Below are 50,483 nucleotides of genomic sequence, written 5' to 3'. Positions count from 1 at the left end.
CAACGGTTAAAAACGCCCGTTTAAACGCCATGTCTGATCTGTACCGCTCTTTAGGCGGTGGCTGGAAATAAGCAATAACTCTATCATATATAAATTAAAGCGGCCTCATGTATTGAGGCCGCTTTTTTCTTTTACGGCAATTCTATTAACCTATTGATCCTCTGTTTTTACTTATTGCAAATTTGCTACATTTTTATTGCTAAAATTTATTATTATAGCATGCCCCTTTTTATTGAACTTGTGTATTAATGAAATTTAAACTATTAACAGCGTTTCTTTTGTTCTCTGGTTATATACAGGCACAAAACTTAAACATTATTCCGCAGCCTAAGTTAGCTGATAACAAGCTTGGGCAGTTTAACTTCAATAGCCACGCTACTATTGCTGTAGGCGATACTTCTCTTACATCACTTGCTACATATTTTCAAAAAGAGGTAATGAAAGCTAAAGGCTTTTCATTAGCCACAACTTATAACAACGCGGAGGCCTCTATTAACCTTGTACTAACCACTTCTACTCAGGCTACGGGCTCATATAATTTAACAATAACTCCCGGGCACATTAATATATCATCAGCTAACAAAGAGGGTGTTTTTTATGGGCTGATATCCCTGTTACAACTTATTAAACTTGATTCGACGGGTGATGCCGGTAACATTTATTTACAAGCTTGCGAGATATCCGATTCGCCACGATATCAGTGGCGGGGACTTATGCTCGATGAATCAAGGCACTTTTTTGGCAAGGATAAAGTAAAGCAGATCCTTGATTGGATGGCTTATTATAAACTCAATAAGTTTCATTGGCACTTAACAGATGTACAGGGATGGCGTATTGACATCAAGAAGTATCCCAAGTTAGCTACCGTAGGCGGTGTAGGTAACTATAGTGATACATCAGCCGAGGCGGAATACTACACTCAGCATGATATTAAGGAAATAGTAAATTATGCTGCTAATCGCTTTATTACAGTAATACCTGAAATTGATATGCCGGGCCATGCTACTGCAGCCAACAGAGCATATCCTGAATTTACAGGCGGAAGCGTAGCAAGGTATCCTAATTTTACCTTTAACCCGGCTAATGAAAAAACATACCAGTATTTGGCCGATATTATAAAGGAAACAAACGCGCTGTTTCCTGCTCATATGATACATTTAGGTGGGGATGAAGTGGCATTTGGTATTAAGGCATGGTCGCTTGATACTGCTATTGCCCATGTAATGCAGAAGAAGGAGTTTGAAGGTGTAAATGATTTGGAACGTTATTTCTTTAAACGGATGGCTGATACCGTAAGCAGCCTGGGAAGTAAAGTATTGGCCTGGGACGAGGCCACCGGTACCGACCTGCCTGCCGGCAAGACCATCATTTTTTGGTGGCGGCAAAATTTACCAGGCCAGTTACATCTGGCTTTACAGAAAAATTACCAGGTAGTATTATGTCCGCGTCTACCTTTATACTTTGACTTTGTTCAGGATACGGGACACGTATCAGGCCCTAAATGGAATGGGGTATTTAACGGAATAAGCAGTGTTTACAATTTCCCGGATACGCAAGCACCGCTTGAGGAATTGAACAATAAACTTATTATTGGTGTACAAGCTAACATCTGGACTGAATCAATAGAGTCTGAGAAGCGGCTTGATTTTATGCTTTTTCCGCGCATAGCAGGCTTAGCAGAAGCAGGATGGACGTCACCCGAACTGAAGAACGAACAAGCTTTTAATGAAAGATTAAAAGCTGAATTTAAGAACTACGACGACTCTGGTATTTATTACTATAATCCTTTCGATCCATCGTTTCATCCAGAGGTAGTTGATTTTGCACCACGAATCAAAATACCTAAAGTTCAGCGTTACGCTGGTAGCCGTATCTCCAAAAGATCACATATTAAGGGCAGAGGCAAAAATAAAAAACAACAAAAGGTTAGCTATGCTTCAGTAGAGAGAATACATAAAAGGAGGAAGTAATATTTTCAACATTGATTTCAGTGGGGATTATATAATATGGATAGATAAATTAGTAATTTGCAATAATAGTAATTAGTAATACTTGTTATTCAATCTGCTAACCCGATCTTATTCAGAACATGCCCTACATTTCCCGACTCAGCGTATTCCTTACTCATTTTTTTCTTTTGTTGACTATTGTGCTCAAAGCAGCTCCCATTATTTATGTTAACCAAGTTGCTTTTGACGCAAAAGGTGCAAAAATGGCAGTTGTTCGCAACGATGTAAAATTAACTCGTGAGACTGCTTTTACCTTAATTAACACTTCCGGAAAGGTTGAGTTTTCGGGCACACTTTCAAAAGCCGAACAAATAAATGAATGGGCAAAGGGAGTTTATTTTTATCAGGCTAATTTTTCTTCATTTATCAAATCAGGAAAATATAAAGTAAGCGTCAGGATAAATGGTAAGCAATACCTGTCGGCTGAATTTGAGGTGGGAGAGGATGCGCTGGCCAAAAGTACTATTCCATCTATTATTGGTTATTACAATAAGCAAAGGGCAAATACACCAACAGAATTAGAGGTTGATAAGGCAGTGATATTATATGGAAGTAATAAAACAGCCGATGTAAGAGGAGGCTGGTGCGATGCATCGGGCGATGTAAGTAAATACTTTTCGCATCTGGCATATGCTAATTATATGTCACCCCAACAAATACCGTTGGTTACCTGGTCAATGGTAAATGCGGTACAAACTATACCTGCGCTTCTAAACAAACTTGGCGCTTATAATAATATGGTTAATGAAGCGCTTTGGGGTGGGGATTATATTATGCGCTCTTTATCAAAGGAAGGATATTTTTACATGACGGTTTTTAGCTATTTCAGTAAAGATCCAAAAGCACGCAGAATTGTAGGTTTAAGGGCTAATAGCGTCACTACCGATGAATATCAATGCGCCTTTCGCGAAGGTGGAGGGATGGGAATAGCGGCCCTTGCACGTATATCACATTTGAAAAAAGATGGTGAATTTAAGTCGGCCGAGTACCTCACCGCAGCCAAACGTGCTTATGACCATTTGAAGGTTAACAATACAAAATATGATGATGACGGCAAGGAAAATATTATTGACGACTATTGCGCGTTAATGGCCGCTACAGAACTATGGATAGCTACCGATAGTTCATTTTATCATGAAGAGGCCAGTAAACGTGCTCAAAACATAGAGAAACGCATGAGCTCTGCCGGTTACTTTATAACTAATGATACAGGCCGACCATTTTGGCATGCCTCTGATGCTGGCTTACCAATAATTGCTTTATGTAGATATTTGAATAAAGAAAATAACCCTGACGACAGAAGTGCTGCCTTATCAGTTATTAAAAAAGCTCTTGACTATAATCTGCGTGTAACCAGCGAAGTAAATAATCCGTTTGGTTATGCAAGGCAAACCTTTAAACTAAGCGATAAAATTCAGAATGGTTTTTTTATACCACATGAAAATGAAACCGGCTGGTGGTGGCAGGGTGAAAACGCCCGGCTGGGCTCGTTATCCACCGCTGCCTTGATTGGGGGGCGTTTGGTTTATCCGGAAAAAGGAGGCTGGGGAGTGAAAAAAGAATTGGCGGTTTACGCATCAGACCAAATATCATGGATACTGGGCTGTAACCCCTATAATAAGTGTTTTATGTACCAGTTTGGTAAAAATAACGTGCCTTATATGAGTTCAAGTTTTGGGCATGGCTCAGGTAAAGGTGGTATATCAAATGGTATTACCGGCAAGGAGGGTAATGTAGATGGTAGCGGAATAGATTTTAAAACGGAAGATAAAGGTAACGAGTGGCGATGGACAGAGCAATGGCTGCCGCATGCTGCCTGGTTTTTACAAGCCATTACCGCTATGGCACAGCCCGAATAATTACCAGCTTTTTACTTTTAAAACATTTTATTATCTTGACCTTTATTAGCTCCGGACTAATCAACCGAAGCTACAATATTTACAAAGCTCAACCCAATCATGTGCTTTACAGTTCTGTAATACAGCTTACCTATGGCTGTTAAAAATATATACTATGCTGTTAGCTTTAATGAAAGTTTTTATATTCTTATGTATATTAATCGTACCATTACGTGGCCCTGTCAGGAGGAGAGAATCCGGAGGTTATCAATCGCAACCTACAAAAATCTTTTCAAACTACAGGGTAAACAGATATGGGCGCCTGGAGAAGATTGAAAAAAATGAAAGGAACTGATTACAAACTACTTTTTGGAGTGGGGGTATTTACTTATTCTTTTTAGTTTGAGCTAAGATCTCGTTTTGACTTACTCTTGCTAATATGATCTTTTGTATCAGATCAACAGGCAACGCTTCATTAGGCTTAAAATGAAGCGTTGATCCTGATACCTTAATGTCCTTTAATTCTTCTTTCATTGTTTTTACTAAGCCGGGGCTCATTACATAAAAACTGCAATACTTTTTGTTAACACCTATCCCAACCAACATATAAAGATATTTGTAACAGGGAATCTGGTAACTAATAGATTCGGTAACCTGCGGAACAGTGGTCAATATAATTGATCGTAATTCTTCCAGTGTTGCCCTAAATTCAACTGGCTGCTGAACGATGTACTCATCAGAGTTTTGTGGTGTTGGATAATCGGAATTCCTCATGATTTAAATATAATGAAACTGATTATCAGATTATTGATTATAAGCTTCTTCTAATTTTTTAATATCCAATTTACTCATCTGCATTAAGGCCATCATAACGTTTCCTGCTTTCTTTTTGTCCTGATCCCGCAAGAATTTACCCAATACAGTGGGTACAATTTGCCATGAAAGGCCATATTTATCTTTAAGCCAGCCGCACTGGCTTTCTTGACCTCCATCGGCAGATAGCTTTTCCCAGTAAAAATCAACTTCTTCCTGTGTTTCGCAGTTTACAGATAATGATATGGCCTCAGTAAACTTAAATGCAGGGCCGCCATTTAATATCATAAACTCCTGACCTTCGAGTTCAAATGTAGCTACCAGTATTGTTCCGGCAGGTTGAGGTGCCCCTTCGCCATAATGACTAATATCTTTAACTTTTGAATTCTTAAATAAGGAAGTGTAAAATTTAATAGCCTCTTCAACTTTACCGTCGAACCAAAGGCATGGGATGATCTTTTGCATGGTTACTTCTCCTTTTGAATTGTTTACTTGGTTTTTGATTGTTTGATTTCGATATATCAAAGATATCTGAAGTTGTTTTATTCAAACGGGTGTGAATGTGACAATATACAAGGGGAATTGCGCAAACTGTGTGAGTACAGAAGAAAGCATATAAACAACAAAACCCCAACCTGTTCAAGAGGTCGGGGTTTGTATCCTTTAACGTATTGATATTAAAATATCAGAAACGATTATTTCAGTTAAGCTTTTTTTGATCTTGCTCCGGCATATGGTAAAGTTGATATAAAGGTAACCATGCCAATACCAAAAGTGATGAATCCACCGTATACAATTCCTGCAGACGCATCAATACCGCTGATAGAATCTGCTGGATTGAACGCATGATTTGGCGTGAAAATGAAGTAACCGGCTATAATTAATATGCCTACTGCTGTGATCAAAAGCCCTAATGTTTTTTTCATGTTATTAATGTGTAGCTACAATACGGCAAATGTATAAACTTTAATGTAATCAACAAGCATCTATGTGTTTTAAATATATTAAAACATATAGATGCTGTGATATAATTTCCGTTTTCAAACGAGTCATAAAGTTATCTATCAAAATAGTTATTGCGGCAGATCTTTCATAAATTCCAAAATATCCTGCCCAATTTCCTGCGCGTGAGTTTCCAGTGCAAAATGACCGGTATCATAAAATTTAACTTTTGCATTTGGATTATCTCTCTTATATCCTTCGGCCCCGGCAGGCAAAAAGAAAGGATCTTTATTGCCCCAAACAGCTAATAGTTTAGGTTTCCTATCTCTGAAGTATGCTTGAAATTTTGGATACAGGGCAACGTTTGTTCTGTAATCAAGCATCAAATCAAGCTGAATATCCAGGTGACCGGGTTGGTCAAGGAAGTGTTGATCAAGTGTATACGTTTCGGGTTCGATCAGAGAGGTGTCAGATACACCGGTCAGGTATTGAAACTTGGTCATTTTGATGGTTACAAATTCTTTTAGTGAATTACGATTAGCTTCCGAAGGATCATTCCAGTATTTTTGTATATCACTCCAGGCCGTACTCAAACCTTCTTCATAGGCATTACCATTTTGCGATATAATTCCTGTTATTTTTTCAGGATTTGCCAAAGCTAAGCGCAAACCGGTAGGGGCACCGTAGTCAAAAACATATAATGCGAAACGTTTAAGTTTCAACGCGTCAATAAAGCCTTGCATAGAGTTGGCCAGATTATCAAAAGTGTAAGTAAACTTAGTATGATCCGGCGAATCTGAGTAACCGAAGCCATGCAGGTCAGGCGCAATCACATGATATTTAGCGGCAAGTACGGGAATCAGATTGCGGAACATAAACGAAGATGTTGGGTAACCATGAAGTAATAGGATAACAGGAACGTCTTTTGGACCTGCCTCACGATAAAAAATGTTTAAATCGTTTACGCTAATGTTGTTGTAATGAATAACTGTAGTTTTCATATGATTCTTATTGAGGTTATTTAATTGCTGACCACGTACAGATAAAATTCCTGTAAGTATAAGTAGCAGTGTTAAAGGATGTTTCATTTGTTTTGAATTATTTTACAAAGCAAACTTAATCTGTATATTTGATTGTTAAAAACGATTAATAATTATTTAAATAATCACAAAAAAAGATAAATGAATACTCATGATCTTAAAATATTTGAGGCTGTGGCTACTCACGGTAGCTTCACCAAAGCCGCTGAAGCTATGTTTACAGTGCAATCAAACGTAACCGCACGTATAAAAAATTTAGAAGAGGAGTTTAACGTTACCTTATTTAAAAGAACATCAAGGTTAGTTGAATTAACACAGGCTGGTGAAATATTCATTCAATACTGCAAAAAACACAATCATTTGACCGAAAGCCTGAAGCAGGATTTAACAAATACAGGCAAAATAACAGGCTCCCTCAAAATAGGCTGCATTGAAACAATGATGGCACTCAAGGTTCCGGGCGTAATCAACGAGTTTACAGATAAATATCCGGAGGTTGAATTAAGTTTTAAAGCCGATAATTCCGTCAATCTCCTTAATGATGTTATAAACTATAAGCTTGATGCTGCTTTTGTATCAGCGCCGGTTACCTCTCCTGAGTTAAACGCATACCTGGTAAAAGAAGAGCAACTGGTTATAGCTACAGCTGAAGGTCAGCCTGACTTAGCTGATTACTTATCAAAAGGCAAAGTAAAAATTGTTGTTTTTGATCTGGGTTGCAGCTATCGCCCAAAGCTTGAAGCGTGGCTTAATAAAAAAGGTATCTTCAATTATCAATGCACGGTACTTAATACTTTAGAAGGCATTATTAATTTTGTTGAAGCTGGTGTTGGGATAACCATTTTACCGGAGGATGTGGTTAGCCAGATATATTACAATCGGAAGTTAAAAACCCATATTGTTGACGGTGAACAGGGCACGTTAACAACTGTGATAGCTTATCGTAATGATATTCCGCAATCAAATGCTATGAAAGTTTTTATGGAGCTATTTTAATCCTAAAGCATGCTTATGTTTTTATAAATTTGAGCACCTTGTAAAGAGGATGAATATGAACTCATTGAAAAAAGTCTCTGTATTAAGTCTCACATTATTTTTATTAAGTACTACAACAAGCTTTGCCCAGAATGCAAAATTTTTAGTTGAACCAGGTGTATCATTGCAATTGGCCCGTTACCGGCATAGCGTGATCAGCAATCTGCAATACACGTTAAATTTTGACATACCTAAAGATAAAAGTGCAGACATAGAAGCAAAAGAATCAATAGATCTTGTTTTAAAAACTGTTAATTCTCCTTTACAGCTTGATTTTAAGCAAACACCGGATAAAGTTCATTCCATACAGGTAAACAGCAAAAAAGTACCTGTAAAATTAGTGCAGGAACATTTGTTGATTGAAGCCCAATATTTACATGCAGGTAAAAACACCATTTCACTTCAGTTTAGTACGGGCAATCAATCCCTTAACCGGAATGATGATTATTTATACGCTTTATTTGTACCTGACAGGGCCAGAACAGTTTTTGCCTGCTTTGACCAGCCCGACTTAAAGGCCAATTTTTTACTAACCCTAAATGTACCGCAGCAATGGAGAGTTCTTGCTAATGCGGCTATTGCAGATTCTGTTAATGAGGGACAAAAAACAACTTACAGATTTAGGAAATCGGATAAACTGAGTACGTATTTGTTTTCATTCGCCGCCGGTAAATTTACTTCCGTAAAACAATTGATCAATAACAGGCCGGCTGAGTTTTTATACCGGGAAACAGATACCACAAAAATTAAATTGAGTATTAACCCTGTATTTACCGCGCACCAGGATGCCATTAATTTTTTACAGCAATGGACAGGTATTCCATTCCCTTTTCAAAAAATAGGTTTTATAGCTATTCCAGATTTTCAGTTTGGCGGTATGGAGCACCCCGGTGAGGTTCAATACAAAGCTTCGGGTGTTTTTTTAGATGAAGGCGCAACCAAAGATATGATTATATCCCGTTCAAACCTACTCTCTCACGAAACGGCACATATGTGGTTTGGCGATCTGGTAACTATGGAGTGGTTTAATGATGTATGGATGAAAGAAGTATTTGCCAATTTTATGGCTGATAAGATCACTGAAAAACTAATGGGTAGTGAAACCTTCAACCTCAAATTCTTACAGGATCATTATCCCGCTGCTTACAGTACCGACCGAACACTGGGCGCCAACCCGATAAGGCAGCAGCTTGATAATTTAAAAGATGCTGGTTCACTATACGGTAATATCATATACCATAAAGCACCTATTATGATGCAGCAACTCGAATTGTTAATGGGTAAGGATAATTTCAGGCAAGGTATACAGGAGTATTTAAAAAAGTATGCTTACAACAATGCCACCTGGAATGATCTGATAGCTATTTTGAGCAAACATACATCAACCGATCTTTATACCTGGAATAAAGTATGGGTAAATCAACCCGGTAGACCAATATTTAACAGTGAAATCAGTTTTAATGGCAACAAAATAAGCCGTTTTGTAATAACGCAACATCCAGAATCTGGTACTAAGCGTGTGTGGCCGCAGGTTTTTAATTTAACATTTATTTATGGCGATCACAGCAAAAATATTACTGTGAACATGAAAGGAGCCAGCATTGAATTAAAAGATGCTATAGGTATTGAAAAACCATCATATATTATCTATAATTCAAATGGCATTGGCTATGGTTTGTTTCCTGTAGATGAAAATAGCTTGCAAGGTTTATCAAGTATAGAAAGTCCGCTGCAAAGGGCTTCATTATACATTTCGGCATATGAAAATATGCTGAATAGCAGGTATCTGAAACCAGCGGAGTTACTTAATATTTTTTCGGAAGTATTGGCTTCTGAGAAGGAAGAAACCAACCTTAAATTGCTAACTGGTTATATTGATAATATTTATTGGGAATTTATAACCCCTGGTATTAGAGAAGTGGTTACGCCTAAATTAGAAAGCGACTTATGGGCGGCCATGCAGCAACAGGAAAAGCCAAACAATAAAAAGATACTTTTTAAATCATATCAGGATGTTTATCTAAGCAAAGCGGCTGGCAACAATATTTATACTGTATGGAGCCGGCAACAGCCACCAGAAGGTGTTAAGCTTACAGAAGATGATTATACTTCGTTGGCACTCACTTTAGCTTTAAAAAGTGATACTATAACCCATATTTTAAAGCAGCAGCAAGAGCGGATAACCAATATTGACCGAAAAAAAAGATTAGATTTTTTGATGCCTGCTTTATCATTAAGCGAACAGGAAAGAGACCAGTTTTTTAATAGTTTACAAAGTGCTGAGGGCAGACAAAAAGAAGCCTGGGTAACTACAGCGTTATCATATTTACACCATCCGCTGAGACAAAAAACATCTGAAAAATACCTGACTAAAAGCCTTGAGATGGTTGAGGATATACAAAAAACAGGCGATATCTTTTTTCCGCAATCATGGTTATACTCGATTTTTAATTACTATCAGGATAAAAAGGCGAACCAAATGGTGATTGACTTTTTGGATAATCACAAAAATTACAACCCTAAATTAAAAGCTAAAATTTTGCAGGCTACAGACAACTTACTGCGAGCTCAAAAGTTACAATAAATCAGGTAGCATTACTTTTTTTTATGGTATAGTTATTTACAAATAAAAACGACATTAATGCGCCTAAAAAAGCAAGCGCTGCAGACAACCGCATTACTTTTGCATAAACGTCAATAAAACTTTGATGATACAGTTTTTTAATAGCTGCCTGAGTTGAGGAATCAAAGCTGGGAGGTATTTTAGCATCGCCAAGATTAACAGCTTGTGCCATTACCATTTGCTTTTGTTGGGTATTTAATGATACCTCTTTTATTTGATGTTGCAATGCCCCTGTAAAAAATAAAACTGCCAAAGCCCCTAATATCGCGTTGGCAAAAACATTAGCTATACGCGTAACAGCATTGTTAACACCTGATGCCGTGCCTGAAAGATGATCACTTACACAGCCCATAACCGAGGCTGTAAGTGGAGCAACGGTAAAAGACATGCCTGCACCAAAAACAATTATACCGGGAAAAAAGGTTATCCAATAATCGCCGGGGCCATTAGTCTGTTTTACAAAAGATAAGATGAGCAAACCCAAACCGGCCAGCACAGGTCCGCCAATTAGCAAAAATCTTGGGCCACACTTATCAGCAAGGCTGCCTGCAAACCGGGCCATCAAAATCATGAGGATGGTAAAGGGCAAAAAGGTTAACCCTGATTGCAGTTGTGTATACCCTTGCACCTGTACCATGTTCAGCGGTAAAAATAACATACCTGCGCCTAATCCTGCATATAAGAAAAACGTAAGCAGATTAACCCCGCTAAAAGTCATGTTAGTGAATAACTTTAGCGGCATCATCGGGTGTTGACTTTTACTTTCTATGTATATGAACGCAGCCAATAAAACTACTCCGGCAGTTAATGTAGTATATACCTGCCAGTTACTTAAACCGACCGCAGGTACGCGCAAAAAACCGAAAGTGAGTGAGGCCAGGCCAAGTGCTATTGTTGTAGCGCCAGGCAAATCAAGCCGATGTTCGCTTTCTTCGTCGCGGCTTTCTTTTACTTTTCGCCAAAGAATTAAAAGTGCTACTACACCAATCGGAACATTGATAAAAAAAATATAACGCCATAAGCCGGCATCACCAAAAGCGCCACCTAATACGGGGCCACCCAGGGTAACTACCGTGGTAAATGCCGACCAGGTACCAATTGCTTTACCTCGTTCATTTTCCTGAATAGAAGAGGAGATTAACGATAAGCTGCCTGGTATCATCAAAGCCCCACCAATACCCTGTATCATTCGGCAAATGATTAACAAAGTTACATTTGGAGCAAACCCACAAGCGGAAGACCCAACGATAAAAATAAAGATCCCGATCATGAATATTTTTTTGCGACCCAGCTTATCTCCCAGCGCCCCGCCAATCATGATCAAAGATGCCAACATCAGTAGGTAAGCATTCAGTATCCAGAAAAGATCAGTTCCGGAAGCGTTTAAGCTTTGTTGCAGTGACGGCAACACTACATTAAGTGCGGTACCATCAATAAAAGCCATAGCCGAAGCCGTGATAGATGATGCCAGGATCCACTTCCCGGCAGAACTATTAAGTGCAACTGTTGCCATAAAATATGGTTATATGTAAATATAACAAAGTGCAATAAGCTTTTTTGGGATATAGCTAAATTATTGAAACAGAAAGGAAAATATGCTCTAAGAGTGACGCATCAATACAGGATGTGAATAAAAAAGTCCGGAAGCCTGCGGGGCCCGGACTTACTAATATTTAAATAAACTATCGCCTAATTATTGCTGACGATGTTCAAAATTAATCATCCAAAGTACCCCGTATTTATCTTTAAAACTGCCAAAATAGGCTCCCCAAAACATATCTGCCATAGCCATTTCAACTACGCCGCCCGCAGATAAACCATTAAATAAATGGTCGGCTTCTTCGCGACTCTCCGGATGCAGAGAAACATAAACATTGTTACCCACATTTAATTTATGACCAGCTGAGGGCATTATATCAGAACCCATCAGGGTAGTATGCTCATTAACAGGTAAAGAAATATGCATGATCCTGTTTTTTTCATTTTCAGGAATTTGATCGCTTCCCGGCATATCCGCCATTTTATGAACAGCCAGAAATTCGCCTCCAAAAACTGATTTGTAAAAGTTAAATGCTTCTTCGGCTGTGCCGTCAAAGTTTAAATAAGGGTTCATTTTTGCCATGATATAATTGATTTTGGTAATGTAATTAAGTAGTTTAATATGAACTATTTGTTGCTTTTAGAATATGTTTAAATCAACATTTTTTTGGATTAAATATAATTTGGTCAAGTAACGCTGATTTTATTTCGGTTAAGTATAAATTAACACATTCATTTTAAAAATTCTCCGTTTTAAAAAGTTTTATTAGTGAAATGTAAAAAAAACTTAACTAATTTTAACTATTATTTAATAGCTTACTTTCTCGAAAAGCTTACAATAAAAAATAGCTTAGTAAATATTCGGATATTTATAACGGTTTAATAATACTTATATATTGAACTAAATGATTTAGATTTAGTTTGCATTAAAACATGGAAGACTTAAAAGATTTGAATGAAAAACGTGATCTGCGTAAACAGCATGACTTAGAGCTGGAGATAAAATGGCAGATGGCTGTTGCTCTGACAAATTTAGGTACATGGGATTATTATCCACAAACCGAAAAGCTAAAACTATCCGCAGAGTGCAAAGAAATATATGGTCTTAATTCAGATGAGCAGATAAACTTTGCTATGTTTTTGGATCATGTTTATCATGCCGACAGGGATTTAGTGACGCAAACTTTGAAAGAGACGTTTGATCAAACGGGTGATGATACATGTGATATCACATACCGCATTTTACGCTTTAACGATCTGAGTATTCGTTGGGTGAGAGCCCGGGGAAAAGTTTATTTTGATGAGCATCAAAAAGCCGAACGCTTGATAGGTACTGTAATTGATCTTACAGAAGCTAAACTGGCTGAAGAAAGAAGCGCAAAGCTTGCTGCCATAGTTGAGTCGTCTGACGATGCCATGATCAGTAAAACGCTTGATGGCAACATAACAAGCTGGAATTTCGCGGCCGAACAATTATTTGGATATACGGAAAGTGAAGTGGTTGGAAAACCAATAACCATACTGATACCTGAAGACCGGCTGGAAGAAGAACGTTTGATACTGGAAAGAATACGTCAAAATAAGAAAGTTGATCACTATGTTACTTTCCGATTAACCAAATCAGGTTTGGAAATACCCGTTTCTTTAACCATATCACCCATAAAAGATTATAGCGGCAAAGTTATCGGGGCATCTAAAATTGCCCGTAATAACGCACGGCAAAAGATGGCAGAAGCACAACTGCTGCGTTATGCCGAAAACTTAGAATTATTAAACGCCGTTGGTAAGGTTATTTCAGAAAGACTTGATGTTGAAGATATCTTACAAAAGGTAACAGATGCCACTACTCAGTTAACGGGTGCCGCATTTGGCGCGTTTTTCTATAATAAGTTAGACGATAAGGGCGAATCGTACATGTTATTTGCGCTTTCCGGCGCGCCACGCGAAGCTTTTGAAAAATTTGGCATGCCGCGTAATACAGATGTATTCCATCCAACATTTATGGGAGAAAGTATTGTACGCTCAGATGATATTACCCAGGATCCGAGATATGGCCATAATGATCCCCATTTTGGTATGCCTAAAGGCCACCTGCCAGTAGTAAGCTATCTGGCTGTGCCTGTTATCTCCAAATCCGGTAATGTCATAGGTGGCTTATTTTACGGGCACCCCGATGCTGGCAAATTTACCCGGGAGCATGAACAACTGGTATCCGGCGTAGCTACGCAGGCCACCGTAGCTCTTGATAATGCCAAACTATACGAAGAAATACAAAAACTAAACGATAAAAAAGATGAGTTTATAGGATTGGCCAGTCATGAACTCAAAACACCGGTAACCAGCTTAAGCGGGTATTTACAAATATTAAACAGAACACTGTCGGAAGCAGACCGTAATAAACCATTTGTTCAAAAGGCATTGAGGCAGGTTAATAAACTGTCAGAATTAATATCTGATTTGCTCGATGTTTCTAAAATTGAAACAGGGCATTTGCCTTTATCCTTTGTAAGGTTTGATTTAGTACAGTTGGTACTTGATGTAATTGAGCTAACTCAATACACTACTAAAACACATCGTATTGTGATGTGCCCAGAAGTAGAGACTATAATGGTTTCTGCTGATAAACAACGTATAGAGCAGGTAATTATTAACTTGCTTTCCAATGCTATTAAATATTCTCCAAACAAAGTGCTGGTTAATGTAATTGTGACTGTTAATCATGATAAGGCCCGTGTATCTGTACAGGATTTTGGGATGGGTATTAATAAAGACCAGCAGGAACGTATATTTTCCAGATTTTACAGGGTAGAAGAGTTAGCTGCCCATATATCTGGCCTGGGTATTGGACTTTATATCAGCAAAGAGATCATTAACCGGCATAATGGTACATTGTGGCTTGAAAGCGAGGTAGATATGGGCTCTGTTTTCTCGTTTGAAATACCATTCAAGCAAAAAGGACATTAAATTGTTGCTATTGTCGCTCTTTTCTTAAAATCAGTAGGGTTAAAGCCTTTATACTTTTTAAATATCCGGTTCAGATGACTTTTATCAGCAAATCCAAATTCATCGGCAATTTCAGTTACGCGCATATTGCTGTGTAATAAACGATTTTCAATAAGTTTAAGCTTGTAGTTTAAAATGTATTGCTGTAAAGTTTCATTAGCATGCTTTTTAAAATAACTCCCCAGATAGCTTTCTGCGATGCCAAAATGCTTACTTATCTGTTCTGATCTTAACCTTTCGGGATAATAAATATTGGTTTGTATGTAGTTTAAAATACTGATCGCTTTTTCTTCGCTTGCCTCATTAATTTTTTCAGGAAATATTTGGCTAATGTTCCTGGCAATTATCACGAGTACGGTATTAACTAATTGCTCAATTAATTCTTTATGATACAACGAGTGGTTTAAATGCTCATTGATGATCATTTCCATCAAATTAATTATTGATTTCCTGTCGTCGCTGGTTTTTAAAATGCAGCCTGGTTCGTGCCTGGCGTTTTGCAATATCATCTCCAGCCTATCGGTAAGTTCTTTTTCTTTTTTCGATGACTGAACAAATACATTATTGAACCGAATAAAGAAAAATTGAGTGGGGACAGCAATTTTGAAAATATGAGAATCATTCGGAGCTACCAAAAACAGGTTACCGGGTTTATAATCAAACTCAATTCCATTAATGCTTTGCCTGCCCGAACCGGTAACAATAAAAATAAGTTCAAAAAATGTATGGCTATGTAATCCTCGTGGACATACGCCCATCAATTCTTTCAAAACCAGTTCAAAGGGCTCACGTAAATGATCTTTAATCATATAATAAAAGTACACCTAAATCATGTAAAAATACAACTTAAATGGCTAACTTATTCCCAACTTTGATCATCAATAAAAAGAACTTTAAAAAATAAATAAAATGAAAGCACTTGTTTTAGAAAGCTTTAATACTCCATATCAATTAAAACAAATTGACAAACCTGTAGCCGGCAAGGGTCAGGTATTGGTCAAGATATTCGCCAGTAGTGTGAACCCGCTTGATCTTAAAATTAAATCCGGACATGCTGGGCATGCCAAAGCTGTGTTGCCTGCTATATTAGGTATAGATATGGCTGGTGTTGTTGAAGCTGTAGGTGAGGGGGTAACCGGTTTTATACCTGGTGATGAAGTATATGGTCTTACAGGCGGTATTGCCGGCGTACCCGGAACATTGGCAGAATATGCAGCTGTTGATGCCGATCTGCTTGCTATAAAACCCAAAAACCTGAGCATGCGCGAAGCTGCTGCCTTACCTCTGGTATTGATAACAGCCTGGGAAGGCTTGGTTGACCGGGCTAATGTAAATAAAGATAAAACAGTGCTGGTTCATGGTGGAGCAGGCGGTGTTGGTCATATAGCTGTTCAATTATCAAAAGCTTTGGGCGCGCAGGTTTTTTCAACCGTTGATGCTACCAAAAATGAAGTTATTACTGGTTATGGCGCCACTCCAATTGATTATAAAAACCTTACCGTTGATCAATATGTTCAGCAATGTACCAATGGCGAAGGCTTTGATGTTATTTTTGATACCATTGGCGGCGAAACACTTGATGCTTCCTTTAAAGCTGCTAAACAGTATGTTGGTCACGTATTAAGTATATTAGGCTGGGGGACACACAGCTTAGCGCCCCTGTCATTTCACGGTGCAACCTATTCCGGGGTATTTACATTATATCCTTTAATAACAGGCAAAGGCCGTAAGCATCATGGGGATATTTTAAGGGAAGCAACCCAATTAATAGAAAGCGGTAAACTAAAACCATTGGTTGATCCCGAAAATTATACCCTCGAAACAATTAGCAATGCTTACGAAGCTTTAGAGCAAGGTAAAGCAAAAGGCAAAGTTGTTATCAATATCAACAATTAATTTATAGATGTACTAATTCGGCCGGTAACTGTTTAACCGGCTGAATTTGTATATTTCTGAAATAAACTTCTGCACCTTCAGACTGTATCTGGATTTTTCCTTTCGTTAATGGAATTACCTTGCCATTATCCAATTGTCTGTTATTATACAAAACCATTACTACCTTTCCATTAACAACATGTACACTGGTGTCGCCGTGGGTATAAAGATCTAACGTATTCCACTGACCCGATTGGTTTTCGCCATCACCTAACTTAATACAATGCCTGCCCTGTTTGCTTTGCTGGCTAAATTCGGTAAGCGTTCCTGTTGGGCTGTAAACATAAGCCGTATCTGATTTTTTAATCGCTGGAATATCGGCCATGCCACCCGCACATCCCCAATAATCTCCACAATTACCTTCCTCAATCTGAAACTCCTGCCCCCTCATCCAGGCACCATAATCAGCTCCAAATTTACCTACAGAATTATATAAAAGGCCACTATCCTTATGTTTGCCTTTTTTTTGCCCCCATGAAAGCGCACCCCATTTAAACTGTAACTGAAGGTGGTAATTTTGATACTCGCTTTTAGTAATGATGGCTCCCCAGTTTTCACCCGAAATACGAATCACTTTTTCTTCGCCATCTTTCACCACCGTAAAAACATGTCTGGGGTCGTTATTCAATCCTATTGGTTTATCGGCAATTGGTTTGCCATTATTATCCAGATCGGGGCCTATATAGGTATCCCATCCTGTTAAATCTTTTCCGTTAAACAAGTGTTTCCACTCATCTTTCTTATTACCTGTAGTAAAGCCAAAAAATACCGCGCAAAACAGCAATGCTAAAATAAATTTAACTGATTTCATGTAAATAAAAGGTTAGTTAACGGTGGTTAAAAACAGCTATAATTTAAATAATTTATTTATCCGTTAAAAGATATTTTTCACTATCAAATTATATAACTCTAACCAAGATAGATAATTATATTGATTATGTTTAAATATTATCTGTGGATTAATATTCTGAAAATAACAAATAACATGCCCCGACCGGTTATTACTGCGCGAATGTTCTTGAGGCGGGATCAAAAATCAACTAAATAGTTTTACCTGTTTGTTTATTGCAAGGCTTAATTATCTTTGATTTTATACCTAAACGGTAAACTCATACATCTATGAAAAAGCTTTGTGTTTCCTTGGCTGCGCTTGTTTCGGCTTCGTTATTCATATTTTTTAAAAATCCGGCAAATTCATCTTTGAAAGATAACAGGCCCAATATTGTGCTGATCATGGCTGATGATCTTGGCTTTTCAGATGTAGGGTGTTACGGTTCTGAGATACATACGCCAAATATTGACTGGTTGGCGGCTCATGGTATAAAATATACCCGCTTTTACAATACTTCCCGTTGTTGTCCAACCCGGGCTTCGCTTTTAACCGGCTTATATAACCAGCGGGCTGGCATAGGTAACATGACCGATAGGGAAGATGAACCAGGTTATTTAGGACATTTATCAGAAAATTCCGTTACCATTGCCGAGGTTTTGAAAAACGCGGGTTACCATACCGCCATGTCTGGTAAATGGCATGTTTCCAATACCATTGGTCAAAAGGATGCTCAAGAGCAGTTAAAATGGCTGAATCATCAAAGTGAGCATCCTGAATTTTCGCCTTTGGCCCAATATCCCACTAACAGGGGATTTGAGAAATTTTTCGGTACCATTTGGGGAGTGATTGATTATTTTGATCCCTTTAGTCTGGTGAGCGGCACAACACCCATTAAAAATGTGCCTAAAAACTATTATCATACCGATGCGATTAATGATACCGCGGCGGCTTATATCAAACAGTTTAGTAAAGATGATAAACCTTTCTTTTTATACGTTGCCGAAAACGCGCCTCACTGGCCATTAATGGCCTTGCCTGAAGATATTGCCAAATACAAAAACATATATAAAGTAGGATGGGACAGTATCCGCGCTGGACGATACAGGCGCTTGATTAAAGCAGGCATTATTGATCCGGCAAAGGCTCCGCTTTCTACTCGTTTTCAGAATAACCTGAAGTGGGAAAATAATCCGGATAAAGAATGGGACGCTGCAGCTATGGCCGTGCACGCTGCCATGATTGACAGGATGGATCAGGGTATCGGCCGTATTATTAAAGCTTTAAAGGAAACAGGAAGGTTGGATAACACTCTGATCGTGTTTTTGAGCGATAATGGCGCCAGCAATGAAAACTGCACCGCTTATGGCCCCGGATTTGACCGGCCCAATCAAACCCGCTCTGGTGTAAAAATTGCTTATGATCTGAAAAAACAGATCATCCCCGGTGCCGAAACCTCTTACGCGTCTATAGGACAAAGATGGGCCAATGTGGCCAATACACCATATCGCTACTGGAAAGCCGAATCATATGAAGGTGGGGTTCATACCCCCATGATTGCTTATTGGCCAAAAGGTATAACCGCCAAATCAGGAAGTGTATCGGCACAGTTAGGTCATGTTAAAGATTTTATGGCCACATTTATAGAAATTGCGAAAACAAAATATCCTGATCGCTATAAAAATAAATCTATAATGCCTTCGCAAAGTGTAAGCTTCGCAAGCTCATTTAAAGGAAATGTAACAGCCGATGAACCGCTGTTTAATGAACATTATGGAGCACGCTATGTACGCTATCAGGGCTGGAAAATGGTTTCGCTTGCTAAAGATACTACCTGGAATCTTTATCATATCCAAAGCGACGAAACTGAGATCAATGATGTATCAACAGCAAATCCGGATAAGGTAAAGGAGCTGGCATCTATGTGGCATGAGTGGGCGACTCAAAATAAAGTATATCCTAAGCCACATCATTAATGATATATATTATAGGTAAATTAATTAATATTCTAATATTTTAAATTATTGAGAAATTTAGAGGCCTTTTAGTTAAATATATTCTTTAATATGGTTCTAATTTTTAATATTGCTGCTTATTAAATTTTAATGAACCAGACCTTTGCAAATGAAAGCTATATATACCGGAGTTATTGCCAGGAAAATCCTCCTGGTTTTTTTATTGTTTACTCTATTACTTTCCATAGCTGCTTTCTTTGTACGAAACAATATCACTCATAAATTAGAAAGCATTTCGGGTTTGGCTAGCGATGCCGGAGCTGATCAATCAAAACCCGGTGAGGTATTATTGTTACTACGCCAGGCTGAAGATGATTTTCAGGAAGCTTTGTTGAGTAATAACAGTAATAAAAGCAACGATTATAAAGAAGAACTGTCACTTGCGTTTTCAAAGATTGATTCATTACTGAAAGCTAAAGATAATACCACCGCTTTAACATCTGATCAGCGCCAAAATATAAAGAAGTGGTATAGCAGCAAATTAAAATTATCAAACAGGCTATATCCGCTTAAACATGATTTTGATTCGTTGCTTAATGCTTATGCCGATTTTAATAACGAAGCTATCAAGAATTTACCTAAGGTAAAAGCAGACTTGCATGTTGTAAGCAAAAGCATTAAAATCACTTCAGACACAATACGCAAGAATCCAGTAATAAAAAAGAAAGGCTTTTTCGGTCGAATTAAAGATGCCATAGCTAATAAAAGCGGCAAGAATGCTCCGAAAGAAATTATTGAAATAAGGCATAACAATGATTCGCGAATTATAGATTCAACCTTACAAAGAGCTGCCGCCCAAAATAAGCTTACTTATACAAACAGAATCAGGCAATTACAGCAGCGGAATACTAAACTTCTTCAGATGCAGAGGGAGTTGATCTCACTAAATAATCATATTAATAATGAATTGGAGCTTATTGTTAATGAAGTAAAAGAGATCAATTACAATATTGCTAATGAATTTAAGTCGATATCCTTTAAAAACTACCAGGATACTACGGCATTGTTGAATAAGCTTTACTTAACCGCTTTATTTTTGCTGTTCATATTTGCAATATTGCTGATCATATTTATTCTTCAGCTAAATCAGTCAGAACTCTTTTTGCGTGCAGAAAATGACAGGTCGGTAATGATCGCTCAGCAAAAAATGGATCTGTTGCTGCATATGAGCCATGAAGTGCGTAATCCGTTAACTTCTATTAACGGTTTGCTTTACATTTTTGGTAAATCTAATCTGTCTCAAAAGCAGGTTGATATGCTTGCTTCTATAAAACTATCATCCGAAATGTTGCTGCGTACCCTGAATGCTACACTGGATGCGGCTAAAATGGAAAACAGTGATTTTAAAATTAACAGCGAGCCTTTTAACCCTGACGCAACACTCAGATCGGTTATGGAGAGTATGGAGTTTAGCGCCGTTAAAAAAGGCTTGACAATGAAATATGATTTTAAAGGCGATAATGAGATTGTTTTGCTGGGCGATGGTTTTAGGCTTGAGCAAATCATGGTTAACCTTTTAAGTAATGCTATAAAATTTACCGAAAGTGGTGAGGTCTCTGTAAAAGCCGAGCTCCTGGCCCCGGAAAATAAATTGATCATAGATGTTACCGATTCAGGAGCAGGTATAACTGCAGAGCAGCAATCGAAGCTTTTTTCTAAATACTATCAAACTAACTCATCTAATGGAAAAGTTGGTACCGGACTGGGGCTATACATTTGCAAACAGTTGATTGACAGGCAGGGTGGTAGCATTAAGGTAAAAAGCGATCCCGGACACGGAACTACATTTAGCTTTTTTATTACTTATAAAGCTGCAAAAAGTAAGTCGGCTCTTCAACAAACAACAGACGGGACATTGCCGTTATTTAATGGTTTAAGTGTTTTAGCTGTTGATGATAATGAAGTTAATTTGTTGTTTTTAAAAAGGATGACTCAAAAATGGGGAATGAATTTCTTTCAGGCTGAAAATGGAAAGGAAGCTTTAGATATTATAAGCCGAAATGATATAAAAGTTGTTTTAACTGACCTTGCCATGCCTGAAATGGACGGCCATGAATTGCTGGTGTTGATAAAAAAGCTTAATAGTCCATTAAATCAAATTCCGGTGATTGTGATTAGTGGGAATGCTGAGTTAATGAATGGTGAAAAGTTCTTAAAAAATGGTTTTGCTGGTATTATATATAAGCCTTTTACAGAAATAGAAGTGATTAAGCAGTTGAATGAGGTTCTGCAATAAAGGATGAGATAAGGTAAGTCAATATTTTCATCTGCAGTATATTAAATAATGCCGCAGGTTGGGTTAAAATTCTGAGCGTCCGATTTTTTTAAACTTAACCATTTCTTTACTTTGATAACGTATTTTTGACCATGTTCTCAAGTAAAGTATCTGTTACAAATGAAGACCTGGTAGTACTGCTTAAACAAGGTAAACCACACGCCTATGACAGATTATACCAGTTGTATTGGAAAGAACTTTATTTAACAGCATATAATCGGATTGGTGAGGAAGAGATAGCCAAAGACTTGGTGCAAAATCTGCTTATTGATGTTTGGAAAAGGCGCGACACCCTGAATATAAAAGAAGATTTAGAGCGTTTTTTATTCGGAGCTCTCAAACTCCAGGTATTGAATTATTACCGGTCTGAAAGTATAAAACAGAAGGTTTTGGATAAGGCGCTGGATCGTATGCGCGATTTGTTTAGCTCGATGGATGAATTATCTTCTTACCATGACATGGAGAAGGTTATAGCGAATGAAGTTTTGGAAATGCCGCATAACATGCAGCAATCTTTTTTACTCAGAAGTGATAATCACAGTGTAAAAGAAATTGCGGGCAACCTGAATCTTGCCGAACAAACCGTATCCAATAACATTACCGAAGCGCTTAAACGCCTGAGAAAAAGGTTGGTAACCGAATACCCAGACAGGCATATAGCATGTGTTATTTTACTTTGCTACCTGCTTAATAATTAATTCACAAAAGATTAACTTAAAATAGAAGTAGTATTACCCAGTTTGTGCAACATAGGGTTAAATAGCACAAACTGTGAAGCCTTCTGAATTCAAATATTTAATTAATCGATACCTTAACCAGGAAGCCAAGAATCATGAACGTGAATTAATTGATGTATGGTATAAATCATTTGATGAAGAAGGCGAAAAACTAAACTTATCCTATCAGCAAGAACAGAACTTAAAAAAAGAGATGTATGACCAGGTAAAACATACCTGGCATACACCTTCAAAAAATATAAAACTATTTCCGGTTTTAAAATACGTAGCAGCTGCGGCAACTATATGTTTTGTTACATTTATCTGTTTTCATAAATATGTTTCCCAACCGGCAGTATCTGTACATGAAAACTATGTTTATATAAATACCGAAACCCGTGAGGTAAAAAAGGTAGAACTTCCCGATGGGTCGGCTGTATGGCTAAATGCAAATAGCCGTCTTCGTATCAGCGATAATTTCCAAAAAAAGCAGCAACGATATGTTTATCTTGATGAGGGAGAGGCGTTCTTCAGCGTTAAGAAAAATCCTAAACGACCTTTTATCGTTTTTACTCAATCTGTTAGTACTCGTGTTTTAGGTACTTCATTCAATATCAACTCTTACAAAGCTTTACATAAAGCTACAGTAACGGTAGCAACCGGGCGAGTAAGGGTAAGTATACAAGCCAAAGTGCTGGGCATTTTAACACCCGACCTTCAAATTAATTATTCTACTCAAAGCGGTAATTATCAGGTATACAAGTGTGATGCCTCACAGGCTCATTCCTGGACAACAGGTCAAAGTATTCTGAACAATGCATCTTTTGAAGAAGTTGCATTGACCATCAAAAACGTTTACGGCGTTCTGCTTACAAGCCCCAATAAGGCCGCTATACATTACAAATACAACCTACATATTAATACTACCCATACCCTTGATGAAACCATGAAGATCATCTGTTCTGTTCATCAAAATACATTTAAAAGGAGGAACAACAATGAGATAATTATTTACTAAAACCATGAAAAATGAAAAAGCCGGTCTGTAGCAGATCCGGCCTTATACAATAGCTGAATTAAGTTGGAGCCTTTAGCAGCTGTTGCCTTAGTTTATCATTACAAATTTCACTAAGTATTCAAAAATATGAAAAAAAAGCCACGTCGCTTGAATAAAGCAACGCGTACAATTGTTATTGTTTTTAGCCTGCTTTTAGCAGGTGTAGGTCAGCTGTTTGCCGAAACCCTTAATGGTATATTTGAAACACGGGTAAGCCTTGCCTTTAAAAATGAAACGTTAGCACATGCTATCAGAAAAATAGAGCAGCAAAGCAAGGTAGAATTTGCCTACGATCCGGATTTACTGGGTTTACAAAAGTTGTTGGTAAAAGAAGGCCGTTTTACCGATGAGCGTTTGGATGTTGTTTTAAAATCCTTATTGCAAAGTACAGACATCTCTTTTAAAGAAGAGATAAAAGGTACTATCACACTGTACAAAAAATCTGCCAAAGTAGCATACGGTAAAGTATCGGGTCATGTTGTTGATGAAAAAGGCGAGCCTTTACCAGGGGCTACGGTAAGGTTAAATGAAATAAACAAAGCCATACAAACAAACCCCGACGGTTCATTTTCAATTGAGGCCGACCCGGGTGTTTACACGTTGCTTGTAAGTTTTATCTCATACCAAACCTATCGCGTACCTGGTGTTAAAATTGTTGCAGGCGAAACTGTAACCTTAGGTAATATAACATTGGTTGCTGAATCTGGCAGCTTAAATGAAGTAGTGGTAGTAGGCTATGGTACCCAGAAAAAAGAAAATTTAACAGGTGCGGTAGATCAGGTTACATCAAAAGTTTTGGAAAACCGTTCGTTACCAAATCTTACCCAGGGTTTACAAGGTGTAATTCCCAACCTTAACCTGGTTCCGCTGGATGGAAAACCAATTCAATCACCAAGTTTTAACGTACGCGGTACAACATCAATTGGTCAGGGTGGTAACGCATTGGTATTGATAGATGGTGTTGAAGGCGATCCCAGCCGTATTAATCCAAGTGACGTAGCCAGTGTTTCGGTATTGAAAGACGCGTCATCCTCGGCTATTTATGGTGCAAGAGCAGCTTTTGGTGTTATCCTCATTACCACTAAAAGTCCGGCTAAAGAGAAAACAAGTATCACTTATTCTTTTAACCAATCGTTCAAAAGCCCCACAACCGTTCCGCAATTGGTAACCAATGGTTACACGTTTGCCAAAATGTTTAACGAGGCTTGGACGGCGGCTAACAACTATTCGCAAACGCCTCAGAACATCAATAAAACGGTGAAGTTTTCACCGGAATACCTGGCCGAATTAAAACGCCGTGACGCCGACCCATCTTTGCCTAAAGTGGAAGTTAACCAAAATGGCGAATACGTTTATTATGCCAATACAGACTGGTACAAAGAGCTTTATAAAAACCATAATGCCTCAAGAGAACATAACCTTGCTATTTCGGGCAATAGCGGTAAGGCTGACTTCCTGATTACCGGCAGATATTTTGCTCAGGATGGTTTATTCCGTTACAACTCTGATGATTACAGCATTTATAACTTAAGAGCTAAAGGATCATTACAGGTATTCCCGTGGTTACGCATTTATAACAATGCCGACTACTCTAACATGAAATATCATAACCCGTTGAACGTGGGCGAGGGTGGTGGTATCTGGCGAAACCTTGCCGACGAAGGGCATACTGTAGCGCCTATGTTTAACCCCGATGGTACTTTAACTTACTCTGCCGCTTACACTGTGGGAGATTTTGTTTATGGTAAAAACGGTATTGATTTTGATAATCGCGTATTCCGGAATACAACAGGCTTTAATACTTCTTTCTTTGATGATGTTTTCAGGGTAAAAGGTGACTTTACTTTTCAGAATACTGATAACAACCAAGATCGCAAACGTGTACCTGTACCTTACAGCCGCAAACCAGGGGTAATTGAATATGTAGGTACCAATTATAATGATCTGGAGAATATGAACCAGAGCACGCAGTATGTCGCTACCAACTTTTACGGTGAATATGAGCCAAAACTGGGTAAAGACCATCACTTTAAAGCATTAGCGGGTTTTAACTTCGAGCAATCAACCTTTCAAAAGTTAGATCTGGTTCGTAATGGTCTTATTTTTCCGGATGCTACAGATATTAACCTGGCACTTGGTCAATCTATCACTACCGCAGGTGGATATGACAGATGGGATGTTATGGGTGGCTTTTATCGCTTAAACTATTCTTATAAAGACAGATACCTGGTTGAGGCTGATGGCCGTTATGATGGTTCATCAAAATTTCCTTCCGATCAGCGTTATGCGTTTTTCCCTTCAGTATCTGCCGGATGGCGCGTTACTAACGAGCCTTTCTGGACAATGTCAAAAGATATTATTTCTGATTTGAAGATCCGTGGATCTTATGGATCATTAGGAAACGGAAGTATCAAATCATATGCTTTCCAGGAGCAATTTAGCATCAGACAATCTGGGCGTGTTTTAAATGGCGTACGCCCGCAAATTACTAACCAGCCAGGTGTGTTACCTGATGGATTAACATGGGAGACAGCGACCGTTGAAAACTTGGGTGTGGATATGGGATTCCTGGCTGGACGCTTAACGCTGACCGCTGATGGTTATATCCGCAAAACCAAAGATATGTTTACCGTAGGTAACACCTTGCCTGCTGTATTTGGTACAACTGTGCCTAAAGGTAACTATGCCGACATGCAAACTAAGGGCTGGGAAGTAACCATTGCCTGGAGAGATAAATTTGATGTAGGTGCTAAACCGTTCAACTACGGTTTTAGAGCAACCCTGGCCGATTATCAATCAACCATAACTAAATACAACAACCCGGATAAAAACCTGAGCGATCCCAACAAAAGCTTAACTGATCAAACTTATTACGTAGGTGAAAAAGTAGGAGAGATTTGGGGATTTGTAACGAATGGCTACTTTACTTCGGCGGCTGATATTGCCAATTCACCAAAACAAAATTTAATTAAGGCATCGGGTGCCAGTGATCTTTTACCAGGCGATATCAAGTTTAAAGACTTGAACGGTGATGGTGTAATTGACTACGGTAATCAAACTGTAAATAAACCGGGCGACCGTAAAATTATAGGTAACAATACTCCGCGATATACTTTTGGTTTTGGTATGGATGCCGACTGGAACAGCTTTTTCTTCTCGGCCTTTTTCCAGGGTGTAGGTAAACGCGATTGGTACCCAGGCTCCGAAGCCGATTACTTTTGGGGACAATATAATCGTCCTTACAATAAGGTACCGGTATCACAACTGGATAAGATCTGGTCAGAGAGTAATCCAAATGCTTACTTTCCAAGATATCGCGGATACTCTGCCCAAAATGGATCAAACGAACTTGCGCAGGCTCAAACTAAATATTTACAAAACGCAGCCTACGTAAGACTTAAAAATATCCAGTTAGGTTATCACCTGCCGTTGAGCCTCATCAAAAAAATCAAATTAGGTGATGCCCGGGTGTTTGTTTCGGGCGAGAACTTATGGACATGGTCGCCATTATATAAGATCACCAAAGATATTGATCCTGAAAGCATTAACGGATCTGACAGGGTGTTAACAGATGGCACCAATGGTAATGGTAATAATTACCCAATACTAAAAAGCATAACCTTAGGTGTATCAGCAACTTTTTAATTGCTAAATAACAAATTGAACATTTTAAACCCATTAAATATGTTTATTCAACGTATAAAATCAATCAAAACTTATTTGTACATCTGCCTTATTGGCTGTATTGCAGTGAGTTGTAAAAAACTGGATCAGGTTCCGCAGAGTACGGCAACTGGAGCTGCTGTATTTGGCAGTACCAGTGGCCTTGAATTGTACACCAGTTCATTTTATAATATTTTGCCTAATGCCGATACCATACCGATATTCCGTGCAGATGCTATGTCTGATTTCGGGGCGAGAACTTCATACCCTGACTTTTTAAGGCCGGGATTTTTTGACGCCAGACAAAGCTCAGGCTGGAACTGGAACGATCTGCGTAACTTTAATTACTTTATTCAAAACTGTAACAACCCTAATATATCACTTGCTCAGCGTCAGCATTATATTGGTTTGGCTCGTTTTTTCAGAGCCTGGTTTTATTTTGATAAGGTAAAACGCTTCGGAGATGTACCTTGGATTGGTAAGCCAATGGCTATCAATGATCCGGCACTGTTTAATGGCCGCGACTCAAGAACACTGGTAATTGACTCTGTTATTGCCGATTTGGATTATGCTTGCAAGTATATTACCACTAATGATAATACACGCAGCTTAGTTACTAAATACGTAGCGTATGCCTTTAAATCACGTGTTTGTTTATTTGAAGGTACATTCAGAAAATATCATGATGAGTATAAACTGCAAGGTTCAGCCAACGCTTTACTTAGCCAAGCCGCTGATGCTGCTCAAAAAGTAATGACCGAAGGTGGCTTTAGCCTGAACACAGCAGGAGGACTTGATAAGGCTTACCGACAGTTATTTATAACTCAGGCTCCGGTAGCTTCTGAAGATATTTTGGTTTCTGTGGTTGATCCTGCTCTGGGTATATTCAGTGATGCTAACTGGTACTGGACAAGTGCTACTTATGGCGATAGATTAAGTTTAACCCGCACATTTGTAAACACCTATCTGAATATTGACGGAACACCTTTTACCAATAAGCCTGGTTATCAAACCATGACTTTTAACCAGGAGGTTAAAGGTCGGGATATGCGTTTACAGCAAACCATCAGAATGGGTAGCTATCAGCGTCTAAACGGTGGTACGCCAGAAGCCGCTCCTCCTGTATTTTCCTATACCTATACCGGTTACCAGCCTATGAAATGGACTCAGGACGATGTATCATTAGATGGAGGTAAAAAAAGCACTAACTCCATGCCGCTTATCAGGTACGCCGAGATCTTGTTAAACTACGCCGAAGCTAAAGCCGAACTGGGTACTTTAAACGATGGCGACTGGAACCAAACTGTGGGTGCTCTGCGCAGGCGTGCAGGCATAACCGGCAATACATCTTCAAAACCGTTAACTGTTGATCCATACCTACAGACCAATTACTTCCCGGCCATTGCCGATCCTTCAATTCTGGAGATCAGAAGAGAGCGTGGAATTGAGTTAGCGCTTGAAGGCTTTAGGTTTTATGATCTGGTACGCTGGAAACGTGGCCCGCTGATGGATCAGATCTGGAATGGTTTCTATGTTCCGGCACTTGATGTACCTATGGATTTAAATGACGATGGTGTACTGGATGTATGCTTTTATAAAGTTATGCCGGCCAATCCCGTAAAAGGAGTAACCTATGTTAACGTTGCTGAAACTATCAGCGGTGGTACACCAAATCCACAGCGCCTAAGTCATGATACTTACGGCGAATTAACCTGGTTAACTACGATACCTAAAAAATGGGATGATAAATTTTATCTTTACCCCATACCAGAAACCGATAGGTTACTTAACCCTAAATTGGGGCAAAACCCCGGTTGGTAAACAACTTTAACACAAATAATAGAAATGAGAACAAAACACATCCTGCTGATGGCTTTAGGAATTCTGCTTTCCTTTTATAGCCATGCCCAAAACCTTATTGTGGGTACCTACAACCTGCGTTATGCCAATCCGCGCGACACGGGCAATATGTGGGTTAACCGGGCGCCAATTGTAGCATCGCTGATCCGCTTTCATGATTTCGACATTTTTGGCACGCAGGAAGGTTTGCTGAATCAGTTGCAGGATATTAATGCCGCTTTACCACAATATGAACGCTATGGTTTAGGTCGTGATGATGGTAAAGACGCTGGTGAGCATTCGGCTATATTCTTTAAAAAGGATAGGTTTAACCTATTAAATAAAGGTGATTTTTGGTTGTCGCAAACTCCCGAAAAACCTTCATTAGGATGGGATGCTACCTGCTGTAACCGCATATGCTCATGGGTATACCTGCAGGATAAACAAACCAAAAAGAAGTTTTACTTTTTTAACGCCCATTATGACCATCAGGGAAAAGTGGCCCGTGAAGAAAGTAGTAAATTGATTTTGGAAAGGATAAAAAACATAGCTGGCAAAGAGCCAGTTATACTTACTGGCGATTTCAACGGATCGCACGAGAGTAGTTGGTACCAGCGTGTGGCTACCTCAGGCCTCATGTTTGATACTTACAGCAAAGCCGGGCATCCGTATGCCAATAATGCATCATTTAATGCTTTCAAAAGCTCTGTTCCCGGTAATGAGATCATTGATCATATCTTTACTACCTCTGGTTTTACTGTAAAACGCTGGGGCATATTAACCGATAGTTATCACGGTAAATATCCATCAGATCATTTTCCTGTTCTCTCCGAGATCAGCTTCTAATAACTTTATTATCAATTGACTACTTAGCCCTGTCTTACGTAAGTAAGATAGGGCTTTTTTGTGCTGTGGATCTTGGTTAGCGGTAATAGCCATTCTCATCTCAAGAACAGAAGCAATCCATTCATCATGGCAGATTTGTCCAATAGATAGCCTTTTTAGTCCATGTTACCAGAAATACATCAAGTGTAACTTTGTTTAGTTGATAATCAATCAGTTCATATGATTCTTAATCAGCAATTAAAATGTACATCGCTAAGTGTTTGAATGTGTCATGGTTAACAAAGGTGAAATAAAGCAGAAAATTTTAATTATGGAGGGCAACGCTTTGGTTGCTTTCGAGTTAAGATTGTTGTTAACCAATGCAGGATATACAGTTTGTGGAGCAGTTGATTCCGTTCGGGAGGCATTAAAAATATTTGAACATCACAAACCGGATATGGTGTTGATAGATATTATACCCGGAAGTGAAGAAGTTAGCATAAACTGGGGTATGCAACTTAATGCTAAGGATATTCCGTTCATATATCTATCCGAGAATTTTCAGGCTAATTTTATGGAAAAGGTCAAGGCAACTGATCCTTATGGTTTTATTGTAAAGCCATACCGAGAAGTGGACCTGCTGATTACATTGGATGTTGCCTTGCATCGTTATCAAAATGGGATGGAGGCTCTGTTGCGCCGGGCAGAAATAATAAAAAGTGAATTTCAAAATATAACAAATAATAACATGGGGTGGAAAGAAAAGCTGTTGCAGATGGCCGCAACGTTTCAGTCCCGGATACCTTTTGATTTTTTATCAATTAATGCAGAAAGTGCAGAGACCGGTTTGTTTAACACCATTAATTTTCTAAGGATAGGTCTTAACGAATATCAGGAAATTGGTTCGGAGAATTTTCTCCAGCGTACGCATTTAAAGTTGTCAGATATACAAAGCTTGCAAAAAGATTTAGTCATAGATACCGATATTGCTTTTTTTAATGGTGACCAGTTTATAAAGACATGGCCAAAATATCCATTGCAAAAGTTAGTTGCCGGGATCTTTAATTTAAAATCCATGTTAACGCTGCCAATTCAAATGAAAAATGGTGAAATGTGGAGTTTTTCATTTTATAGTCGCAAAACCGATTGCTATACAAAGCAACATGTTATCATTGGCAATCATATAAAGCCGGCACTTGAGCAAGTAATGAATACGATAGTCCGAGCCGAATATTTTACTCAGGTTTTATTTCCGGAAAATAAAAGTTACAAGACGCATTCGAATCTGATCAATGATAAGGGTTTTGAGGACATAATTGGAAAGAGTGATCAAATGCTAAACGTGTTTAATTACGTTTCTAAGGTTGCCCCTACAGATACTTCCGTTTTGATTTTTGGAGAAAGTGGTACGGGGAAAGAAAAAATAGCTAAACGTATTTATCAACTTTCTTCACGTAAAAACCAGCCCTTTGTTGTTATTGATTGTGCGAGTTTGCCAATTCATATTGCGGAGTCAATTTTGTTCGGCCACGAGAAAGGTTCATTTACCGGCGCCCTGGAAAAAAGGATCGGTAAATTTGAACAAGCTCACAAGGGTACGGTATTTTTAGATGAGATAGGGGAACTGCCACTTGAGTTGCAGGTAAAATTGCTTAGAGTGCTTCAGGAAAAAGAAATAGACAGGATTGGTGGCAAAAATTCGATAAAAATAGATGTTCGGATCATCGCTGCATCCAATCGCGATCTGGCAAAGGAGGTATCACAAGGAAACTTCCGTTTAGACCTATATTACAGATTAAATATATTCCCAATTCTAATACCTCCTTTAAGGGAGCGTGTTGAAGATATTCCGGAATTGGTATCGTTTTTTATAGAGAAATATAGCCAAAAAATGGGTAAAAAGGTTGAAAGAGTCTCTTCCAAATTATTACAGGAGATGGTAGGACATCATTGGCCGGGTAATATACGGGAGTTAGAGCATTTTCTTGAACGTGCTGTTCTGTTAGCCTCTACACCAATTATTAATGAAAATGGTTCACATACTTACTTCCAGAAAAAAGTGATACACGCAGGTCATGTAAAAGCGATGGATGAAAATGAACGTGATCATATATTAAATGTTTTAAAAATATGCAAAGGTAAGGTTGCTGGTGTAGGAGGAGCGGCAGAATTGCTTAAAATTCCTTCAACCACGCTCAATTCAAAAATGAAAAAATTGGGTATTAAAAGGGATTTTATTTAGTGTAAACTTTCTCTTAGAAGAACTTTACACTAAATAAAAATCACCTTGATATGCACATATCGACAATAAGTAATTAAGCGCCTCTATAAACCAGCTTAGTAAAAAATGCTGGATCGATCACGAAACCTCCCCATTTTTTATCATAAGCTGCTGTCGGTTTTAATGCAACAACCTCATTAACGGATTTTCCCTGTTTCTTTAAAGTCGATACTTTGGCATGAATGTCTACCAGCATATCGCGAAACTCGATTAATTGTTTCCGGTTTCCGATAGGCCCATGCCCTGGTATGATAATCGTTTTATCGGTAGTGCGTGATACATTAAGATTAGCAGCTTTGATTGCCCCTTCAATATTTCCGCCGGTATTATAATCAATAAAAGGATAATATCCGTTCCACCAGGTGTCTGCCACATGAAGAATGTCGGCATTAGGGAAATACACTGAAATATCACTATCTGTATGTGCAGGTGCGTAATGTTTCATCTGAAGAGTCTCCCCATTAAACGACATGGTATGCTCATCCTTGAAGGTAACTGTTGGCAATGCTCCTTTAGGAGCAGCCGGGAAGGTATAATTCCAGTCATCTACCCGGGTACTAACGGCCAAATGTTTACGGGTATTTTCATGAGAAATAATAGTTGCTCCAGCTTCGTGCAGCCACTCATTTCCGTCAGCATGATCAAAATGCCAGTGTGTATTGATCAAATATTTTAAGGGTTGGGAGCTGATAGATTTTAAAGCAGCAGACACATTGACCTTAGATACACCAATGCCACCATCAACCATAAGCTTACCTTGAGGGCCATTCAATACAGCGATATTTCCACCCGATCCTTCCAGTACGCTGATATTACCACGAAGTTTGGTAACGTTTATCTTTGCTGTTGCAGCTGCTTTTTTGATTTTTATTACAGGACTTTGTTCCTGTGCATATAACCATTTAGGAGAAAGCCAGATGCTTGCCGTTAAAAGACCGGCTGCGCCAAGAAATTGACGGCGGTCTATTGTTTTGTTTTCGTTTAACATGATTTGATTTTTTAATAAGGGTGATTGTTGTAAACAATATTTTTCTTCTCAAAGAATTTGCCATTGTTTAATATACTTAAAATCAATTATTTAAACAAATAGATCATTTTTTTAATTTACTATATTTCGTAAATAAGCGAATTGTCAAAACTTCCATCGTTTTTTGTGCGCTTAAGCCATAAGCTGCCATTTTTAATTTAAAATACAACAGAAACAAGAGATAAAGGAGCTTACAATCAGAGAAGCGTTAAATAACGATATATAGTAATTTTTAAAACTTATTTTATTTCATAATTAATTGATTAACAATGCATTTATTTCATGGCATGATTTTCATATTAAGTAGACCATCATCTACTAACTGAAATTTATATTAATGAATGCAATGCAAATGTTATGGGATAATAAGTACCGCCAGGGTTTACCATCATTAACCGAACCTGATCCGTTTTTTTGTTCAATATATCATAGTTACCTCCAGCAAATATATCCGCATGGGGGTGCCTCAGTTCTTGACCTTGCCGCTGGTTCAGGCAGACATTCACTTTTTTTAGCAGAATTGGGTTGGAAAATAACGGCAGTTGATATTTCTCCTGTAGGCTTGCAAATACTGGAAGATAAGGCATCAACATTAGGTGTAAATATCGATACAACAATCGCTGATCTTACAGATTATCAATTACCAAGGCATAGGTTTGATGTAGTAGTTCTGTATTATCATTTCGACAGGTCACTTTTTTACCGGATATATAACTCATTAAAGCCTGGCGGCATATTGGTTTGCAAGTTAGCTGTTAACTGGTCTAATATTGTAGATGCGGACGTAACTGCTCCGCTGCCGCTTCAAAAGGACGAGTTCTTGTCGTTAGTTACACGCTTTTTTACGATTGAGCATACAGAAAGACCTGCCGGCAATCGGGGTGTTGTAGAATATCTCGGAATCAAAAAATAGTTACCTCAGAAAATTAATTTATAAGATACGATAATGATCCGAATGGCTGAACTTCAATCCATTGCTTATGAATAGTTCCGTGTTAATTGAATCAAAACATGATAAGTATTTACCTATGGTAAAAAACCTGGCAGCGGCTTGTTTTATGCTCATGCTCCAGGTTTATCTCATCGCTCCGTTGCTGCCTGCTATTGGCAACGAATTTCATTCAACATTAATCAGCCAGGCTATCCCCGCTTTTGCAATACCTTATGGATTATCCGCTTTATGCAGCATATCGTTAAGTAACAGAGTAGGAAGAAAAGTGATGCTACAATGGTCGGTATGGTTAATGACACTGGGTTGTTTTGCAACCGCGAGCTGTCATAGTATTTCGGCCTTTTTAGTAGTCCGAATACTTGCTGGTATTGCTACAGGAAGTATTTTGCCATTGGCGCTTGTGCTCATTGCAGAATGTTATCCGGCTTCCGCAAGAGGTACACGAATGCTTATCGTAGTTTTTTCTGTAGCTCTGGGCATAACTTTCGCTCCTGTTATCGGCGGCTATTTTAATGGTATGATTGGCTGGCGCACGATGTATATCATATCAGGAATTCTTTCACTTATAGTTTATTTAAGAATAGTCCTAAGCTCTTTTCCACTTCCCTTGAAAATTGCCCGAAAGCCGGAAAACCTCAGTTTGGTGTGGCAACTGAGTAAAAAGATCCTGACGCGTGGAGCAGGACCTTATCTGTATGCTTTTAGTTTTTTTGGCGGGATGTTCCATACAGGGGTTTTTGTTTGGCTAAGTTTTTATTTCACAACTCATTATCATCTTGGTGAACAAGGCATAGCCCTGGTATTATTGATCTTTCTTTTTCCGGGTCTTTTAATGGTGATATTAATGGCTGCTTTTTCTATTAAAACCAGTGTCAAAGGTACACTGTTAGCTGGTTTAATACTGGTAGCTGTGTGTGTGGCCTTGCTTTGGATCAATGTCAATTTACCGCTTTGGCTGGCTTATTTGTTTGTGCTTATCCTTTCTGTTGGGTTTAACATTACTCAGCCCCTTTTTATAGGTATCACTACTACCTTACACAACGGACGTATGAGTAATCAGGCTGTAGGGATGGGTTGTGGAATACTGTTTCTGGGTTATGGTGCAGGTCCGATGCTTTTCGTATTCCTGGTATCTCTGGGAGATTCCCCGGCCATCATTTTCCTTGCTCTTTTAGGTTTGCTGTTAAGCATATTGTCTTTCAAGGTGTGGAAGGAAAAGTTAAGTACCGACAAACACATTACAAAGCGTAACTTTTTTACAGACAATCAGGGGATGGCGCAGCGACATACTTGATAGATTATTGGGTAAAATTATAAATATCGTAGTTGATAAAACTGTTTTTGGATTATAACCAACTAATATACAATACAATGAGTAGGAAATACCGGAATTGCAGATACCGGTAAATAAACTAAAATAAAAGTAAACCTAATTTGAAAAATCATGAATGAAAGTAAGCCAATCGTGGTGGTAGATCACAATCCACCAAAATTTGAAGCTGGCGACATTGTCAGAATTTCAGTCAAGTTCCCAATCGGCCATTATCGTGTTCCGATGTATATGCGCGGAAAAAAGGTAGAAATTGTGCGTAACCTGGGTAGCTACATCAATCCGGAAGAAGAAGCGTTTGGCAAAAACGCCGGTGACAAAATGTGGTGTTATATGATCAAGATTCCTACCACGGAACTTTGGTCAAATTACGAAGGACAGGCAAATGATGAGCACCAAATAGAAGTGTTTGAAAACTGGTTAGAAAACATTGAATAACAATTTAATCAAATAAAAATGAGCAACAATCACGACCACGACCACGACCATGACCATAACCATGATCACGATCATCCACATGCTGAAATAAGTCATGACGAAACGCCCGGTTATTACGAAATACTGGAAATAAGCATTCGTGAACTATTAATTGAAAAGGGACTTATAAAACCAGATGATGTACGTAAGCAAATTGAACTGTTAGATTCGCGCCATCCGCTCCTGGGATCTAAAATGGTGGTAAAAGCATGGCTTGATCCGGAATTTAAAAAGCGCCTGCTGGCAAACGGCAACCACGGTGCTGAAGAAATGGGCATCTCTATTTATGATGATACTGACTTTACGGTATTGGAAAGCACACCAGATACCCACCATGTTATCGTATGTACTTTATGCTCCTGCTATCCGAGAGCTATATTGGGCTTGCCACCTGACTGGTATAAAAGTAAGGAGTATCGCGCGCGTACTGTAATTGAACCACGTAAGGTACTGGCCGAATTTGGAACTGTTGTTCCTGACAACGTTCGTGTTGTGGTAAATGATTCCACCGCGGCGCAACGTTATCTGGTGTTACCTGTAAGACCGGCCGGAACTGAAAACTTCACAGAAGAACAGCTGGAAGCTATTGTTACCAGAGATACGATGATTGGTGTAACTGTACCACGCATCAACTAAATAATTACTGATAAAACATAAAAATTAAAATCATGTCAACAGAAAATCTTGTTAAACATCTGCCCAATGATTTTGGCGGAACCATTTGCGGTGATAAAGTAAATATTTATGAGCGAGAGCTTTACATATGGGAAAAACGCTGTCATGCATTATTGGATGTGCTGGATTACCATAAAATTGTAAATACAGAAGAAAAGAGGAGAGGTACAGAAAACATAGGTTCGGAAATGGCTGGTAAACTATCTTACTACGAAAAATGGATCGTTTCGGCCTCAAACGTTCTTTTACAAAAAGGCCTGCTCGCACCAGATGATATTGCCCTTAAAACAGCCGAAGTAGCCAAAAGGTATGGTGTAACATTATAAGTTATGGAAATTTCGGGAATATTACTGATGTTATTGCTGGGCCTCAGGCATGGTTTTGATCCTGATCATATTGCTATTATTGACGGCATATCTATCAGGTATTCTGCAACCAAACCTACGCTGGCTAAGTGGACGGGTACTCTGTTTGCAATTGGTCATGGCGCTGTGGTAACCAGTATAGCGGTAATGATAAGCAGGTTCAGCCATTCATATCGTTTTCCGCAAACTGTGTGGAATGTGTTGGACTGGCTTCCGGGGCTTTTATTGATCGTAGTAGGGTTAATGAACCTGCGGATGCTGGTAGTTCAGGAAAAATATAGCCCTAAAGGGTTAAAAACGTTTTTTATTCCATCCAGATTAAAAAATAGTTCGCACCCGTTATCAATTGTGCTTATTGGTGTACTTTTCGCGATGGTGTTTGATACCAATACCCAGGCAGCTGCGTGGGCCTACACAGCTACATCTAAACTGAGCACTACTAACGCCTTAATTCTTGGACTTTCATTTTCTGTTGGAATGATCACTACCGATACGCTGGATAGCAGAATATTATATACGCTCATGCTCAATTCTGCAAAAAGTAATCTGGTGTTAAATTATCGCAGAAAACTTGGCTGGATCATCGTAATTATTTCGCTGGTTGTTGGTACTTATAAAATTGTAAGTCATATAAACCCTAAAACCGAGATCCCGGAAAATTCATTAACAATAATTGGTATATCATTTTTTGCCTTAATGGCCCTTTTTTATACTTATATTCTTTATTCCGGTTCTCAACAAACCAAAAAACAATTAAATGGCCATTAAAGATTTAACACAGGTAAGCAGGCATTTATTTTTATGCAACGGGGGAAGTTGTAAAAATCTTGGTGCCGAAGAAAGTACCGCCGCTATAAGGGCTGCAATAAATGATTGCGGCCTGGCGGATAAAATTCATACCACTAAAACACTATGCAACGGACGCTGTAAAGACGGACCTGTAGTAATTGCGCAGCCAGATGGTATTTGGTTTAAACAGGTATCAAAAGAAAAAGCAGCGGAGTTTGTGCATAATTTTTTGGTGCAAAACGTAGTGCCGGATAACATGTTGTTGTTTGAATACGGCAGTGATGTGATCCATGCAGTAGAACCACCGGTTCCGGCAAACTAACCTTAAATTTAATGATGAGATACAGCGCTGTTCAGGTGCTGTATCTCTTTATGAAGTGCTGCACCTAATCTGCAGTTTTTTTAAAACAGATATATTACATAAAAAACCTAAACAGAGTAACAGAGCATCAATCTGATTATTTTTATTACAAATGGAAAACACAGATCGTCTTAGTTTTTTAGAATTTTTGCCGGTAAGCATTTTTGGTGCCGTAATGGGTTTATCGGGGCTTAGCTTTGCCTGGAACCAGGCGGTTCATCTCTGGCATTTGCCATTAATTATTAGTCAGTTAATAGGTGGGCTTGCAGTAATCACATTTATCATACTCACGTTTACCTACTCATTAAAATTCTGGAAATACCCCGACCTTGTTTTACAGGAATTTAAAAACCCAAATACAATTAGTTTTTTCAGCACTATTATTATATCCTTATTATTACTTCCGGGAATTTTGCTGCCTTTGTTCCCTACTTTAGCCGTAAGCATCTGGGTAGTAGCTACCTTACTAATAGGGTTATTTGCCTGGTATGTACTGCGCCAGTGGCTTGATAGGCAACAAAAACCAGCAAGCGCTATGCCGGTTTGGCTTTTGCCTGTAGTTGGAACTTTAAATGTGCCTATAATAGGCAGCAAGATATTAATACCCGGCAGCCATGAAGTATGCCTGTTTTTCTTTAGCATCGGAACTGTTTTTGCCATCATACTCATCACTATAATCTTTTCCCGTCTTATTTTTCAGGAACCCATGCCCAACACAGTAGCGCCTACATTGATGATCATGGTAGCACCATTGGGTTTGGCTTTTAACAGTTATGAAAACCTGAGCCATAGCCAGGATATGTTTGCAGCTGTATTGATTTATTTCGGTTTGTTTTTATTACTGTTGCTGAGCAGCAAACTATTAATGTTGCCTCGCGCTTGCCCATTTCAAATTTCCTGGTGGGCTGTAAGTTTTCCACTGGCAACTATTACCAACGCAATGTGCCGCTTTGTAGAAAATAAAACTGAATTTATTCCTCAATATTTAGCCAAATTTCTCTTGTTGTGTACAACATTAGTGATACTGTTTCTTTTGATTCAAACCATTATCCGTATTGTGAAAGGTACATTTGTTCCCGTGTCGTTTACTCATGTACAAACAGCTATAAAAGAATAACTTTTCTATATAAGTAAGCATGAAGTGTTCTAAGCTGAACTTATATCAAAGGTTAGGCAACAGGTAATATAATAATAACAGACTTGCACCAATAACCCCCACAGTTAGCAGAAGCAAAAGCCTTGACTTAGGATAAAATGTCTGCTCAAGTAATTGCTTTTCTATGCGTTTGTACCTGGAATAACCAATCAGGGCAGTTAATGCACCCACGGCAACCAGGCACATGCCTATCAGGCCGGAGAATCCTTTGGCCGGTGTAACATTACGGGCGCCAACAGCCAGTGAAAGCTGCCGAACAAAAAGGGAAAATTTAACGACAACAAACCCAAAGCCCATAAGAGCAATACTTGTTCTGACCCAGGCAAGAAAAGTGCGTTCATTGGCTAAATGGTCACTGGCGCTGGCTTTTGGGCGGTTATTATTGTCGTCCTGCATTTGCGTTAAAAGTTTTAATAATTTCTAAAGCAAAAGTCGCTATTTATGATCTAATATTAGCTTGTTCTTCAATCTAATAATTTCCAAAGCTTCAAATCTGACTTTATTTTGGTCAAGGCAGCGTTGGTCATTGAGCCGCTTAGTAACACTTTGGTACCGATCCATAATAAGGCTTTGTTCATTCCTCCCAATTTTACGGCGTTCATTAACAGTGCCTGGGCGCGTTTTTTGATGGCAGGTTGAAATTTGTCGATATCTTCCTCTTTTAAAACAGGCCAGTTGGAACCGGAACTGAATTTAAAACTTGGGAATTCATAGTTAGTAGCGTCTTTGAATATTGGAATGATCTGGTAACGTTCATCATCCTTGGTTGACTTGAAATCATCGATATTAGTTTCTGCATATCCGTTTCTGAATATGCGATTTTCCTGTATGGCTGATTTTGGGATGGTAAAGTAGTCTCTTAAAAATATTTTGCAGTTATACCTCCCCAGAAAGTAATCATGCACACGGAATTCCTTATTAATAAAGCCGCTGAAACCATTAAGAGCGCCGCAGGCTATGGCCAGTTCGCCTACAATTTCTTCCGTAATGCCGTTTGCATCCGTTATCAGGCGGGCAGGAGAGATCAAATATTGACCGCTGAGATTGTCATTAAGTGCATTGGCCAGATCTGTTGGTTTCGATCTCATTTGAGAGAGCATGGAAGAAAGCGTTAAACCAATCACATTTAAAATAGATTGGCTCTGATCGATTGGCCCACGTTCTTTGCTTGGAAAAGGCTCGATCATCAAAATAGTCGAATTAAAACCATTATGGTCGTCAGATGCCTGTTGCGACTCCCCGGTGAATGATGCTAAAACTTCCCTGACTTTATCAAAAGGTTCATTATTGATCAGGCCACCATCCACATTTAAAGATGTGTAATTGCCTGAGGGGGTTAACGGTGTGTTTTTAAATATTTCGGTCAGAAACTGACTTGAATTTATAAATCCAGCATCCCGGTTCAGTAAACGTGATTTTAAACCCACCGGGAATGCGCCAGTTGCCATTGCGGCATCCCGGGCAATATCCAGATGGATATCATCTTTAAAGTTTAACGGGATCCATCCATTATTAGGCGCGACAAGATCCGTTTTTTCTGTAAGCTCAAAACAAGCGTAATCATTGTGCACCATCATATGGTATTTCCTATTTGTAGGAGATGCTGCGTAAAAATCGGCGCTGTAATTAAATCCACCAAGATTAGACAGCGTAGTGAAAACTTTTAGGTTAGGATTGATAAAACGGGGAAGGGGCTGCCAATCTGATTTGATCGCTTTTACCATCTTATTGGCAACCTGATCTATAAAATCAGAGTTCAATCCTGATAATACAGTTCCGGTCTTTTCAATATCACTGGTATCAAGCATCGTAGAAAACATATCAGCATCTGTAAGATCAACCCAGGCATTGTAAAATTTATTTTCAGGATGTTCTTCCAGTAAATCGGCGCTTGGTTTGTCTATAGGTGTAATTGGGCTATTAAGTGAAGAAGCAACAATGATCCCGGTCATACCGCCTGCCGAGGCGCCTCCAATAACTGGAATTTCTACCCGGTGGCTTGGTACACCAGGCTGGCCGCGTCTTTTTTCCCATTCCTGGAGTGCTTCTAACAGGTAATCCATTACACCTGCAGTATAGGCACCGGCCGACACTGCACCGGCCATACAAATACCAACTGAAAATACATCTGATTGGGGTGTGGTTTGTTCCATGATATTAAGACAGGTAGATTTGAAAATTATGCTGATGGTACAATAAAGCTATTGTGCCAGATTGACATAACAAGAATAGTAACGGTTATTTTTTTGTTAAATTCCTGTACTTGGATGCTTAGTATTTATAAAAGAGTCAGAGGACGATAGCTTAACTGCCAGGTGTTTAAAGACAACTGTGCGAAATTTTTTATAACCTTTGGCGATAAGGGTAGTTATTATAACTTTGAAAAGCCAGGCCTTCATCAGCCGGCATGCTTCGGCAATATGAAATTCGTACCAATACCTGATCATTTATGATTATGAAGAAATATTTTTTATTGATTGCCTTGTTCGCGTTTTACAATACTTTGAACGCGCAAAACCTAAACCTCATCCCTTATCCGCAACAAGTTAAGCAGCTTAAAACTACTTTACGGATAAAACCGGAAAGTATGTTTTTTACCAAAAACAGTCAATATAAAAATGAGGTGCTTTATTTAAATGGCCAGCTTGGTTTAGCAGGTAAGGGTAGGCAAGAAATAAGAATTGTAATCACTAAAGATATTGAAGGCATAGGTGCTTACCGATTAAGTACAGTATCCAACAAAATAGCTATTATGGCGGCTGAGCGGGAGGGGGTATTTAACGGGGTTACCACACTTTTACAGCTTTGCCGATCTGCAAAGGCAGAAGATAGCCGCATATTGCCCGGTTTGATTATTAATGATAAACCCCGGTATCAATGGCGGGGTTTTATGCTTGATGAATCAAGGCATTTTTTTGGAATGGCAGCTGTTAAAAATATACTTAACTGGATGGCTTTTTATAAGCTTAATCGATTCCATTGGCATTTGACAGATGCGCAGGGATGGCGGATAGAGATCAAAAAATATCCCTGGCTCACTAAAATAGGCGGGATAGGCAATTTCACCGATTCTACCGCGGCAGCTCGTTATTATACTCAAAAAGAGATAAAGGAAATAGTGGCTTATGCTAAACGTCGCCACATTGAGATAGTACCTGAAATAGACATGCCCGGACATGCAACTGCGGCCAACAAGGCATATCCGAAGTATTCTGGTGGCAAGGTGAAAGGTTATGATGATTTTACATTTAACCCGGGCAAAGAGGAAACATATCAGTTTTTAACCAATATTTTAAAAGAGCTTAAAGTGTTATTCCCAGATGGCAGAATACATATTGGTGGTGATGAGGTAGCGCTGGGAATAAAGGCGTGGGACAACAATACTGATGTCAAAAAGCTGATGGAGAAAAAGGGTTACACAGACCATCAACAGGCAGAGGCTTATTTTTTACGACGAATTGCTGATTCGGTAATTAAGCTTAAAAACAAAGTGATGTGCTGGGACGAGGCTGTGGCAGCAAATCTGCCGGTAAATCATGTATTGGTTAACTGGTGGCGGCAAAATAAGCCTGAGGTATTACAAGAAGCAATTACAAAAGGTTATCCAATCATTTTATCGCCAAGATTACCGATGTATTTTGATTTTGTACAGGACAGTACACATATATCGGGCCGTAAGTGGGATGGACATTATAATACCTATCTGGATGTTTATCATTTTCCGGAAAATGATTTAACGGCAGATGTTTATCAATCTAAAAATGTAATAGGCGTACAGGCCAACTTATGGACAGAAACTGTAGCATCACAAAAAAGATTGGATTACCTGCTTTTCCCAAGGATTGCTGCCGTAGCCGAATCCGGCTGGACATTCGACGCTACCAAAAACGATGATCTTTTTAATGCCCGTTTAAAAGCGCATTTAAACTATTATAAAAATGCAGGTATCTATTATTTTGATCCATTTAATCCCAGTTTCCATAAAGAGGCTGTTGATGTAGCACCTAAGCCTGTGATAAAAGATTAGACATCTGTGACAGGGGCAAATGGCAATTTTGAAGGCCTGATCGGGAGATGTTCCTCCACTTATGTCCAATTTTGTCTTAAGTCTGCAAGTGCCTTGATAAATTCTTTGTCAGTTCCTTGTGTAAGGATCTCTTTTTTTTCGTTTTTTTACGATATATCATTAATTTTAATTTTTAGCCAACCATTGCATGTGATTAATAACCAGAATCTTATAGTTTGGTATTGCCTTTGACTTGAATAAAGTCATAAAATTGATAAACTATGCAATCGGACAAATACGCCGTGATAGGCAAACAATGGTCAGGCGTGGCAAAACCAATGATTATAAAAAAAGAAAAGCTATCTGAATCGGGACAAATTCTGGATGAAGCCGCTTTATGCCTTTTTAATTTTATCTCGGATTTCTCCGAGATACCTTTGTCTGAATCGGAGAAAGAGCACATTAATTTAAATTTAAAAGTGAAAACGCTGCGACGCGGAGACTATTTGTTGCAGGAAGGAGATATATGTCGCTACCATTGGTTTGTTGTTAAAGGCGCGATAAGGATGTTGTCTATTAATGTAAGTTGCCGGGAGTATGTTTTGGCTTTCAGAACAGAAAATAATTGGGTTACCGAAAGTGAAAGCCTTAGCCAGCAGAGCCCTTCAAGATATTACATTGAAGCGATGGAGCGCACGCAAGTACTACAATTGAACGCAAATTGTATGGAAACGCTGAGAAATGATATCCCGGCCTGGGCCGAAATGCTACAAAAGCACGAATATGAACAGGCCATTGTAACGCAAAGAAGGATAAACTCAGTAATCAACATGACTGCTGAAGAACGATACAGGGACATGCTCATCAGTTATCCATACTACGAGCAGCGCTTTTCCCAACACATGCTGGCTGCTTACCTTGGTATTCAACCTGAAACTTTATGCCGGATAAGGAAGAATTGAAATTTATAATAAATATGCTCAAAGTGATCATATCAAATGAATTGTGAATTTTAAATAACCTTGAACATTCCAGTTTCACTTTTTATCAGCAGCTAATTGAAAAACTGGAATATGGCTTGTCCAAGCTGATGAGCTTTTTCTATATTTGTTACTTTACATCATTACAATCTATCCATTACCCATGAAACAAAAATTCCATTATGCAACTATCACTGAAGCAATTAGCCAACTTAAAGAACAAGGTTTTACGCTTGAATTTAATCTGGTAGGCAACGAATTTAAAACAGAGGGGCAAACCTACGTTGCTGATGAGTTTGAAATTGTTGATCTGTACCGTTATGAGGGCACTTCTGATCCTGCAGATGAATCAATCGTTTATGCATTATTGTCGTCATCAGGAGTAAAAGGGATTTTAGTGACCAGCTATGGTGCATCAACAGACGAAAGCTCGGCCGAAACCATTCGTCAACTACACTATAAATACCAACAGTCAAAATAATATTTCAAGAAATAAGTTTTGTGAATTCTGGCTTATAATTTATTAGCAGATGCCCTAAAGGACATCTGCTTTTTTATAATTTACTTATTGATTGGCGCCACCGTTAACTAACAGGTGCTGACCATTCACGAAAGAAGAAAGATCACTGGCAAAAAACTCAGCTACGTTGGCCACATCTTCCACCTCAGCCAATCTGCCCATCGGATTGCTGTCAAGCAGACTTTTTCTTAGTTCAGGATAGCTTTCAGGATCTACAAATATACCAGAATGGTCAACAGCAAATGGAATGATAGAGTTCACGGTAACACCACGGTGACCAATTTCTTGTGACAATACGTTAACAAGATAACGTGGGGTGGTTTTACTGCCCCCATATACCGCCATGCCCGGTACAGGGAAAGCTGTGGTGCTGGAAGCGATATAAATGATACGGCCATTATCTTCTACTGTTTTGGCAGCCTGCTGCATAGTAAAATAAGTACCTTTGGTATTAATAGTGAATAAGCGGTCAAACTGTTCTTCTGTAAATTCGGTTACCGGGGTTTCTACCATTTCAATGCCGGCATTGGCTACTACGATATCTATTTTACCAAATTCTTTTTTGGCTTCAGCAAATAACCTTTCAATTTCGGCCACTTTACTCACATCGGCCTGTACGGCAATTACGCGTACGCCCATCGCTTTGATGTTGCTGAGCACCTCATCGGCAGATGCTTTATCACGTGAGTAATTGATCACAATATCGGCACCTAAGGCTGCGTAACGTTCAGCAATTGCTTTACCTAAGCCTCTTGCTGAACCGGTAATAAGGGCTACTTTATTTTTTAATGAGTTCATGATTTTTAGTTTTTAGTCCGGAAGTCGGAAAGACCGAAAGTCCGGAAGATTGTTTTTAATAGTTGTTTTGCTTATTCAATGACTTGGCTTCCGGACTTTCCGACTTGCGGACTTCCGAACCTCTTTTTGGCTTAACAATTAAGCCATCGCGCCGTTAACGCCAATGATTTGTCCGCTGATCCATTTAGCATCATCGCTGGCCAGGAAGGCGACAGTTTTGGCAATATCTTCTGGCTCACCCAGTCGGTTAAAGGCATTCATGGAGTTCAAACGGGCTATAAGTTCTTCTGATTTACCTTTGGTGAACAGTTCGGTATTAACGGGGCCAGGCTGTACGGCATTCACATTGATGCCGCGTGCGCCAACTTCCTTAGCAAATACGCGGGTAAGCTGTTCTACCGCGCCTTTGGTGGCTACATAGCTGCCATAGGTAGGGGTTAATACACGGGTTTGGGTAGTGGAGAAGTTGATCACCGATCCATTGTCGGCCAGTTTGGTCGCGGCTTCTTTCAGGGTGTTAAAAGTACCAGTTACATTGATCTCAAACTGACGTGTAAACTCCTCTACAGTAGTATCTTTCAATAATTTAGTGATCATGATGCCCGCGTTATTGATCAGCACATCAATTTTACCATAATGGGTAATAGCCGCATCAAACATGGCTGTTACTTCATCAGCCTTGCTTACATCGGCTTGCAGGGCTATGGCATCACCGCCGTTTGCTTTTATCTCATTAACAGTTTCTTCGGCTGCCTGCTGGCCGCCCGCATAGTTAACAATTACTTTAGCGCCTTCGCTGGCTACTTTTTTAGCTATTGCTGCTCCAATACCTTTTGATGCGCCGGTTACTAAGATTACTTTTTCTGATAGCGTTTTCATGGTTTCTTATTTTATTTATATGATCTATGTGTTGTTGATTGACAATACAAAGGTGGCGCATATTTATGCCGTAGAATTGCGCAGAATTAAGGAAGTGTTATAAAATTCTAAGATTCTGTGTTTTCAATATTCTATTGTTTACTGATAAATTTGAGTTTGCAGATGTTTAGATATTTCGTATTGCTTATTCTGCTCTTCCATCTGCAGTATTTTTTTACCCTGAATATTCCTTCATACTATATTCTTAAGAATATAAAAGCTCAGACCATGCTCTTTGGTTATTCCAATGTTTGCGCCACGAAAAAAGATCGGTAAACAAACATTTTCCGATTGAGCGGATCCGGAAATATGCTTTAAAGAAATAGATGGTTTTCATAAAAATGGGGCTTAAATACAGTGCAAATTTGGTAGCCGTTTAATTCCTGAATATTGACTTATCGCAAAAAAAAATCTTGACTTACATCAAGGGTGAGACCCTAAATTGTATATAATTTATATGAGGTTGCATAATTAACGATATTTCGCTTTTTTTTGAGCGCAAATTTACCTTAATAAATTAATTATCAATAGTTTAAGTTTATGGCATTTTGTTTGACACATCAATTCTGTCAAATCAAACGATTATGTCATTAACTAATGAAATGAATTCAGCATTACCGACTGTAATTTCGGTTATACCGGTAGTAAATACAGAAGAAGCTATAAGAGCAAATGCATTTACCTGCCTGTTTAATCACATTAAGTTATATACCGGCAAGGAGATTTGTGATACAGAGGCGGTGCTTTTAAAAAAACTCCTCAAATACAGAGTACTTCGTAAACGGCAATATCTGTTGCAGGAAGGAGATGTGTGCCGATATTTATATTATGTGGTTGATGGAGCATTAAGAATGTATTCCGTTAATAGTCGGGGGCAAGAGTCTATTCTTGCCCTCGGTGTAGAAAACAACTGGATAGGCGATCGTGAAAGTATGGCACATGGAATTCCTTCAAATTATAATATTGATGCAATAGAGCACACCATATTACTTCAATTCCCTGTTGAGTATATTGAGCTATTTATTAAAACAATGCCCGCCTTTGCAACCTTGATCAGGCTACAGACTAAAGAGTTTTCTATTGACACACAGAAAAGAATTTACGCTGTTTTGAATCTTACTGCTGAAGAGCGGTATAGGGAGCTACTTGCAACCCGGCCTGAATTCGGACAGCGGTTTTCACAAAACCTGATCGCAGCTTATTTGGGTGTTAAACCCGAAACACTCAGCCGGGTTCGAAAACGATATTAACTTATTTAAATTTTAAAAATAATGGTTACGTTTTATCCCCAGGCGATTTAGCTTAGAATTTAAAGTGCTTGGTGACAAGCCAAGAATTTCAGCCGCTCCTCCCGGGCCATTGATTTTTCCGTTACATTGTTTCAGCACTTCAAGAATATACTCCATTTCTATTTGTTCAAGTGTTTTGAGCGTTTTCTGAGTATTGCCTGCCAGACTGATTCCTGGCTGCAAAAAAGAGGAATCAGGAAAAGCTATGTTTGTAACTTCTGATCCGGCAGTCATCAATACCGTCCTCTCAATCAGATGCTCCAATTCTCGGATATTACCCGGCCAGTCATATTGGGTCAGTTGTTCTATTGCCTCATTACTAAATATGAGCACATCGCGATTCATGGTTTTAGCAAACTGATCAACAAAATATTGAGCCAAAGCAGGAATATCCTCTTTTCGCTCGGAAAGAGAGGGCAGATGAATGGGAAATACATTTAACCTGTAATAAAAATCCAAACGGATTCTTCCGCCTGCAACTTCTTTTTCAAGATTCCGGTTGGTTGCAGCTATAACTCGTACATCAATTTTAATAGTTTTTGTGCTGCCTATGCGTTCAAATTCATGCTCCTGCAACACCCTCAGTAACTTTACCTGTGCCTCAAGCGATAGTTCTCCAATTTCATCCAAAAAGATTGTACCCCCATCGGCTGCTTCAAATTTGCCTGCTCTGCGCTCAATGGCACCGGTAAATGCTCCCTTTTCATGGCCGAAAAGTTCAGATTCCAAAAGTTCTGAAGGTAAGGCGGCACAATTTACAATGATCAAAGGTTTATTTCGACGCTGTGATCTTTTATGAATTGCTTTGGCAACAAGCTCTTTACCGGTACCGCTTTCGCCTAATATCAATACAGAAACAGATGCTTCGGCAACCGAAGTGATATCATCAAATACCTTTAATAGTTTTGGTGAACTGCCAACAATACCTTCAAAGCAATTTATTCCAGAAGTTACAGGTTCCGGCCTTTTAACGAGTGGTTTACTTTGAATAGTGGGACTATTTGTTGGTGATTGCTCAAAAAATGCTTTAATTGCTTTTTGTGCTTTTTGCAGTAACAGTAAGTGCGTATAATTAAAACATTCTTTAACCTGGCTATAAAATGATAGCGCTACCTGCTTTCCATCGTCATAGGTAAAACTAAAGATTAATTTTGACTGCAGGTTAAAATGTTTTGAGAGTTTTGCTTCCCATATATTGTCCATCAGGCTTTTACTAAAATCATATCCATTTAAAAAAAACCTTTGGTCTGCCAGCGGTTGCTTCGGGCGGTATCGAAATATTTCCTGCTGATCTGTGCCCATTTCTTCTAACAATTCCCGATCTGTTAAAAAATTGTATGCTTCAAATGAAATGCGCACAAAACCATATTCAGATGATAGACTACCGGGTCGTTCTGTCAAATTAATTTTTAATATATCAAAAGGAATAAATCCCTGAAAAGCACCAGGTAATAATTGTAACCTATCCAGTAAAGCTGTTGATGAAAGCTTGATATGTAACAGATGTTTTTGTAATATTATTTCCCGTTCTGCCGATAACCGGGTATGCTCTTTATGCTTATTGGTTGCAATATCGAGCATCATCAGTATATCTTTTTCACGGAAAGGTTTCATCAGGAAACCATAGGGCTGAGTTTCTTTTGCTCTTTCAAGAATACTTTGATTGGTACTGGCCGAAATATAAATAAATCCAATGTTTTCACTTGATAGTTCCTGAGCCAAATCAGTTCCGAAAGAGTTATCTTTAAGAACAATGTCAAGCATTACCCAGGAAGGCCTATGTTTTTCAATCATTTTCTGAGCCATAGAAACATTGGATGCAATACCACATACATGATGTCCGGCCCGGGTCAGCATCAATTTAAGGTCATTGGCAACAATAAATTCATCTTCTACTATTAAGATGCTCTCGCCCATATTAATAGGATTTAAGTTGTTCGTTTAAATGTTTTGATCATCATTACGGTTAAGCATATTAGCAATCCATTAAACGTTGTCTATTTTTAAGTGTTAAAAAACTTATACAAATATCGTTTAGCAGCCATTTGCATATATTGACATATATCAATATTATATTTTTTATTTGACCATACTAAAAAATTGGCTGAACCATATTAAACTGTAAAACCACGTCTGATACCAAGCTTTTTCAGTTTTGAACTAAGGGTTGTTGGCGGTACACCTAACATTTTTGCAGCCCCGCAAGGTCCGCTTATACGCCCTTTACAGTGTTTTAGCGCTTTTATAATATGATCCCGTTCATTTTCTTCTATTGTTTTGATATGATGATCATGCGCGGTTATTGATGCAATCATAATATTATCAGTTGGAAGGTCAATTTTTTTTACAATAGTCCCTGTTGTCATTAATACGCTACGTTCTATCAGGTGTTCCAATTCACGTATATTACCAGGCCATTGATAGTGCTGCAGGTCATGCAATGCTTTATTGCTGAGCGCGTTGATCTTTTTACCCGTTTTTTTTGCAAAGCGATTAATAAAATGTGTTGCCAGCAGGGCGATGTCATCAATACGTTCACGCAATGGCGGAAGAAAAATCGGGA

Annotated in this window: 41 protein-coding genes; 26 read left to right on the top strand and 15 right to left on the bottom strand. The window is 38.8% G+C overall.

Annotation, left to right across the window (positions count from 1 at the left end):
• Positions 1 to 248: 248 nt before the first annotated feature.
• Both AAGC65_RS05555 and AAGC65_RS05550 read left to right on the top strand, forming a co-directional pair.
• Positions 249 to 1,970 carry a beta-N-acetylhexosaminidase gene (locus AAGC65_RS05555; RefSeq protein ID WP_343111426.1) on the top strand — a complete coding sequence of 574 codons (1,722 nt, stop codon included), beginning with the start codon at positions 249 to 251 and terminating at the stop codon, positions 1,968 to 1,970.
• 119 nt (positions 1,971 to 2,089) lie between these two features.
• The gene (locus AAGC65_RS05550; protein WP_343111425.1) at positions 2,090 to 3,868 is read left to right on the top strand and encodes a glycoside hydrolase family 9 protein; all 1,779 of its coding nucleotides are present in this window, start codon (positions 2,090 to 2,092) and stop codon (positions 3,866 to 3,868) included.
• A 363-nt stretch (positions 3,869 to 4,231) separates the two neighbouring features.
• Here AAGC65_RS05550 and AAGC65_RS05545 read toward each other — a convergent pair whose 3' ends face one another.
• From AAGC65_RS05545 to AAGC65_RS05530, 4 genes are all read right to left on the bottom strand, one after another.
• Complete coding sequence (locus AAGC65_RS05545) at positions 4,232 to 4,621, bottom strand: DUF1801 domain-containing protein (protein ID WP_343111424.1); 390 nt, start codon at positions 4,619 to 4,621, stop codon at positions 4,232 to 4,234.
• Between the two features lie 30 nt (positions 4,622 to 4,651).
• Entirely contained in the window at positions 4,652 to 5,125 is a 474-nt protein-coding gene (locus AAGC65_RS05540) for a VOC family protein (RefSeq protein ID WP_343111423.1), read from the bottom strand.
• 239 nt (positions 5,126 to 5,364) lie between these two features.
• Complete coding sequence (locus AAGC65_RS05535) at positions 5,365 to 5,586, bottom strand: hypothetical protein (protein WP_343111422.1); 222 nt, start codon at positions 5,584 to 5,586, stop codon at positions 5,365 to 5,367.
• A gap of 147 nt (positions 5,587 to 5,733) precedes the next feature.
• Positions 5,734 to 6,690, bottom strand: a complete 957-nt coding sequence (locus AAGC65_RS05530) for an alpha/beta hydrolase (RefSeq protein WP_343111421.1) — start codon at positions 6,688 to 6,690, stop codon at positions 5,734 to 5,736.
• 93 nt (positions 6,691 to 6,783) lie between these two features.
• Here AAGC65_RS05530 and AAGC65_RS05525 point away from each other — a divergent pair, with 93 nt between their 5' ends.
• Together AAGC65_RS05525 and AAGC65_RS05520 are read left to right on the top strand one after the other, a co-directional pair.
• Positions 6,784 to 7,638 carry a LysR family transcriptional regulator gene (locus AAGC65_RS05525; protein WP_343111420.1) on the top strand — a complete coding sequence of 285 codons (855 nt, stop codon included), beginning with the start codon at positions 6,784 to 6,786 and terminating at the stop codon, positions 7,636 to 7,638.
• Positions 7,639 to 7,693: 55 nt separating this feature from the next.
• The gene (locus AAGC65_RS05520; RefSeq protein WP_343111419.1) at positions 7,694 to 10,261 is read left to right on the top strand and encodes a M1 family aminopeptidase; all 2,568 of its coding nucleotides are present in this window, start codon (positions 7,694 to 7,696) and stop codon (positions 10,259 to 10,261) included.
• A 1-nt stretch (position 10,262) separates the two neighbouring features.
• Here the strand turns inward: AAGC65_RS05520 and AAGC65_RS05515 are convergent, their stop codons facing one another.
• Together AAGC65_RS05515 and AAGC65_RS05510 are read right to left on the bottom strand one after the other, a co-directional pair.
• Positions 10,263 to 11,813, bottom strand: a complete 1,551-nt coding sequence (locus AAGC65_RS05515) for an MFS transporter (RefSeq protein ID WP_343111418.1) — start codon at positions 11,811 to 11,813, stop codon at positions 10,263 to 10,265.
• 180 nt (positions 11,814 to 11,993) lie between these two features.
• Positions 11,994 to 12,422: a VOC family protein gene (locus AAGC65_RS05510; RefSeq protein ID WP_343111417.1), complete on the bottom strand. Its 429-nt coding sequence runs from the start codon at positions 12,420 to 12,422 to the stop codon at positions 11,994 to 11,996.
• Positions 12,423 to 12,772: 350 nt separating this feature from the next.
• Between AAGC65_RS05510 and AAGC65_RS05505 the strand changes: the two genes are divergently transcribed.
• Positions 12,773 to 14,803, top strand: a complete 2,031-nt coding sequence (locus tag AAGC65_RS05505) for a PAS domain S-box protein (protein WP_343111416.1) — start codon at positions 12,773 to 12,775, stop codon at positions 14,801 to 14,803.
• Here the strand turns inward: AAGC65_RS05505 and AAGC65_RS05500 are convergent.
• A complete protein-coding gene (locus AAGC65_RS05500; protein ID WP_343111415.1) occupies positions 14,800 to 15,651 on the bottom strand; it encodes an AraC family transcriptional regulator in 852 nt (283 codons plus the stop codon). The two genes, AAGC65_RS05505 and AAGC65_RS05500, sit on opposite strands and share 4 nt — an antisense overlap.
• 100 nt (positions 15,652 to 15,751) lie before the next feature.
• Between AAGC65_RS05500 and AAGC65_RS05495 the strand changes: the two genes are divergently transcribed.
• A complete protein-coding gene (locus AAGC65_RS05495) occupies positions 15,752 to 16,738 on the top strand; it encodes a zinc-dependent alcohol dehydrogenase family protein (protein WP_343111414.1) in 987 nt (328 codons plus the stop codon).
• A 1-nt stretch (position 16,739) separates the two neighbouring features.
• On the opposite strand, the gene AAGC65_RS05490 is transcribed toward AAGC65_RS05495, so the two are convergent.
• Positions 16,740 to 17,588, bottom strand: a complete 849-nt coding sequence (locus tag AAGC65_RS05490) for a DUF1080 domain-containing protein (protein ID WP_343111413.1) — start codon at positions 17,586 to 17,588, stop codon at positions 16,740 to 16,742.
• A gap of 308 nt (positions 17,589 to 17,896) precedes the next feature.
• On the opposite strand from AAGC65_RS05490, the gene AAGC65_RS05485 reads away from it, so the two are divergent.
• The 8 genes from AAGC65_RS05485 to AAGC65_RS05450 all read left to right on the top strand — a co-directional run bounded on the left by AAGC65_RS05485 (position 17,897) and on the right by AAGC65_RS05450 (position 32,238).
• On the top strand, positions 17,897 to 19,582 hold the full coding sequence (locus AAGC65_RS05485) for an arylsulfatase (RefSeq protein ID WP_343111412.1): 1,686 nt from the start codon (positions 17,897 to 17,899) through the stop codon (positions 19,580 to 19,582).
• A gap of 148 nt (positions 19,583 to 19,730) precedes the next feature.
• A complete protein-coding gene (locus AAGC65_RS05480; protein ID WP_343111411.1) occupies positions 19,731 to 21,857 on the top strand; it encodes an ATP-binding protein in 2,127 nt (708 codons plus the stop codon).
• Between the two features lie 131 nt (positions 21,858 to 21,988).
• Positions 21,989 to 22,594, top strand: a complete 606-nt coding sequence (locus tag AAGC65_RS05475; protein WP_343111410.1) for a sigma-70 family RNA polymerase sigma factor — start codon at positions 21,989 to 21,991, stop codon at positions 22,592 to 22,594.
• A gap of 73 nt (positions 22,595 to 22,667) precedes the next feature.
• Positions 22,668 to 23,630 (top strand): FecR family protein, encoded by a 963-nt coding sequence (locus AAGC65_RS05470; RefSeq protein ID WP_343111409.1) that lies wholly within the window; start codon positions 22,668 to 22,670, stop codon positions 23,628 to 23,630.
• Positions 23,631 to 23,756: 126 nt separating this feature from the next.
• Positions 23,757 to 27,314 carry a SusC/RagA family TonB-linked outer membrane protein gene (locus tag AAGC65_RS05465; RefSeq protein ID WP_343111408.1) on the top strand — a complete coding sequence of 1,186 codons (3,558 nt, stop codon included), beginning with the start codon at positions 23,757 to 23,759 and terminating at the stop codon, positions 27,312 to 27,314.
• A 39-nt stretch (positions 27,315 to 27,353) separates the two neighbouring features.
• Positions 27,354 to 29,153 carry a RagB/SusD family nutrient uptake outer membrane protein gene (locus tag AAGC65_RS05460; RefSeq protein WP_343111407.1) on the top strand — a complete coding sequence of 600 codons (1,800 nt, stop codon included), beginning with the start codon at positions 27,354 to 27,356 and terminating at the stop codon, positions 29,151 to 29,153.
• Between the two features lie 24 nt (positions 29,154 to 29,177).
• Positions 29,178 to 30,017, top strand: a complete 840-nt coding sequence (locus tag AAGC65_RS05455; RefSeq protein WP_343111406.1) for an endonuclease/exonuclease/phosphatase family protein — start codon at positions 29,178 to 29,180, stop codon at positions 30,015 to 30,017.
• Positions 30,018 to 30,288: 271 nt separating this feature from the next.
• Positions 30,289 to 32,238 carry a sigma-54-dependent Fis family transcriptional regulator gene (locus AAGC65_RS05450; RefSeq protein ID WP_343111405.1) on the top strand — a complete coding sequence of 650 codons (1,950 nt, stop codon included), beginning with the start codon at positions 30,289 to 30,291 and terminating at the stop codon, positions 32,236 to 32,238.
• 73 nt (positions 32,239 to 32,311) lie between these two features.
• On the opposite strand, the gene AAGC65_RS05445 is transcribed toward AAGC65_RS05450, so the two are convergent.
• The gene (locus AAGC65_RS05445; protein WP_343111404.1) at positions 32,312 to 33,265 is read right to left on the bottom strand and encodes an MBL fold metallo-hydrolase; all 954 of its coding nucleotides are present in this window, start codon (positions 33,263 to 33,265) and stop codon (positions 32,312 to 32,314) included.
• A gap of 376 nt (positions 33,266 to 33,641) precedes the next feature.
• Here AAGC65_RS05445 and AAGC65_RS05440 point away from each other — a divergent pair, with 376 nt between their 5' ends.
• From AAGC65_RS05440 to AAGC65_RS05405, 8 genes are all read left to right on the top strand, one after another.
• Complete coding sequence (locus AAGC65_RS05440; RefSeq protein WP_343111403.1) at positions 33,642 to 34,217, top strand: class I SAM-dependent methyltransferase; 576 nt, start codon at positions 33,642 to 33,644, stop codon at positions 34,215 to 34,217.
• A 67-nt stretch (positions 34,218 to 34,284) separates the two neighbouring features.
• Positions 34,285 to 35,550: an MFS transporter gene (locus AAGC65_RS05435; RefSeq protein WP_343111402.1), complete on the top strand. Its 1,266-nt coding sequence runs from the start codon at positions 34,285 to 34,287 to the stop codon at positions 35,548 to 35,550.
• A 150-nt stretch (positions 35,551 to 35,700) separates the two neighbouring features.
• Positions 35,701 to 36,024 (top strand): SH3-like domain-containing protein, encoded by a 324-nt coding sequence (locus AAGC65_RS05430; protein ID WP_343111401.1) that lies wholly within the window; start codon positions 35,701 to 35,703, stop codon positions 36,022 to 36,024.
• Between the two features lie 18 nt (positions 36,025 to 36,042).
• Entirely contained in the window at positions 36,043 to 36,699 is a 657-nt protein-coding gene (locus AAGC65_RS05425; RefSeq protein ID WP_343111400.1) for a nitrile hydratase subunit alpha, read from the top strand.
• A 32-nt stretch (positions 36,700 to 36,731) separates the two neighbouring features.
• Entirely contained in the window at positions 36,732 to 37,064 is a 333-nt protein-coding gene (locus AAGC65_RS05420; RefSeq protein WP_343111399.1) for a hypothetical protein, read from the top strand.
• Positions 37,065 to 37,067: 3 nt separating this feature from the next.
• Entirely contained in the window at positions 37,068 to 37,871 is an 804-nt protein-coding gene (locus AAGC65_RS05415; RefSeq protein WP_343111398.1) for a hypothetical protein, read from the top strand.
• A complete protein-coding gene (locus AAGC65_RS05410) occupies positions 37,861 to 38,214 on the top strand; it encodes a (2Fe-2S) ferredoxin domain-containing protein (protein ID WP_343111397.1) in 354 nt (117 codons plus the stop codon). The genes AAGC65_RS05415 and AAGC65_RS05410 overlap by 11 nt, the downstream gene beginning before the upstream one ends.
• 151 nt (positions 38,215 to 38,365) lie before the next feature.
• Positions 38,366 to 39,370, top strand: a complete 1,005-nt coding sequence (locus AAGC65_RS05405; RefSeq protein WP_343111396.1) for an SLAC1 anion channel family protein — start codon at positions 38,366 to 38,368, stop codon at positions 39,368 to 39,370.
• A 45-nt stretch (positions 39,371 to 39,415) separates the two neighbouring features.
• On the opposite strand, the gene AAGC65_RS05400 is transcribed toward AAGC65_RS05405, so the two are convergent.
• Both AAGC65_RS05400 and AAGC65_RS05395 read right to left on the bottom strand, forming a co-directional pair.
• A complete protein-coding gene (locus AAGC65_RS05400; RefSeq protein WP_343111395.1) occupies positions 39,416 to 39,805 on the bottom strand; it encodes a DUF202 domain-containing protein in 390 nt (129 codons plus the stop codon).
• A 68-nt stretch (positions 39,806 to 39,873) separates the two neighbouring features.
• Entirely contained in the window at positions 39,874 to 41,562 is a 1,689-nt protein-coding gene (locus tag AAGC65_RS05395) for a patatin-like phospholipase family protein (protein WP_343111394.1), read from the bottom strand.
• Between the two features lie 302 nt (positions 41,563 to 41,864).
• Here AAGC65_RS05395 and AAGC65_RS05390 point away from each other — a divergent pair, with 302 nt between their 5' ends.
• The 3 genes from AAGC65_RS05390 (at position 41,865) to AAGC65_RS05380 (ending at position 44,876) form a co-directional block, all read left to right on the top strand.
• On the top strand, positions 41,865 to 43,436 hold the full coding sequence (locus AAGC65_RS05390) for a beta-N-acetylhexosaminidase (RefSeq protein WP_343111393.1): 1,572 nt from the start codon (positions 41,865 to 41,867) through the stop codon (positions 43,434 to 43,436).
• A 260-nt stretch (positions 43,437 to 43,696) separates the two neighbouring features.
• A complete protein-coding gene (locus AAGC65_RS05385; protein ID WP_343111392.1) occupies positions 43,697 to 44,377 on the top strand; it encodes a Crp/Fnr family transcriptional regulator in 681 nt (226 codons plus the stop codon).
• Positions 44,378 to 44,558: 181 nt separating this feature from the next.
• On the top strand, positions 44,559 to 44,876 hold the full coding sequence (locus AAGC65_RS05380) for a phosphoribosylpyrophosphate synthetase (protein WP_343111391.1): 318 nt from the start codon (positions 44,559 to 44,561) through the stop codon (positions 44,874 to 44,876).
• Positions 44,877 to 44,960: 84 nt separating this feature from the next.
• Here AAGC65_RS05380 and AAGC65_RS05375 read toward each other — a convergent pair whose 3' ends face one another.
• Together AAGC65_RS05375 and AAGC65_RS05370 are read right to left on the bottom strand one after the other, a co-directional pair.
• Positions 44,961 to 45,713, bottom strand: a complete 753-nt coding sequence (locus AAGC65_RS05375; protein ID WP_343111390.1) for an SDR family oxidoreductase — start codon at positions 45,711 to 45,713, stop codon at positions 44,961 to 44,963.
• A 138-nt stretch (positions 45,714 to 45,851) separates the two neighbouring features.
• The gene (locus tag AAGC65_RS05370) at positions 45,852 to 46,592 is read right to left on the bottom strand and encodes an SDR family oxidoreductase (protein ID WP_343111389.1); all 741 of its coding nucleotides are present in this window, start codon (positions 46,590 to 46,592) and stop codon (positions 45,852 to 45,854) included.
• Positions 46,593 to 47,215: 623 nt separating this feature from the next.
• On the opposite strand from AAGC65_RS05370, the gene AAGC65_RS05365 reads away from it, so the two are divergent.
• A complete protein-coding gene (locus tag AAGC65_RS05365; RefSeq protein WP_343111388.1) occupies positions 47,216 to 47,881 on the top strand; it encodes a Crp/Fnr family transcriptional regulator in 666 nt (221 codons plus the stop codon).
• A 12-nt stretch (positions 47,882 to 47,893) separates the two neighbouring features.
• Here AAGC65_RS05365 and AAGC65_RS05360 read toward each other — a convergent pair whose 3' ends face one another.
• A complete protein-coding gene (locus AAGC65_RS05360) occupies positions 47,894 to 49,837 on the bottom strand; it encodes a sigma 54-interacting response regulator (protein ID WP_343111387.1) in 1,944 nt (647 codons plus the stop codon).
• Between the two features lie 197 nt (positions 49,838 to 50,034).
• Positions 50,035 to 50,483: helix-turn-helix domain-containing protein (locus AAGC65_RS05355; protein WP_343111386.1), on the bottom strand; the 449-nt coding region annotated here is incomplete at its 5' end.

The organism is Mucilaginibacter sp., from assembly GCF_039207105.1.
Lineage (GTDB): Bacteria > Bacteroidota > Bacteroidia > Sphingobacteriales > Sphingobacteriaceae > Mucilaginibacter.
Note: the sequence above shows the minus strand (reverse complement) of the source record. Positions and strands in the feature narration are given on the sequence as shown.

Excerpts from the sequence above, each read along its gene's own strand:
- AAGC65_RS05365 (WP_343111388.1), top strand. The coding sequence starts at position 47,216 with ATGTCATTAACTAATGAAATGAATTCAGCATTACCGACTGTAATTTCG.
- AAGC65_RS05520 (WP_343111419.1), top strand. The coding sequence starts at position 7,694 with ATGAACTCATTGAAAAAAGTCTCTGTATTAAGTCTCACATTATTTTTA.
- AAGC65_RS05400 (WP_343111395.1), bottom strand. The coding sequence starts at position 39,805 with ATGCAGGACGACAATAATAACCGCCCAAAAGCCAGCGCCAGTGACCAT.
- AAGC65_RS05410 (WP_343111397.1), top strand. The coding sequence starts at position 37,861 with ATGGCCATTAAAGATTTAACACAGGTAAGCAGGCATTTATTTTTATGC.
- AAGC65_RS05445 (WP_343111404.1), bottom strand. The coding sequence starts at position 33,265 with ATGTTAAACGAAAACAAAACAATAGACCGCCGTCAATTTCTTGGCGCA.
- AAGC65_RS05510 (WP_343111417.1), bottom strand. The coding sequence starts at position 12,422 with ATGGCAAAAATGAACCCTTATTTAAACTTTGACGGCACAGCCGAAGAA.
- AAGC65_RS05495 (WP_343111414.1), top strand. The coding sequence starts at position 15,752 with ATGAAAGCACTTGTTTTAGAAAGCTTTAATACTCCATATCAATTAAAA.
- AAGC65_RS05540 (WP_343111423.1), bottom strand. The coding sequence starts at position 5,125 with ATGCAAAAGATCATCCCATGCCTTTGGTTCGACGGTAAAGTTGAAGAG.
- AAGC65_RS05550 (WP_343111425.1), top strand. The coding sequence starts at position 2,090 with ATGCCCTACATTTCCCGACTCAGCGTATTCCTTACTCATTTTTTTCTT.
- AAGC65_RS05375 (WP_343111390.1), bottom strand. The coding sequence starts at position 45,713 with ATGAACTCATTAAAAAATAAAGTAGCCCTTATTACCGGTTCAGCAAGA.
- AAGC65_RS05385 (WP_343111392.1), top strand. The coding sequence starts at position 43,697 with ATGCAATCGGACAAATACGCCGTGATAGGCAAACAATGGTCAGGCGTG.
- AAGC65_RS05425 (WP_343111400.1), top strand. The coding sequence starts at position 36,043 with ATGAGCAACAATCACGACCACGACCACGACCATGACCATAACCATGAT.
- AAGC65_RS05440 (WP_343111403.1), top strand. The coding sequence starts at position 33,642 with ATGAATGCAATGCAAATGTTATGGGATAATAAGTACCGCCAGGGTTTA.
- AAGC65_RS05360 (WP_343111387.1), bottom strand. The coding sequence starts at position 49,837 with ATGGGCGAGAGCATCTTAATAGTAGAAGATGAATTTATTGTTGCCAAT.
- AAGC65_RS05480 (WP_343111411.1), top strand. The coding sequence starts at position 19,731 with ATGAAAGCTATATATACCGGAGTTATTGCCAGGAAAATCCTCCTGGTT.
- AAGC65_RS05415 (WP_343111398.1), top strand. The coding sequence starts at position 37,068 with ATGGAAATTTCGGGAATATTACTGATGTTATTGCTGGGCCTCAGGCAT.
- AAGC65_RS05515 (WP_343111418.1), bottom strand. The coding sequence starts at position 11,813 with ATGGCAACAGTTGCACTTAATAGTTCTGCCGGGAAGTGGATCCTGGCA.
- AAGC65_RS05545 (WP_343111424.1), bottom strand. The coding sequence starts at position 4,621 with ATGAGGAATTCCGATTATCCAACACCACAAAACTCTGATGAGTACATC.
- AAGC65_RS05555 (WP_343111426.1), top strand. The coding sequence starts at position 249 with ATGAAATTTAAACTATTAACAGCGTTTCTTTTGTTCTCTGGTTATATA.
- AAGC65_RS05450 (WP_343111405.1), top strand. The coding sequence starts at position 30,289 with ATGGTTAACAAAGGTGAAATAAAGCAGAAAATTTTAATTATGGAGGGC.
- AAGC65_RS05525 (WP_343111420.1), top strand. The coding sequence starts at position 6,784 with ATGAATACTCATGATCTTAAAATATTTGAGGCTGTGGCTACTCACGGT.
- AAGC65_RS05535 (WP_343111422.1), bottom strand. The coding sequence starts at position 5,586 with ATGAAAAAAACATTAGGGCTTTTGATCACAGCAGTAGGCATATTAATT.
- AAGC65_RS05380 (WP_343111391.1), top strand. The coding sequence starts at position 44,559 with ATGAAACAAAAATTCCATTATGCAACTATCACTGAAGCAATTAGCCAA.
- AAGC65_RS05485 (WP_343111412.1), top strand. The coding sequence starts at position 17,897 with ATGAAAAAGCTTTGTGTTTCCTTGGCTGCGCTTGTTTCGGCTTCGTTA.
- AAGC65_RS05370 (WP_343111389.1), bottom strand. The coding sequence starts at position 46,592 with ATGAAAACGCTATCAGAAAAAGTAATCTTAGTAACCGGCGCATCAAAA.
- AAGC65_RS05435 (WP_343111402.1), top strand. The coding sequence starts at position 34,285 with ATGAATAGTTCCGTGTTAATTGAATCAAAACATGATAAGTATTTACCT.
- AAGC65_RS05465 (WP_343111408.1), top strand. The coding sequence starts at position 23,757 with ATGAAAAAAAAGCCACGTCGCTTGAATAAAGCAACGCGTACAATTGTT.
- AAGC65_RS05530 (WP_343111421.1), bottom strand. The coding sequence starts at position 6,690 with ATGAAACATCCTTTAACACTGCTACTTATACTTACAGGAATTTTATCT.
- AAGC65_RS05460 (WP_343111407.1), top strand. The coding sequence starts at position 27,354 with ATGTTTATTCAACGTATAAAATCAATCAAAACTTATTTGTACATCTGC.
- AAGC65_RS05405 (WP_343111396.1), top strand. The coding sequence starts at position 38,366 with ATGGAAAACACAGATCGTCTTAGTTTTTTAGAATTTTTGCCGGTAAGC.
- AAGC65_RS05505 (WP_343111416.1), top strand. The coding sequence starts at position 12,773 with ATGGAAGACTTAAAAGATTTGAATGAAAAACGTGATCTGCGTAAACAG.
- AAGC65_RS05455 (WP_343111406.1), top strand. The coding sequence starts at position 29,178 with ATGAGAACAAAACACATCCTGCTGATGGCTTTAGGAATTCTGCTTTCC.
- AAGC65_RS05395 (WP_343111394.1), bottom strand. The coding sequence starts at position 41,562 with ATGGAACAAACCACACCCCAATCAGATGTATTTTCAGTTGGTATTTGT.
- AAGC65_RS05490 (WP_343111413.1), bottom strand. The coding sequence starts at position 17,588 with ATGAAATCAGTTAAATTTATTTTAGCATTGCTGTTTTGCGCGGTATTT.
- AAGC65_RS05500 (WP_343111415.1), bottom strand. The coding sequence starts at position 15,651 with ATGATTAAAGATCATTTACGTGAGCCCTTTGAACTGGTTTTGAAAGAA.
- AAGC65_RS05475 (WP_343111410.1), top strand. The coding sequence starts at position 21,989 with ATGTTCTCAAGTAAAGTATCTGTTACAAATGAAGACCTGGTAGTACTG.
- AAGC65_RS05430 (WP_343111401.1), top strand. The coding sequence starts at position 35,701 with ATGAATGAAAGTAAGCCAATCGTGGTGGTAGATCACAATCCACCAAAA.
- AAGC65_RS05390 (WP_343111393.1), top strand. The coding sequence starts at position 41,865 with ATGAAGAAATATTTTTTATTGATTGCCTTGTTCGCGTTTTACAATACT.
- AAGC65_RS05420 (WP_343111399.1), top strand. The coding sequence starts at position 36,732 with ATGTCAACAGAAAATCTTGTTAAACATCTGCCCAATGATTTTGGCGGA.